The sequence below is a fragment of the Paenibacillus thailandensis genome (assembly GCF_042685365.1).
GTDB lineage: Bacteria > Bacillota > Bacilli > Paenibacillales > Paenibacillaceae > Paenibacillus_AP > Paenibacillus_AP thailandensis.
Map to the genome: position 1 here is coordinate 57,077 of NZ_JBHUMY010000038.1, position 57,671 is coordinate 114,747.

Consider the following 57,671-nt stretch of genomic DNA (forward strand, 5'->3'; position numbering starts at 1 on the left):
AGCTTTTTTTACTTTTTTCATAAAAACATCTCCTATCCTCTATTTAATTGACACCATTGATGTTAAAAAGCATAGCTATCACCTCTTCGTTTACGAAAAGGTAGTAGCTATCCTTTCTAAATAATAGGGCATCAAACCCCGCCTCACGTCACACCCTCGACAATAAACGTCTAAGGTTACCAACCCACAGCGTGACCGAGTGCCTACAGTGATAAAGGTACAGTAGGCATTACCTAAAGCATTCGCTTACCCGTAATACTTCATATAAAAGATTTCTTGATCGTCCCGATTCGTTTGATTCAATACAATGCCGATGACATTGGCGTTTACGTGATCCAGTTGTTCTTTCGCTTTTTGGAGCCGGTTCTTCTTTACTTTCCCGGCAGCTGCGACGATGACTACCGCATCGCACATCACGCTTACGATGGCACTGTCAGTCACTGCAAGGATCGGCGGCGTATCGATAAGAATAACATCGAAATCATTTTTTAATTGATCCAACAGATTTCGCATAGTGTCTGACGAGAGGAGCTCCGATGGAGTATTCGGAATCGGACCGGAAGGAAGAAGGTAAAGATTATCCACGATGGTATCTTTGATCACTTCTAAGCGGCTCGATTCATTGTTCAGCACCGAACTTAGCCCCGCCCGATTTGGAAGCGAAAAAAATTGATGCAGCGAAGGCTTTCTCATATCCGCATCGATAATCAGCACTTTTTTTCCTTCTTGTGCATAGGTAACGGCCAGATTGCTGACGGTAATCGATTTGCCTTCTCCCGGCTGAGAGGAAGTAATCATAATGACTTGGAATGGCCGCTCAACGGAAGCAAACTGAATGTTTGTTCGCAACGTTCGATAAACCTCGGAAATAGGGATTTTCGGATTCAATGTAACGATGAGATTGCTATTATTGATTGATCGTCGCATATTGGCTTTCACCTACTTGTGTTTTTTGGGAGGCTATCGCTTTACGGGATGCTTTCAACTCTTCTTTGGTGATTTTTCCTACTACAGCAAGAACAGGAACATTAATCAATTCAGCGAGATCGTTTTCTGTCTTTAATGTGTCATCCAGGTAGTCGAGTAAGAACACCAGGCCGATTGCAAGCATAAGAGAGGCGACAAATGCGATGAGTATATTCATGACCGGATTTAAATTAATCGGGCCGACTGGTGCTTGAGGATTAGCCTGGGTAAGAATGGTGATATTGTCCACATTCATAATTTGAGGGATTTCTTCTTTAAAAACGGTTGCTACCGCATTAACGACAGTTGCAGCTCGTTCGTAAGACGTATCCTGATAAGTTAAATTCATCACTTGCGAATTGCTGGCGGACGTTACCGCAATATTGGAAGAAATTTGTCCTGCGCTTGCGCCTAAATCCGGGTAGCGTTCAACGACTTTATTCATAATCGCTTCGGATTTAATGATTTCTTTGTAAGAATTGATAAACAAAATGCTAGTCTGCAGCGTGGAGACGTTTATATTCTGACCGTCGCCGGCATCGGACTGATTGACGATAATTTTGGCATTCGCGGCATACACCGGCGTAGTAAAAAAGATACTTTTTACCCCTGTTCCGAGAACGGCTACAACCACGATCGCTGCAATCAGCCACCATTTTTTTTGAATGATCTTAAAGTACTGTTTTAATTCCATTGCGGCTAACCTCCACTCAATAGATTGATCATCGATAAAAGCATCTATTAAAACCGACAATTACTATCACCTAGTCCTAATAGAATGGTATTTTCGATACATTTTGTATACCTCGCAATCCCTACTTTACGATACGAAATGTAACATGTCAAGGACTATTTTCATCCTGTTTTCAGGGAAATGACACGAATTGTATCGCCAGTTTATTGATATCGCTTGCATTTGGCGGGATTTGCATTGGGAACCTGAGTGGACTATACTAACAAAAAAAATGGTTACACATCGTAACCATCAAGTCTTTCAAGCTGATATACAAATTGTATCGCCGCCTATATATAATAGAAGCGTTTACATAAGGAGGCCACTTGATGCGAATTTTGCTTACGCTTGTCTGGGCGATTGCCCTTTTTATTTTTACTTGCTCGGTTAATTTCCGGCTGCTGATTGAGCATCATTATGTGCATTTCATGTTCAATCCCAATCCCGATTGGTCCGAGCTGTTGGATCTGGATCTGGACTTTGCCGACTCCGATTGGCTGCTGCGCAAAATTGGGCATTTTGTCGGATTCGGCATTCTGGCCGTGCTGGCGTCGGATTTTGGCAAATATCGTACGGCTATCGCTTATTCGATCCTCTATGCCGCTTTTACGGAGGTGCTTCAGCTTTTCTTCTTCCGGGGCGGACGCATTTATGATGTCATAAATGATTCGGCAGGCATTTTATTGGCCTATATCCTATGCCTTATTTTCTTTGGGACAAGCAAACGTCATAAAAGAGCGTTTAATTAATCCTATATATTGTGCAACATTTCTCAATATGATATTTTAATTATGGAAATGATACGGATTTAGCCATCGATTCATGTCGTGGGAGGGATGTCGTATTCAATTGACGGCCAGGCAATTGGAACTCCTTGAATTAGTAAGGAAACACGCGCCTGTTACGGGAGAGCAGCTGGCGGAGTTTCTCGGCGTTAGCCGGCCGACGCTCCGTTCCGATCTCTCGCTGTTAGTCATGCTTGGATTGCTCGACGCCAAGCCGAAAGTCGGTTATTTCCTCGGAAATGCTTACGCACCCGAGAACAAATCCATGGAGCGGTTACATACCGTGACGGTCAAACAAGTAATGGGGGTTCCTGTCAATATTCCGGAGAAGCTGTCTGTTCACGATGCGGTGATTGCCTTGTTTACAGAGAACGCGAATACGCTGCTCATTGTGAATGACAACCAAAGACTGGTCGGAATCGTAACGCCTAAAGATCTTCTTAAGATTACGTTAGGCCATGCCGGTTCCACTTCGATCCCGATCAGCATGGTCATGACCCGGTATCCGAACATTGCGACTTTGCTTCCGGAGGATTCGGTGATGGATGCCATTCGCAAGATGCTCCTCTACCAAGTCGATTGTCTGCCGGTTATCGTGCCGGGCAGCGATACCAAGGAACCGCCGGAAATTGCGGGTTGGATGTCCAAGACGAACATCATCCGGGTCATGTCGGATGCGGCGGTCACAGAACAGGGGGATGCTCTGCAATGACGCAACCGACCATCTATGTATGCTCCGATGCCGTAGGAGAAACGGCGGAAGCCGTCGCGAAAGCGACGTTGCGCCAATTCGCATCCAATCCGGTCAAAATCAAGCGGTTCGGACATATTCGGCATGAAGAGGAGATTGCGAGAATCGTCGCGGAAGCGGCACAGTCCGGCGGGTTTATCAGCTATACGCTTGTTCAGCCCGAACTTCGCGAGTTCATGAAGCTGGAAGCGGCGAAGCATTCCATTCTGGCGGTCGACGTCATGGGACCGATGATGCAGGCCTTCATCGATACGTTCGGCAGCTTCCCGAAGCGGAAGCCGGGTCTGCTCCACTCTATCGACGACGATTACCATCGGCGAATGGAAGCCATCGAATTTGCGGTCCGCTACGATGACGGCAAAGACGTCAGAGGATTAATGCAGGCGCAAGTGGTGTTAATTGGCGTGTCGCGCACGTCCAAGACCCCGTTAAGCATATTCTTGTCTCATAAAGGAATCCGTACCGCCAACTTGCCGCTATTGCCGGAAGTCAAGCCTCCGGCCGAGCTCGTCGCCGAGCCGGGACGACTTATCGTCGGTCTTACGATGAGTCCCGAGCATCTGCTTGAAATTCGAACCGAACGACTGAACGCGCTGGGTCTTCCCGCCTCGAGCCAGTACGCTTCGCTGGAGCGCATTAACGAAGAGCTTCAATACGCTGCGGGTATAATGGATAAGCTGGGCTGTCCGGTTATCGACGTCACAAACCGGGCAATCGAAGAAACCGCCGGCATTATTATGAATTGGATACAGCAGTAACCGAAAGATCCGGCAGAAGATGCCAATACGACAACAGTATACGGATATATTCAACGTGGAGAGGGAGAGAGATAACTGATGGAACGCGAACTATCTCTGGAATTGATTCGAGTCACGGAGCTTGCCGCTTTGGCATCCGCCCCTTGGATGGGACGCGGCGATAAGAACAACGCCGACGGAGCCGCGACGGAAGCGATGCGCCGCATGTTCGATACGGTGTCGATTCGGGGAACCGTTGTGATCGGGGAAGGCGAGATGGATGAAGCCCCGATGCTTTACATCGGCGAACAAGTCGGCAGCATGAACGGTCCCGAAGTCGACGTAGCGGTCGATCCGCTTGAAGGAACGGAAATCGTGGCGCGCGGGCTGAATAATGCGATGGCCGTGCTCGCGGTTGCGCCGAAAGGACAGCTGCTTCACGCGCCCGACATGTATATGGAGAAGCTGGCCGTAGGACCGGCGCTGGCAGGCAAGCTGAGCTTGAACGATCCGGTCCGCACAACCGTAGAGAAGGCAGCGCTTGCGCTTGGCAAGCCGATCTCGGATTTGACGGTTATGATCCTCGACCGCGAACGCCATCGGGAAACGATTGCCGAGCTGCGCAAATGCGGCGTCCGCATTAAGTTTCTGTCCGACGGCGACGTTGCGGGCGCGATGGCCCCGGCCTTCCCCGAAGCGGGCATCGATCTGTACGTCGGCTCCGGTGGCGCGCCTGAAGGAGTGCTTGCCGCAGCGGCGCTGAAATGCTTGGGCGGCGAAATTCAAGGCCGCCTTATGCCGGAGAACGACGAGCAATACGAGCGCTGCTTGTCGATGGGTCTTACGGATCCGCGCAAGCTTCTGCATGTGGACGACATGGTCGGAACGAGCGACGTCATGTTCGCCGCTACGGGCGTAACGCCGGGCGAGTTTCTGGGCGGTGTCCGTTACTTGGGCGACCAGAGAGCGGAGACCCATTCGATGGTCATGCGCGCACAGACAAAAACCGTCCGTTATATTAGGACCGTCCATTACTTGCCGAACAAACCTCTGCTACGAAAAGACTAATTTTATCGTAATTGAGTCAAAATTTTGCATTTTATTCCAAAATTGATGTAGTATGAAGGCAGAAGCTCATAAATGACTAGGAGGAACCTACATGTCCCGTACTTTTGTAATGATCAAACCCGATGGCGTCAAACGCAACCTGATCGGCGAAATCGTTGCCCGTTTTGAAAGAAAAGGCTTCAAAATCGAAGCCGCCAAACTGATGCAAATCGACCGTTCCCTGGCTGAAAGACATTATGCGGAACATAAGGAACGCCCGTTCTTCGGCGATCTGGTTAACTTCATCACATCCGGTCCGGTGTTCGCCATGGTATTGGAAGGCAACGATGCCGTACAAAATGCCCGCTCCTTGATCGGCAAGACGAATCCGACGGAAGCCGCGCCGGGCACCATCCGCGGCGACTATGCGACGGAAGTGTCCTCCAACATCATTCACGGCTCCGATTCGGACGAAAGCGCAGCACGTGAAATCAAGCTGTTTTTTGAGTAAACGGTTTACCGCTTAAGCGGTCGTCCAGGGATAGCCCTGAGCGACCGCTTTTTTCATGACTTTTGACTTTTGACAAGGATTGGATGTCCCTCAATGGATTTTACCCACTTGGAGACAACTCTTTTTTACGTAATCTAGCAATCTATCCATGACGCACGTTCAGTTCCTCTTATTCATATAATGAAAATAGTAATGCTGAAAGTATCGGACAAAGCCCAAATGCATAGGCGGGACAGTCCCGGTTCTTTAACTCAATGGCATTCGTGGATGGAGGGGAAGATAATGAGTGACGAGTCGTTGGGCAGAGTTTACAGTCTTCGCCGAGGGCTGGCCAGACAAAAAGTAGTCATCTACGATTCATTTGCATTCCGCCCCGCTAATAGCGATGTAGGGGAAGCTGATACGGGACAATTGTGGAAGCTCATCTCCGGCAATTGGCGAGTGGACGGTACGAGTCTCCTATCCGAGACCGGAACAGACATGCCGGCGATGCTTGGTCAAGATTTAGGCACGAACCAAATGAAATTTCAGGTCGACGTAAGCAACGCGGCCGGGGCCGGATTGTTTTTCCGATATAAGGATAAAAATAATTATATGGCCTTGCGGATTGAGGAAGATCAACTTGTATTGCACAAATATAAAGCGGGTGTGACGTACAAGATGGGATCATTCGCCTATGAATCGACGACCGATATGATAACGCTCTCAGTCGTACAAGACGGAGATTCAATATTGGCTTCCGTAAATAGTACAACGGCTATTACACTAAACGACGGGGATTTTATGGATTATACGATATTCGGTTTAATCTCTCCCTCCGCCGATCCGCTTACGGGTGCGATACCGCCAGCAAGCGTTGAATATTTGGGCACCCCTTCCAACAAAGCTTCCTATGCCCGTAACGTTTGGGATATGCAATTGTTTGACGATAAGATCTATATCGGACAAGGCAATAGCTCCAATAGCCCTCCTGCGGCAAAAGCAGGCCCCAATCCTATCGTTTATTATGACTTGGTGCGGAATCAATTCGTTACCGAAAAAGTAAATACGGTCAATCCGGCTACTGGAGCTGTCACAGCTGTCAAAACCTATGTCGATGAAGAACAAATCGACCGGTATCGTGCATTTGACGATGATCGCCTCTACATTCCTGGCCATGACGCTACAGAAAGCTCGTCCTTCGCCAACTTTTACTTCAAAAACAGAAACGAGGACCAATGGACCAAATATCGCAATATCCCCCAACAATATCACGTTTATGACATTTACCGATATCGTAATGTTTTGTTTGCAGCGGGCAATAGAAGCGGAAGAATAGATCCCAATAAACAAGAAACCGGATCGGACGTATTGCGCTCGGACAATAACGGAGCGACATGGTATAGAATTGGCGACACCGCAATCGGAGACCGCGCCTATAATTTTTTCGAGCTGCGCGGCAAACTTTATGCTTCGGGCTTGTTTATGCCATTGGATTCTCTTCTGAACTCTCATACCAGAATACTTACCATTAACGAAGACCTATCTCTAGGTTATACATTGTTTACGGGTACGCTAATGATGCCGGACATTAAAAAGCTTGTCCCTTCCAATACCCTGTATTGCCGAATTAGCCGACCGATTAACTCGGGAGACAAGTTGCTTTACCTCTACGGCGAAGTGACCAACGACCATCAAATAAAGGAGCGTGCGATGGCGGCAGCCTCAGATGTCAATCAGGCCGTTCGGGTCGTTTTCCCCGATGCCAATGCCATACCGACGGATATCATCAACCGGAACGGAAAGACCTATGTGCTTACGTATACGAGGCATTCTGCGGGCGATTATACGATCCGCGTATACCAATCGGCTGATTTAACTTCTTGGGAGGAAGTGCTTCATTTTAAACAAAATACTTTCGCCAAGTCGTTCGAAGAATATAACGGAACGTTCTACTTTGGCCTCGGGACCGATACTACGAGCCAATCGTCCTCCTCCGGTAAAATATTGCGCATCCCGTCGCAGCCGGTCCGCACGGTCAGATGGAACGATTTCCAAGCTTCATTGCTATAATTAACCATCGCCCCCTTCTCTTTACCAACTCTTCAAAAACCAATGACATCCCCCTAACAAAAGTCCCTTACTCTAGGACTAGATTGTCCTAAGAGAAAGGAATGAAACAATGGAATCTTCCGAGCAATACCCTTCCCTCTCGCCGGGGGCCTATAAGGGCGCCGCTCCCGCTTCCGGAAGTTCGCCTCTTCAAGCGCAGCGGCCGACAGCCGAACGCACAAGGCGAATGAAGCGGCTGGCCTCCTGGCGGGAGAACTTGCTGGGGTATTTATTTCTTATGCCATCGATGCTGCTGTTTGGCATTTTTCTGTTCTATCCGCTGATCCGCTCAGTGTACTTGAGCTTCCATCTGACCGATCCGCGGGGCAGGGTCGCCGCTTTCGTCGGCTTCGACAATTACGCCGGGCTGTTCGCTTCGCCCGTATTCTGGAACAGCATAAAGGTGACTTTTCTCTATGCGTTGTACACGGTCCCGGTCGGCCTCGCGCTTGGTCTCGCAACCGCCGCTCTCGCCCATTCCAAGCTGCGCGGCATGCGGGTGTTCCAGTTTATATTCTCGATGCCGGTAGCGATGTCGGTCAGCACCTCCTCCGTCATCTGGATGATTCTGTTCCATCCGACGATGGGCATGCTCAATTACGGGCTTGATCTGCTAGGCCTTCCGCCCGTGCAATGGCTGACGGACGCCGGCTCGTCGCTGCTGTCCGTCTCGATGATGACGGTCTGGATGAACTCGGGGCTCATCTTCATCGTGCTGCTAAGCGGCCTGCAAGGCATCCCGGACGATCTGATCGAAAGCGCCCGGGTCGACGGGGCCGGCCCTATTCGCACGTTTATCCGGATCGTGTTGCCGCTGCTTTCGCCGACGGTGTTTTTTCTCGCGGTGCTGTCGGTCATGAACGCGCTCCAATCGTTTGGCCAGATTCACATCTTGACCAAAGGCGGGCCGGCCGGATCGACGGACGTGTTCGTCTACTCGATATACCGCGAGGCGTTCGTTAACTACCAGTTCGGTACGGGCAGCGCGCTCTCGCTTGTCTTGTTCGTTCTTATTCTGGCGCTTACGGCCATCCAATTTCTGTTTCTCGAAAAGAAGGTGCATTATCAATGAGGCTTGCCCGCACGCTTCGTCCTGCCGCGGTTTACGTCCTGTTAAGCGCGGCGGCGCTCGCCGTCTTATATCCGCTTCTTTATACGGTGCTGCAATCATTCATGACGAACGAGGAAGCGGCCGCTTATCCGCCCAAGCTGTTCCCTTCCGGCCTCTATCTCGGCGGCCTGGCAACGGTGCTTCAGCTTATTCCGATCGGCACGTTTATCCGCAACAGCTTCGTTATCGCGTCCGCTATTATGATCGGACAAGCCGTCATCGCCAGCTTTGCCGCCTACGCTTTCGTCTACATCCGGTTTAAAGGCGGCAAGCTGTGGTTCGCCTTGTTTGTCTCGACGATGATGGTGCCGTGGGAAGTGACCGTCATTCCGAACTATTTGACGGTCAAAGGCTGGGGCTGGCTCGACACGTACCCGGGACTGATCGTTCCGTTCCTCGCGTCGGCGTTCGGGGTGTTTCTGCTGCGGCAGTTTTTCCTCCAGCTTCCGCGGGAGCTGTTCGAAGCCGCGCGAATTGACGGCTGCGGACATTTCCGGCATATGGCCGTCATCGTGCTGCCGCTTTCCCGTCCGGCTCTGGCGACGCTTGCCGTCTATACGTTCCTGAACGCCTGGAATATGTATCTGTGGCCGCTCCTCATCACGAACAGCGACGGGATGCGGACCGTGCAAATCGGCGTCAGCATGCTGCAATTCGAGGAATTTACCGCCTGGAATCTGGTGCTTTGCGGCATTCTGCTTGTCCTGCTGCCTTCGCTGCTCATCCTGGTGTTCGGCTTGAAGCAGCTTGTCCGGGGCATAACGGCAGGAGCGGTCAAAGGCTGACACGCCTCTCGGCTTCTGAGGTTCTTGTGGCCCTTGTAGCCCTTGTAGCCCTTGTGGCTCTTGTGGTCCTAACGGTTCTCGCAGATTTCGGCTTCCGGCTTGTGGTACCGCGCAATTACGCGCTGATCCAAATATATCAATGAATTAAGGGAGAGAAAAAAATGAAACGAAAAGGTCTACGCCACATTCTGCTTCCGCTTCTGACGGCCGTTATGATGCTGGTCGTCTCGGCATGCGGCAGCTCCTCGAACGCGGGCACAAACGGTGCGACAGGCAGCGGCTCCGGCACGGAAGCGGCTTCGGGCGCGTCGCAGGAGCCTGCGTCCCAAACGGCAAGCGGCGGAACCGGAAACGGCGAGCCGGTCAAAGTCGTCTGGTGGCACTCCATGGGCGGCGAGCTGGGCAAAGTCGCAGCGCAGCTCGTTCAGGATTTCAACGCTTCGCAAAGCGAAATCCAGGTGGAAGAAGTGTACCAAGGCTCCTACGACGAAAGCTTGAACAAGATGAAAGCGTCCATGGATTCGAAAAGCGGGCCTTCCTTGATTCAAGTGTACGAGATCGGCTCCCGCTACATGATCGACTCCGGCGCCATTACGCCGGTTCAGCAATTCATCGACGCCGAAGGCTACGACGTATCGAGCCTGGAGCCGAACATCGCCGGCTACTATACGTTCGACGGCAAGCAATATTCGATGCCTTTCAACACGTCCAACCCGATTCTGTATTACAACAAGACGCTCTTTAAAGAAGCCGGGCTTGATCCGGAAAATCCGCCGAAGACGTTCCAAGAGATTAAGGATGCGGCGCTGGCCATCAACAAAACCGGCAAAACCGGCGCTTCGTTCGCCATTTACGGCTGGTTCATGGAGCAGTTCTTCGCCAACCAAGGCAAAGACTATGTAAACAACGGCAACGGCCGCTCCGGTCTGGCGACGGAATCGATGCTGAACAGCGAAGCCGGAGTCAAGACGCTTACGTGGTGGAAAGATCTGGTCGACAGCAAAGCCGCCATCAACCTCGGCCGCAAAACCGACGATACGAAAAAGGCGTTCCTCGCCGGCCAAATCGGCATGACGCTGGATTCCACCGCTTCGCTGCGCGGCATCGTCGACGGCGCGGGGACCAATTTCGAAGTCGGTACCGCCTTCCTGCCGAAGGCCGACGCTGCGGACAAGGGAGGCGTCATTATCGGCGGCGCAAGCTTGTGGATTTTGAACAATAAGCCCGAAGAAGAACAGAAAGCCGCTTGGGAGTTCATCAAGTTTTTGGCCAAGCCCGAAACGCAAGCTTACTGGCATATCAACACCGGCTACTTCCCGATTACGACCAAAGCGTACGAAGATCAGCGCGTCATCGACAACATGGCGAAATATCCGCAGTTCAAAACGGCCGTCGACCAGCTTCACGCAACCGAGCTGACGACCGCTACGCAAGGCGCCGTAATGGGCGTATTCCCGGAAGCGCGTCAGCTGGCGGAAACCGCGATCGAGGAAGCTTTCGGCGGCAAAGACCCGAAAGCCGCGCTGGATACGGCCGCCCAAGCGATTACGGATAAAATCGCCACCTACAACAAAACGGTGAACCCGTAAGCAAGCAGCGGCTATCGCCCAGCCTTACGAGAACGGCTCGTTCCGATCCTCGGGACGGGCCGTTTTCCGCAAATAAAGGACCCGGCATTATCGTGCCGGGTCCTTTTTTGCCAATCATTCATGTGCATATGGTGCTGCCGTTAGCGGCTTGCGGCTTACTTCGTCAGCTCGAGGAACGGCTCGACGTCGGACACGGCAAGGCGAACCGCTTCGCGCCAGAAGTCCGGCTCCTCGAGATTGACGCCCAGATGCTTCTTCGCCAGCTCCTCTACCGTCATGCTGCCCGTGTCGCGGAGCAGCTGCACGTATTTGGCCGCAAAGGACGGTCCTTCCTGCTTCGCGCGGGCATAAATGCCCATGCTGAACAGGTAGCCGAACGTGTACGGGAAATTGTAGAACGGCACGTCGGTCAAGTAGAAATGAAGCTTCGACGCCCAGAAATGCGGATGCGTTCCGCCGAGCGCCCCCGCGTACGCTTCCTTCTGCGCCGCTTCCATCAGCTCGTTCAGCTCTTCCGCCGTCACCATGCCTTCTCTCCGCTTCGCATAAAAAGCTTTCTCGAAAATAAAGCGGGCGTGAATGTTCATGAAAAACGCCACGGCGTTCTGCAGCTTCGTCTCCAGCAGCCCCAGCTTCTCTTCGTCCGTCGTCGCCGCATTCAGCGCCGAATCGGTGACGATCAGCTCGGCAAGCGTCGAAGCCGTCTCCGCGACGTTCATTGCATACTCCTGCGACAACGCCGGCATGTCGTTCATGACATGCTGGTGATAAGCATGGCCAAGCTCATGGGCGAGCGTCGACAGATTATCCATCGTACCGGAATAGGTCATAAAGATGCGGGTCTGTCCGCTAAGCGGCAGCGAAGTGCAGAACCCGCCCGGACGTTTGCCGGGACGGTCCTCGGCTTCGATCCAGCCTTCCTTCAGCGCCTTATCCGCGAATTCCGCCATCTCGGAGCTGAACTTGCCGAATTGCTCGACGATAAACTTGCACGCCTCGTCGTACGGAATCGTCTTCGACGCCGAGCCGATCGGAGCCGTTACGTCGTGCCACTCCAGCTTCGCAAGACCAAGCAGCTTCGCTTTGCGCTCCAAATAGCTCGCCACGGCAGGCTTCCCGTCGGTCGTAATGGCATCCCACATCGCATTCAGCGTCGCTTCGCTCATCCGGTTGATTTGAAGCGGCTCCTTCAGCACGTCCTTCCAGCCGCGGTTATCATAGACGTTCAGCCGGAAGCCGGCCAGCCGGTTGAGCGTATCGGCGCACAGATCGGCCTGTTCGCCCCAGACGCGCTCCCATTCGGCGAAAGCGGCCTCCCGCACGGACCGGTCGTCGTCGGACAAACGGTTGAACATTTGGCCGGCCGACAACGTTTTGACCTCGCCGTCCTTGCCCTTGTCCGTAAACTTCGCGCGCGAGACGATCGTATTGTACATCTCGCCCCAGCCGTGATACCCGTTGACGGCCAGATCGCCGATCAGCGCCTCCAGCTCCGGCGCGAGCTTCTCCTTCGCCAATTCGCGGCGCTCGCGCAAGTTGAAGGCGATCGGGGCTACGGCTTCGTCCGCAAGCCACGCCTCGAACGCGTCGTCGGACATGTTGCGCAGGATGCTGTCCACTTTCGTCAGCACGCCGTCGTATTTGGCCATGATCGTTTTGACCCGGTCGGCTTGGCCCGCCGCCTTCGTGTCGCGCATGTTCTGCGCCATAAGGCACGCCACGAACGAATCCGATTCGCGGATCCGAAGCAGAATCGATTGAATCAGCCCGGTCATCGCCGTCAGGCTATCCGCGCTGCCGCTGCCTTCCGCCGAAGCCAAGCGGTCAAGCTCGGCCACGTCGCGCTCGATGCCTTGCAGCTCCTTCGCGAATGCCGGCGAAGCGGACCCTCCTTCATAAATAACGTCGAGATTCCATGTGAGCGGGTATGTACTTGTACTCATCGGCTATCGCTCTTCCTTTCGCTTGTAATGATGAAGCCAAATTTAATATCCTTATGTTTCAAGAAAAAAGAACCGACCGGGCAACGGCTGTTTGCGCAAGTCCCTGTCGGCGGTGTATAACTTAAGTATAACAGATTGGAGGAAGATCATCATGCCCAGCCCTCTGCAAATTTCGCCCGAGACGGCCATCAAGCTGTCCAAGGAGCTGAACGTCCCGATCGAGCATCTGATGCATATGCCGAAGCATATTTTGCTGCAGAAGCTCGCCGATCTCGCGAAGAAGGAACAAGCCGACAGCGGAGACGCGAAGTCATGATTCCTTTCGAGCGAACCTGGCCGTACGATATCGTCATGAACGATATTTATGCGCCCAGCTGCCCTTTCTGCAAGGCCGAGAACGTGCTTCTGCCGCTTAGGCCCAAGGAAATCGAAAACATCCGCCACGGCAAAAAAAGACTGCTTGTTTTCCCATGCTGCAGCAGCAGCATTACCGTCGTCGACATGGACGACGACTATATGCTGGCGACGCAGCGGCTTCGCTTCGGATAACGGAACTTATACGAGATGGCGCAAAAAGGATGCCCGCGACGATGCGGCGCATCCTTTTGCGTTTGTTGAATGGGTTGCTCATTTATGCAGCAGATTCCAAACGATTTGCGCAGCTTCCGCGCGGGTGGACGCGCCTTGCGGCATAAACCGTTCGGCCGAGCGGCCCTTCACCAGTCCAAGCGCGTAAGCCGCTTGGACATCGGCTTCCGCCCAAGCGGATACGTCATCCCTGTCGGCGAACGATACCGCCGAACCCGAGCCGCCGCCGGCCGGGGAAGCTCCGGTCAGCGCTGCATAAGCTTTCACGGTCATGGCCGCCATCTCCTCGCGGGTGATAACCCGATTCGGCTCGAAGCTGTCTGGGCCGGTGCCCTTCACGATTCCCGCTTCATAAGCGGCGGCTACGTCATCCGCATACCAGGCGTCCGCCGGAACGTCGGCAAATCGCGCGGCCTTGCCGGCTTCGGCCGGCTTCAACGCCCCGACGAGCATTGCGGCGAACTCCGCCCGCGTCACCGCGCGGTCCGGCTGGAATTGGTCCGCGCTGACACCGGTCACGTATTGTTTGGCCGCAAGCTCCCGAATCGTATCGTAAGCCCAATGGGATTGCGGAACGTCAGCGAACGTCTTATATACCTGCAGCAGGCCATACTTGCTGAAGTGGCGGATGCTCGCGGTTACCGCGCCGTCCTTCCATTCGCCTCCGGCGTATTCCAGCTTACCGTCTTCCGAGATGAAGTACACGCCCGCAATCGTCCGGTCCGTAACGCTTCCGCCGGGGAAAGCGAGGACAAGCGGTTCGTCGAATTCCGTAAGCCGCTCCGTCTGGCCGTCATCCGTACGGATATACAGATCAAAATCATAAAGGGGACCGACAGCCCGAATGCTTCCGCCGGATTGCTCCTCCGCCTTCGCGACATAATCGTCCGCCGCCGTTTCGTCCGCCGGCGTGAGCTTCAATACGATGGTATCGCCGCCTGTTTGGTCATCCAACCGGCCGGCAAGCTGCTTCAATACAGAAGCCGGAATACCCAGCGTGAACCCGCCCGTTTTCAATTCGAGGGCGCTGCTGCCTAGCAGGTCGCCCGCATTTCCGGGGAGCCGGACCTCCGTTGTGCCGGCCGGAACTTCCGCTGTGACTTTGCCTGAGCCGTTATCCTTCAGTCTATACGCAGCAATCTCCGCTGCATGATCGGATGAACGAGAACCGCCCGTTGCTCCGGATGCGCCTCCGGAATCCGAGTCCGGGTCATCCGTATCGTCCGACGGTTCAGCCGCGGTCCGTACGGTCGCGGACGGCCCGGTGGACGTCCAGATCGAGCCGTCCAAGCTTGCCTCTACTTTGAACGTATAAGACGTATCCGGAGCGAGGCCGGTTGCTTCATAGGAAGTTGTGCCCGTTACCGTGCCGATCAGCTGGCCGTCCCGATAAATTTTGTAGCCGGCGATTCGGTCCGCATCGGCTGCTCCCGACCAGCTCAGCATAACGCTGTCCGAAGCCGCATCGGACGCGGTTAATGTTTTATTAGACGTCCATTCCGCTACCTCGACCAAACGGTACAATTCGAAATCGTCGATCCAGCCCCACGTATTGGCCGGCGCATCGACCGCAATCCCGACCGTCGCTTGGCCGTTCGCGACTTCGATGCCGCCGATCGCCGGGCTGCTCCATACTTGCCAGCCGGTGTTCGTAAAGCTCTGCGTCAGTTTCTCGCCGCCGTAGCCTTCCGCGAACAGGTAGCCGGCGTTTTCTCCCCCGCCGCCGTGCACTTTCGCTTTCAGCACGTAAGTGCCGTTCGCAAGGCCGGTTACGGTCTGCGACAACGTAAAGCCGAAGTCCGAGCCGTACCAATAATTGGCCCCTCTCGTGCCGGAATAAACGTTGCCGGTGCCTTCATTTACTTTAATCGAGTCCAGTGTCCCGGCAACGGTCCAGGCTATATTTTCCGCAGATTCGCCAGGTTCGGCGCCTTCGTTTTGCCCCGTGCCATTCGTCTCCTCCGACGGATTCGCCTGTTTAAACTCCCAGCTCTCTTCAAAACCGGGATCTTGCAGCACGTTGCGGTAAGCCGTAACGGTTATGCCGACTTCCGTCGTCAGATCGGTGCCTTCGACTTTCCCGGACAGCGTAAATGTGCCGATCCGGCTCAAATCGTCCTGATCGATCGGCTCCCAGTCGACGGCTGCCGGCTCGACGCTTCCTTCGTTATAAAGCACTTCCGCGTCCGGAAGCAGCGCCGCGACTCGGTCCGCCGGCTCGTTGACCGGCACGGTAATGCCGTCCGGATCGCTGACGAGCAACGGTTCCTTCTCCGGCAAGTCCCCCGGTTCAAACAAGAAAGCGTCCAGTGACGGAAGCGCATGGCCGCCGAAATCGAACATCGCTTGATTGTCCCAAGCGTTGCCCTCTTTTATTTTCCAACCGGCTTGATAATCCCCGTTTGCGTCTTTCGGCACCGGAATCCACGCCGGCTCCCAATAGAAGGCTCCGATGCCTTTGCCGCCCGGAACGTGCGCAACCGTGTTCAGAACGGTCGTAAATTCAAGCTTCTGCCCTTCTACGGTTGCCGGGAAACCGGCTTCGTCCGCCTCATCCTGTCCGAAAATATTGCCCCATCCGTCGCCGTCCGCCAGCGTATGGCCGTACGACGTTTCCGCTACGACGACCTCTTTGCCGTAACGAGCCGCCATGTCGTTCAAGTTCGTCTTCAGCTCCTGGAACGAGCCGTGCCAATACGGATAATAGGACATGCCGATCACGTCGAAATCGACGTTCCTTGCCGTCAAGGCGTCGAAGAAGCCGCGAAACTGCTCATTATCGCCGCCTTCCGCAAGGTGGATCATCACTTTGATTTTATGCCCGTCGGGCGTCGTATCGCGAACCGCTCGAATCCCGCTCGTGAGCAGGGCGGCCAGGCTGTCGTAATTATTCGCAGAGCCGTCCGGCAGCAGCATGCCGGGATTGATCTCGTTGCCGATCTGCACCATATCCGGATAGGCATTTACTTCTTTCAGCTCTTCCATCGCTTCCGCCGTGTAATCGTACACAGCTTGCTTCAGCTGCTCGAAGCTTAGATTCGCCCATGCGGCCGGCTTTACTTGATTGCCCGGGTCCGCCCAGAAGTCGGAATAGTGGAAGTCGAGCAGCAGCTTCATGCCGCTTTCCTTCACGCGCCTGGCCATGTCGACGACATGCGCCTTGTCGTTATATCCGCCCGCGTCGACCGGGTCGTTCCACAGCCGCAGCCGGATATAATTGACGCCGTGATCGCTCAAAATGTCCAGCAAATCTTTTTCCACGCCGTTGTCGTAATATTTGCCCCCGGCATCCTCGATCGCTTGGAGCGTCGAGATATCCGCGCCTTTAATGAAATCTTCCGCCGCATCTCCCGGGGAGGCGCCTTTTGTCGTTACCGTCACGGAAGGACCGTTCTCGCTCCATGCCCCGGCCTTTTGCCCCTCGACCTTAAACGTATACGTCGTCCCCGGGCTTAAGCCGTTAACTTCATACGTCGCCTCATCCGTCGTGCCCAGCAGCTTGTCGTCCCGGTAAACGCCATACACATCGGCCGTCACCGTACCCGACCACGACAGCGTCACGGAGTTTTCCGCGACATCTACCGCATCCAGCGATTTATCGTCTTCCCATACCGGAACTTTATAAAATTCAAAGTTGTCGATCCAGCCCCAAGCGCCCGCCGGCCCATCGACGGCGATGCCGACCGTCGCCGTACCGTTCGTCACCTTGATGCCGCCAAGCTCGGCCTTTTGCCACTGATCCCAGCCCGTATTCGCGATTTCGCTTCCCGTCATATCCTCTTCTCCGGTATCGGCGGCGAACAGACGGACGTTGTCCCCGCCTGAACCGGAGACTTCCGCTCTCAGCACGTATATTCCGTTCTCGAGACCTTCAACCGTTTGAGACAAAGTAAACGAAAAGTCCGATTCGGAATAATAGTTCGCGGCATTCGTTATATTGCTGCTGTACGGATCCGATTTAACGGATGCAGCTTCGGATGATCCGTCAACCGTCCATCCCGTGAAGTCACCGGTATCGAACCCCGGATTGACCAGCAAATTGGCCGAACCGGCCTCCGCCTTCACCGGTACGGCTACCGCCGACAGTACGGCGGTTACGACCATCACAACCGCCATGAAAGCGGATACTTTATTTCGCAGCTTAAAGCTCCATTTCATGCTGCAACCCCCTTCTTGTTCCTATGGATAGATATTCAAATCTATTATAGGAGCGGGAAATGCCAATACGTACGATAACATGTGAACATATCTGCAGTTTTGGAAAGGAAAAACCTTTCGCAAAAAATAACCGGGATACCCTGCGGCATCCCGGTTCGTTATCATGCTAAAGCATTAGTCCTCCGCGAGAGACTTCAAGAAGCGAAGAGCGTACAAAATGATGTTCACCAGATCCAAGTATATATTCACGACCATTAGCGGGATTTCGCTTTCGTCAAATCCTTCCTTGGCCATGCGGTTAAAATCGTACAGCGTGTAGCCGATGAAAATAAGCAGTCCAAACCCGGAATAAATCGTTTCCATCGTGCCGCCGAACGGAAAAATAAACTGCAGAAGACCGAGCAGAACGAGACCAAGCAAAGAAGCGAACAGGAAGCCTCCGAGGAATCGGAAATCTTCTTTAGTCTTGGAGGCGTAGACGGCAAGGCCGGCATATACAAGGACGGCAACCGCAACCGTTTGGATGACGGCCGTACTGCCGAGCGCAGCCGCATAATATTTTAAAGCGAATTGAAGCGTCGCCCCGGAAACCAGCATGAATACGTACATCAAGGAATAGCCGACGGTCACTTTTTTACGCAAGAAAAGCAGTCCGATTAGAAGCGCCAGCTCCAAAATAAAAAGCGGAATTCGGGCGCTGTCGGGCAGAAGCATCCCGGCAAACATCCCCGCTACGGACACGATTAATGCAAAGAAAAACGTAAGCATTAGCTTGCCCATCGGATTTCGATTCGTTACGGCATAATTGTCGTAGTTCATAGTTCCATTTGCTCCTCTATTCGTTATCATTGCTAATTCTTGTTACGATCGATAGGTCCATGCGTTTCATTTCGAAGCAGCCCGGCTAAATGATAAGCGTCGTGATCATCCGGCTCGATATTCCGTAACAATAATAGGGTTATGCTTTGTAATGATAATGGTATGCTCATGTTGCGCAGCAAAGCTATTGTCGGGAACGCTTAAGATCCATCCGTCCGGCTGTCCGACCGCGTAATGGGCGTCCGTCGATAAAAAAGGCTCGATCGTAATGACAAGTCCCTCTTTCAGCACGCGTTTATCATGCTTGTTGTACACGGGAAGTATCTCTTGTGGGGCTGGATTGTCACGCGCTTCCCCCATTGTCGTACATCTATATTCATCGTTTCCGTATACATGAATTTCAGACCGTTTTTTCTTTTTTCCGCGATAAAAAAAATCCGGAATCCATCGTAATACGGATATTTCCGTTTCCTTCCCGAATCTTATCCGTAACATACGCTTTGAAAGCTTCCAATTTGCCGCCGGCAAGATAGTCCTTTGCATTCATTGGCGTAGACACCATGTAGCGGATAAGCGGTTCCGCCTCATTTACGTTCATGTCATCTTCATACCGGAACACTTCAATATCCGAGAAAAACGACGACAGGATTCCGTTTCCGTTATCCAGATGAAACCTTTCCATCACATCGTCCAACACCCGCATGGCCGGGTCGAACGTCCTGGCGAGCTGCTCCATTTCCTGAAGATGTTTCTTGCTCATGGTCGACGTATAAAGCACTCCGTTGTTTTTGAGCACCCTATGGCATTCCGAAAGAGCTTTCTCGATATCCAGCACATGATAGAGCATATGATTCGCAATGATGACGTCGAATTCCCCGTCGTGAAACGGAATCGATTGCGCATCGGCCGTCAGGAACACGAACCTGCCGCTCCGGTCGTTGACATTGGTTCGGGCGGCCTCCAGCATCCCCGGCGATAGATCCGTAAGCGTGATGCTCCATGAAGGAGGAATTCGGTCTAAATTCCGGCTCCACAAAGCGGCATCGCCGCAACCCAGCTCCAATATTTTGAGATCCGCCTCCAAGCCAAGCCGATCGAAAAACCAGCGGTGCCATCCAACTTTATTGGCGCTGAATCGGTCGTACAGCCGGATTCTCGCCTGCAGCCTGAGCGCGTTGCGGTACTGCTCTCCCCAGTCTTTCTCGGTATGAATCGTCTGAATAATGTCCGACAAGCTGTCCCAGTCCACTTCCGTGCCGCGTTCGTTCAGCATATCGAGCGCTTCGTCGATCGCTTTGGATACATATTGCATGTGGGCGATTTTATGCCGGATAACCTCCTTTTGCGTCAGCAGCGAGCTCCTTAAGTCCTGCTCGGGAAACGGGCCGTCTTGAATAATTTGCTTGATATCCGATAGATTCAGACCTATATATTTAAGAGCATTGATTTTTTGCAGCCGAACCAAGTCTTCTTTGCCGTACAAACGGGCGGAAGCCTCATTATATTTCGACGGTTTTAACAAACCGATCTGGTCGTAGTACCGCAGAGTTCGAATGGTCAATCCCGTCCGTTTCGCGATTTGTCCCGTCGTCAGATATTCTTTATCTTCGCGTTTCAATGCAACGGCTCCTTTCGCATGCCTTGCGCTCCTCCCCCTTCACGCCGCGCCTGCCGCCCGCCATGAAAGGAATGGATAACTTCTGACCCCCGCCAAAAAGATATCGTTGCTAGAATCGAACCTGAGGAATTTCATTCAAATCCCTATAGACGATCTTCCCCATTCCAAGCGCTTCCCTCACCATTTCATCGGCGCCTTGGGAGGAGCCTCCGATTCGAAGGACGGCATCGCAATGCTTCAAAAGCCGCACGGCGGATGGATGAAATATACGGTTAAAGATCTCGTCGCCGATCTTCCGCGATCCGGCCTTCTCGATTAACGGAAGCGCGTACCACTCGCCCAGCACCGGCAAATGCCCCGCCTCGTATACCCGAAGCGCTGTTTCGTTCATGAAATCGATATTGCGCCGGATCAAATTCGGGTCGTCTCCCGTACCGGAACGGTAAGGTCCGGCAATGAGAATATGCTGCTGTCTTGGAACGGGATCCAGCAGCCGATTTAGTTGAGCGTATTGCAGCAGCATAATCGTTTTTCCGTCTATAATCTCCCCCTCTTTGACCATTTCAATGGCCTGTTCAAAAGGGTATTCCAACACTTCGATGTCTTCTTGCTCTTCCTCGACCCCTCCCCCTTCTCCGACCTTCATGGCGGGCGTGTATTCTGCCGCAAAAAAATGCAGCTTTTCCGTTACCGAGCCCGGCGACATGTAGGCTTCGCCGATTTTTTTCACATTCGCCACCCTGTAGCCGGTTTCCTCTTCCGCTTCCCGGCGTATGCTGTCCTCTGCGCTCTCGTTGTCCAACAAGCCGGCGCAGGCTTCAATTAATAACCCCGATTCATTCCCGTTTACATAAGTCGGAAGCCGGAACTGCCGTGTCAAAATAACGGTTTGCCGCTCCCGATTATAGAGCAGGATTGCAGCTCCGTTCCCGCGGTCGTAGGATTCCCTGGATCGGCTTTCCCAAGAGCCGTCCTTCCTTTCGCTCATGTAAGTAATTTTCTTAAGCACGTACCAGTTATCGGACAAAATTTCTTCGTTAACAATTCGAATTTTTGGATTCATCGTACATCCCTCCCTGTATATGGATTTCATTATATGGGATGACGTAACGTCGCCTGCAACAGGTTTTTTACTAGTCTTGCAGCTTCTCCCGGCTTGCCGTCTCTTCGCTTGGCTGGGGACAGAACCAAAAAAGGCGCTCCCACGGGAAGCGCCTTAACCGCAAACGTATGTTCGTTTTTCGATGCCTGTCAATCAAACCTGCTATTATTCTGCATTCATATTATTAGTATAAACCAGCCGTAAATATAAGTCTATACTTTATTTGGATAATCCTTTATATTTTGCTTACCCGGCCGGGGGAACCGAGCCGCATGAATGGGACGATTTATTCCTGTACAGAAGGCGGCAAACGAGGAGGGCATTGTGAATTTACGCATTTGGGATACCAATTTAAAGGTTCGTTTAATCGGGGAAGCGCTTTTTAATATGCTTTTTTGGATGTACTTCCCTTTTATAACGATCTATTTTGGCATGGCATTAGGCAATTCCATTGCCGGAATGTTAATGGCGCTGCCTCCCATATTCAGCATGTTGGGGAGTTTGGCGGGCGGTGCTTTGGCGGATCGGATCGGAAGACGTTCCGTAATGCTTATCGGCGCTGCGGTTCAAACCGCGATGTTCGCCATGTTTGCGATTTCGCCTTCCATCTGGGTAGACTATCTCGCATTCGTCGGCCTTGGACTTGGGGGCGCCATATATCGGCCGGCCAGCTCCGCCATGGTTGCCGACCTTGTTCCTGCAGACCGCCGCCGACAAGTGTTCGCCACGTTTACGACGGCCAATAACATCGGTGCCGTACTTGGTCCTGTACTCGGGGCGGTTTTTTTCTTTCATTACCGTCAAGCGCTTCTGTGGACCTGCGCCATCGTCCTGCTTTTATATTTCGTCGCCATTTATAGGATCGTTCGAGAAACGCTGCCTTCCACGGCAAAAAAACAAGATCGTTCAACCGTTGTGATTCATGCCTTCAAGGAGCAGGTGAAAGGATACGGCATCATTTTCCGGGATAAAGTATTCTTCATTTATATTGTAGCGGGCATCGCTTCCCTCGTGCCGATCATGCAGCTGGATCTATACTTGGCCGTATATGTAACCGATGAAGTTCCCGCTCAGACATTGTTCCCGTGGTTCGAGCGTTCTCCCGTGCTGTCCGGCACGGAGTTATACGGCTGGTTAATCGGGTATAACGGCTTATTGTTCGTTTTGTTCGTTCTTCCGGTAACGAATTGGCTCCGCAATTGGAAAGAGCGCGATGTGTTTATTTTATCCTCGCTGCTGGCAGGGGTAGGCACCTTCGCCGTTGGATTGAACGCCAACGTATGGTTCTTGTTATTCGTTACGACGATCTTCACCTTTGGCGAAATCGTACGCTCTCCGGTCACGCAGAGCTTTATTAGCGGCTATGCGCCGGAGCATGCGCGGGGCCAATACATGGCGGCGGACAACTTGCAATATACGATCGGCAGATTATTAGCGCCTATGACCGTTTCCCTATCCGGATGGATGCCGCCTATGGGGATTTTCGGTATTATTTTAATATGCGCGCTCATAAGTATCGTGCTCTATATTCAATTATTTAAAGCTCGCGGAAACGATCAATAATCATGAGCGAAAAGGAGAGAGAAGATGAACGAACGGAAGGTTCTGCTGATTGGCGATAACGGCGGGGATGTATGGCATCCTCTTGACCCGATCCGGCGACAGCTGGCGGATATTGTTGGCGATTTAGCGCCGTTTGTCGTTACGGAGGATTACGATTCGCTTAAAAAGCTGACGAACGACGAATACGACGCGGTTATTTCCTATACGGACTGCTGGAGAAAAGAGGTGACGCCGGAGCAGACCGCGGGACTGTTGGCCTTCGTGGCCGGTGGAGGCGGGCTGCTCGCCCTCCATAACGGCATTTCGCTCCAAAGCAGCTATGAACTGGCACAGATGGTCGGCGGCAAATTCGTATCGCATCCGCCCTATCAGCCTTTAAGCTATCATGGGACGAACCCGTCGCATCCGCTGCTTCATGGGGTTGAAGATTTTACGATGAACGAAGAGCCTTATGTGATTGAACTCGACCCTTTCGCTCCGGTAAATATTTTTCTCGAATATCAATATGAGGGCCGCCGTTATCCGGCTGGATGGGAGCGTCGCTACGGACTGGGGAAAGTTGTATACCTGCAGCCGGGGCACGACGCCCGTTCGTTTGCGCCTGAGTCTTACCGGCAGCTCATTCGCAACAGTTTGGCATGGGTTGCAAACGGCGCCTGAAGCCTTGCCCCCTCAGCACTCCTCTTTATAACGGATCAGCGGCAGCCGGAGTCGAAACTCCGGTCTGCCGCTTTTTGTTACTTCTCCAACGCAATCCCCTTCGAATCGAACGAGGTGGACAGCACGGTCATCGTTTGCGTAAATCCGTGCTTGCTGCATGCCAGCCTGAACCGTTCGAGCGATTCCATCGATTCGGTCACGACCTTGACCAAGAAATTGTATTGCCCGCTTATTTGATGCAGTTCCTCCACATCGGGCGATTGTCCGCAAAATTCCGCAAACGTCTCGCATCGTTCCGCCTGGATGAGGATAAAGGCCGAAACGGCCTTTCCCATCTTCGCCGGAGAAAGAATTGCCCGATAGGACCGGATCACTCCCTTTTCCTCCAGCCTCTTGACCCGTTCGTTCACGGCCGGACCGGTCATATTGATTAACCTTCCGATTTCGGATATCGGGATTCGTGCGTTTTCCTGCAGCAGCCTTAATATTTTCAGGTCAATCTGGTCCAAGATCATACTCTCCTTTCGGGCTTTTCTTTTTTTAAAAAAAGGGGCTTCATCGCCTTCAAATCCAAAGTAAATCCGTCCGGATAACTTGGATTTAGTATGTAACGGCAGCACGTATTTCCTTAAACTGTAGCTATAAGGTTCAGCTTAATCAACATATAAACGGGAGGAATAAAAAATGAACGCAAAAACGCTTAGTCCTTTCCATATCGGCGGGCTGCAGCTGAAAAACCGTCTGATCGTCTCCCCCATGCAGCAGTTCCACGGAACGCCGGAAGCTTTTGCCACGGAACATCACATCCATCATTATAGCAGACTGGCGGGGGATGCCGGATTGGTAATGTTGGAGTCCACCGGGGTGTCTCCGAACGGGCGCCTCTTTCATAACGACATCGGCCTGTTCTCGGACGCCCATACCGAGCCGCTGCGAAAGGTCGTAGACGCCGTACACGCAAAAGGAACGCCGATCTTCATTCAGCTCACCCACGGGGGAAGAAAATCGTGGCGCGACTCCTCCTCCAGATTGCTTGCGCCAAGCCCCGTCGCTTACGACGACGAATACGGAACGCCCGAGCAGATGACGACCTCCGATATCCGAGACGAGCTGGAGAACTATCGGCTCGCCGCGAGACGAAGCCTGCAGGCCGGCTTTGACGGCATCGAGATTCATGCGGCGCACGGCCATCTCGTTCACCAGTTCCTGTCTCCCTTGTCCAATCGTCGGACGGACGAATATGGAGGCTCGCTCGAGAACCGGATCCGTTTTCTACGGGAAGCGCTGGAAGCGATACGATCGGAGACGGGTCCCCATTATCCGGTTATCGTCCGAGTCTCCGCATCCGATTATGCCGAAGGCGGGCTGACTCCCGGCGAAGTAGCCGAAATGCTGACGCATCTGGAAGAGCTTCTCGATGCGGTGGACGTATCGTCCGGCGGCCTGCTTCCGGTTAGCCCGCCGGCTACCCCGGACGGCTATCAGGTTCCTTACGCCGCCGTCATCAAGCAAGCCGTTCGTATCCCCGTTATCGCCGTAGGCAGCATCCATACCAAAGCGTATGCGGAATCGATACTCTCCGACGGGCTGGCCGATTTTATCGCCGTCGGCAGGCCGCTGCTGCAGGACCCGGACTTTATCGGAAAAACGTTTATAAAGCCGGAAGCTGCGCAATTGCAACGTATCGGATAAGACGTACGGAAACGTTGGCTTTATCCGCAAATGCCAAAGCACCTGCATCTCGAAAGAGATTGCAGGTGCTTTTTAATCGTGGAAATCCAATAATGGCTGTGATCTCGCTGCTTTCCGCCTAAGGCGGACTTACGTCGAATTCACAGTGCGGACTCGTCACTTGCCGCCCGTCACGCGGATCAACTCGCCGTTTATATTGCCGTTCGCCTCCGATCCCAAGAAGACGACGAGGCTGGCGATATCGTCGGGAACGCTATGCTTACGGGTCGGTACGTTCTCCCTCTCGCGCTCGATCATATCCTTTGGAAACGTATTCCACGCCTTCTCAGTCATCGTCCAGCCGGGCATGACGACATTGACGTAAATCCCGCTCGGCCCCAGTTCTTTGGCCAGTGTGGCGGTCAAGCCGTGAAGGCCGGCCTTGGCCGCCGTATAGGATGCGCCGCCGGGCATCCCGTCTTCGGCAAGCTCCGAGGAGATATTCACGATCCGCCCCCAGCCCGTTTTCCTCATATAAGGCAACGCTCGTTGAATCGTATAATAATAACCTTCCAGATTGGCGCGAATTTCCTGCCGCCAGCCCGCCGGGGGGACATCCTCAAAAGAAAGCTGCCGGCGTTCCGGCCAATAAACGGCGTTATTGACCAGCACGTGAATCTCGCCCCATCGTTCGACAATTGCGTCGATCGCCAGTTCTATCGCACGGTCATCGTTCAAATCGTAGCGTATCGGCATCGCTTCTCCGCCAAGCCTTTCAATCTCGCGCGCCGTTTGCTCTGCCGCCATAATATCATTGAAATAAGTGAGCGCTACCTTCGCCCCTTCAGCTCCGAACATCTTCGCCACAGCTTCCCCGATTCCGGAAGATCCTCCCGTAACGACCGCGATCTTGCCCTTCAACCCTAGATCCATAGCAATCCTCTCCTTTCATTAAGCGGGGGGATTCTACAATAGTTAGTCTTACATAAATTTAGTTAACCTAAATATATGAATAAAAAAGAATTATTCCTCCTTTCTTAAAGAACCTTCGATTTTTTTAAGCCACATCAGCAAGACCGCCGTCTCCTCGGGCGCGAGGTTCTTACGAACGTGCTGCTCAATATCGGCGAGAATATCGGCGCAGACGCTCTTCTGCGCAAAACCGGCCTCGGTTAAGTAAATCCGCTTTACGCGTGCATCGTCCGAATCCTGCTTACGCATAACCCATCCGCCAGCGACAAGCATATCGAGTACGTTGCTCAAAGAAGCCGGACGGATCCGCAGCTTCTCGTGAAGGTCCTTCTGCGTCTGTCCATCGCCTGAGTTCCACAGCAGTGCGAGCACGCTGACCTGCGCCGTCGTCAGCCCGTATTGCGCCAGCCTCTCGTTGTAGAGATGCCCGGTCTCCTGATAAATTTTCTTGATCCAATAGCTGATGCTCTCATGCAAAGAAAAATCCATTTTCAATTAGCCCCCCTAAATAATAATATATGAAAATAATGGATCGAAGTCAATTTCGGATTACATATGAATGAAGCCGCGGGGGCGGCCAACTTAGTCGTCCACCCTCACGGCTTATCCTCGGAAGCCGCTTATGCCGCTTACCGACCGCTTGCTCTGCCGCCTCCGAAGGGGGAGCCGTCCCCGGCGCTTAAGCTTACCGCCCGCTGCCGTCGCCCGCCTGCAGCGGCTGGCCGGGCCCGGCTTGCTCCTCGCGGATAAGCTGCCACTGCTCGCGGCATGCCCGGATCATCGCGGAATCGACGATCCGCTCGTCCCGTACGACCCGCGAGAACCAGCGGACCGCTTCGTTCCGGTCGCCGAGGCGGCGGTTCAGCTCGCCGATCAAATACATCAGCCGGGCGTCGCTGCCCGATCCGTCCCCTTCTTCGTACACTTTCACGTACGCGTCAAGCGCAAAGCGCATAAATTTCATTTCCGCTTCCGTATCGCCCAGCTCGCGGTACAGCCACGCCAAATGATGCAAAATTCCCGCTATGAGCCGGTCGTTCTCCCCGACCGCCTGGCTGGTCATCAGCGCCAGCTTGTAGCATTCAATCGCTTGATTCGCCGTCCGTTCGCCGCCGTAATCGCGGCCGACCCATTTTGAGCCTAACCGCTCCTCGTAGGCTTGCCGCTGACGTGCCGACAATTTCGCCAGACTGTTCTCCGTGGAAGCATATCCGCATGCCGGACATACCCTCACGACATAATAATCCGGATTCGCCCTCTCGCGGTAATGGCCGCAGAAGTCGGTATCGGTGCGCAAAGCCCTTTTGAAGCTGGAACGGACACGGGATGTCATAAACGGCTTGCTGCAGCACGGGCAAGCAACTTGAATGCGGTAAAGCGGCTCGATTTCCATCAGCGATTACTCCTCGTTCGGTGTATTTATGAAATGATAAGCCGGGCCGGCCAGCCGGTTGATGACCAGCTCCCTCAGCTCGTCCTCCATCCCGATATCGATCAGCGCCCGGTACATGCAGTCAAGCCAAGCGTCCGCCCGCTCCTTCGTAATCGGAAAAGGCAGATGCCGCCCGCGCATCATCGGATGGCCGTACGCGTCGGAATAAAGGGAAGGTCCGCCGAAAAACTGGCTGAGAAACATGTATTGCTTGTCCATCACCGGCCTAATGTCGTCCGGAAACAGCGGGGCCAGCAGCGGATGCTGCTGCACTTTCGGGTAAAAAGCCTCGACGATCCGCCGGATCGTATCGCTTCCCCCTATCGCATCGTAAAGGGTTATATGATTATTCATCGGCATCGATCACTCCAGTATAAATGTCTTAGGCCATTTTTCACATAATTGCCGGCAAACGGCCGCCTTCCCGCATAAGCGGATGTCATCGTCTCCGCGGCGAAAGATCATCCTTGAACTTTATGCTTCGTTATAGTTCAAGTAAAACCGATGCGCCTCCATAATTCAAGCATCGGCACTTTATTAACAAAAAAAGCCCGCCATTGGTCGCAAGGCGGGCATAACGTAAATCGGTGACGTGGCTGGAGTTCAACGTTCAACAGTCGTAATCCTCTTCACCGGGCGCCGCGATGGCCTCCCGGATAACAAAGACGAATGCACAGACGAGAAGTCCCGTAATTATACTCATCACATTCATCACCCCAAACTGTTCCTTAAGGTAATTCCATTGTACCATATTTTTTCTAGGAATCCAGTCTTTTTTTGCAAGCGTTTTCTTATTTTTTTGGTTTGTTTCTTAAGTCTCATGGCGGTGATGATTGTCCAACTCCGCTCATATATATACATAGAAAATAGAGATACGGAGGGAAGCGATATTCCGTTATGGCCAAAACAACCTTAAAATCACGACCGTTCCTTCAGCCTTATGCTCTTGCCTCCTTCGCCGCGCTGTTTATTGCTCTCCTGATGGCCGTCTTTCCGGAGGAAACGCTTGAATCCGCCTTGCGCGGGCTGGATATATGGTGGAAAGTGCTGTTCCCCGCCCTGTTCCCGTTTTTTGTCATTTCCGAAATCATGCTTGGCTTTGGGGTCGTTCATTTTTTCGGCAAGCTGCTTGATCCGCTTATGCGTCCGTTGTTCCGGCTTCCCGGCATCGGCGGCTTCGTCGTGGCGATGGGCTACGTATCCGGCTATCCGGTGGGGGCGAGGCTTACCGCGCAGCTGTGGGAGCAGAAGCTCGTGAACCGGGCCGAAGGCGAGCGGCTGGTCGCCTTCACGACGACCTCCGATCCGATATTCCTGATCGGCGCCGTCTCCGTCGGCTTCTTCCATAACGCCGCCCTTGCGCCGCTGCTTGCGGCCGCCCATTACGGCGGCGCTCTTGTCATCGGCCTGCTGATGCGCTTCCACGACCGGCACGCGCCGCTTACCGGATCGGCCGCAGCCGCCCACCCTTCCGCCGGCCGCCGTTCGCGGCTGCACGAGGCGCTGCGGGAGATGCACTTCGCGCGGCTCGAGGACGGACGACCCTTCGGCAAGCTGCTGCAGGACGCGGTTCAGTCCGCCCTCCGGCTTATGGTTGTCGTCGGCGGTCTGGTCGTATTTTTCTCCGCGCTTATGGAGCTGCTTACGCATGCCGGCATCGTCGCGGCGCTTTCCGAAGGGATGCGGCTGCTGTTCGGCTGGGCGGGATTGCCCGTGCGGCTGGCCGACGCCATCATCTTCGGCGGCTTCGAAGTGACCCTGGGCTCGCGGGCGGCCGGGGAAGCCGGCACGGGCCTGATGCATCAAGCCGCAGCCGCGGCATGGGTGCTGTCATGGGCCGGCTTGTCCGTCCATGCCCAGGTCGCAAGCCTGCTTAGCCGCACCGACCTTCGCTACAAGCCGCTGCTGCTCGCAAGGCTGGCTCATTCGTTCATCGCCGCGGCGCTGGTCTATCTTCTCTGGGGCTGGCTTGCGCCTTAACCTTTCCCCTTCCCGCCGGAGCGCCCTTAAGGACCGGGACTTAAGAGGCTTGCCCGGAGTCATTGAATTTGCTTCGGTCTTCCGATATTATTTTAGGTATGAATCTGATCGGAAGGGGACTAACCTTTGAAATACACCGTTATTGACCGCGGAGACCCGCTATCCCGCGAGCTAGCCGAACGTTTCCATCAATTGGCGGGAAGCCGCGGCCTTACGCCAAGCGAGGAGTCGCCGGAGATCGTTGTTTCCATCGGAGGCGACGGCACGCTGCTTGAGGCGTTTCATCAATATGTCGACCGGATCGCGTCCGTCTCTTTTGTAGGCATCCATACGGGGCATCTCGGTTTTTTTGCCGATTGGCAAAAAGACGAGCTGGAGGAGCTCGTGGAGCTGATGGCCAGCGAAACACCGAACATCGTCCGTTATCCGCTTGCCGAGATCGAAGTCGAAACGGCGAGCGGCGTTACCCGCTATACGGCGGTAAACGAAGCGACCATTAAAGGCGTCGACGGCACGGTCGTCTCCCAAATCAACATCAACGACGAAATATTCGAGATGTTCCGGGGCGACGGCATCGTCATCTCGACGCCTCCGGGCAGCACCGCGTACAACAAATCGGTCGGCGGCGCCATCGTCCATCCGCATATTGAAGCGCTCCAAATCGCGGAAATCGCATCCATCAACAACAGGGTCTACCGGACGCTCGGTTCTTCCGTCCTGCTGCCGAAGCATCACCATTGCGACATTATTTCCAAAAAAGAACAGCGGCTGACGCTTACGATCGACCATCTGTACTTTCTGATCAACGACCTTCGTTCCGTTCGCTGCCGCGTATCGAACGACAAAATCAGCTTCGCCCGCTACCGGCCGTTTCCGTTCTGGAACCGGGTGCGCGAAGCTTTCCTCGGCGATTACGAGCAATAGCCGATATTTGATGCAATCGCGCAAAACGGACCGTCATCCATTCCTGGACGACGGTCCGTTTTTTTCGGGGAGGGAGCCGGGAGCGCCATGCGACGGGCTTCCCGCTTTCGCTTCCTTATCCTATTTTTCCGGCAAAAATTCGGTCGTAAACGCCTTCGTCACGTCTTGCTCTTGCGAAAGAACGCCGATCTCGATCAGCTGTTCCATCAGCGTTTTCCACCGTTCCTCGGTCATATAACCGACGCCGTGCTCGACCGCATCGTAGCCGTATATGAATTCCTCCTGCGTTTTGACGGCGAACTCCATTTCCTTCTCGGACATGTTCGTATTGATCGTCCGAATATGCGCGTCGATTTCCGACGAGGTCGTTTTGTAATCTTCCCAGCCTTGCACCGTGCTTTGCACGAACGCTTTTACCGTCTGCGGGTTTTTCTTCAGAAAATCTTCCGTCGTATAAATGACCGCCGCATACGGCTTATAGCCCGAATCCGCAACGAGCAGCGTGTCGACCGGCACGCCTTGCTCCTCTACGGCAAACGGCTCGCCCGTAACGAACGACTGGCTCGCGGACGACGCATCGGCGATAAAGTTGGCGTGCTGCCCGGTATAAGCGATCTCCGTCGCTTTATCCAGCTTGTATTTGTGCTTCAGAAACTCCCAATACGGCTGTCCGCTTTGGATATAAATCGTCCGGCCGTTCAAATCGTCGAAGTCGTCGATCGGCTGGCCTTCATGGAACATGATCGACTGCGGGCTGATTTGGAACGTCGTCGCGACGGCGACGATCGGAATGCCCTGCTCGCGGGCGAGCAAAATTTGATCCGCATGCGCCAGCCCGAACTGCGCTTTGCCCGAAGCGACGATCTGAATCGACGATACTTGCGGGCCGCCTTGCTCGATCTTTACATTAAGCCCGGCTTTCTCGTAAATTCCGTGCTGCTGTGCGGCAAACAAGCCGCCATGCTCGCTTTTGGCGAACCAGTTCAACACCACTTCGACGTCCGGCTGCTCGACCGAAGCCTTCTCCGGCGATGCGGACGCCTCCGAGGAAGGCGCAGCCGACGGCTCGCTAGAAGCCGCCCCGTTGCCGCTGCCGTTGCCGTTGCCGCCGCAGCCCGCAAGCATTACCGTCAGAACGAGCACCGGCAGCCAAATGCGGAGTTTGTTCTTGTTTCGGAACATTTTTTTCAAAAAGACCCACTCCCTATCTGATTTATCCCTGTTCATTGTCTAAGAAGATAGGCTCATTGTAGGGCCGCTCGGATAGCAGGTCAATTTACATGACATCCTTTTCGTTTCGACGGACAATATCGACCCGTATTTTTGGTCAATATGCACATCTCATCGTTGATTCGAGTCAACAAAGCTAACACAACCTCTTGACCGGGATCGGGGGGCCTCGCTTCCAATCTCCGTATGGTCGGACTGCCAGGCGGGCGGAGCGAAGGGCGTTCAACACTTGAAGATCCCTATCGGCCGCTGGAAGAAAGCGTCAAGGATACGATAAGTACGATCCTCCCGAGCTGTCCCTGCAGCCCGAATAATCGCGTGCAAAAAAAAAGACTGCTCCAATCGCAATGGAGCAGTCTTCCGAATGAAGCGCAATCAACCCTTTAGCAAAAATTTATTCCCGTCTTCATCGTAAAAATGGGCATAAGTTCCCCACTGCATCTTTTGAGGTTCGGCCTCGAATTTCACGCCGCTGCTTTTCATTCGCTCGTAAGTGCCGAAGATGTCGTCGCATTCGAAGACGATGGACGGCTTCATTTCTTCCCAGCCTGGCATCATCGCCTGCGGGTAAAGAACCAATGCCGACTCCGCGCCTTTTGGGGCGACTTCGAGCCAAGCGCCGTTTGGACCCATCGGCGTTTCCCGGACGAGATCGAAGCCGGCCTTCTCCACCCAGAACGTTTTCGCTTTTTGCTGATCTTCGACATAGACCGCGGCCGTCGCGATTTTTTTAATCATTGCGTTGTTCCTCCTTGCGCTGTTGAATTCCACAGTCACTTTAGCACGGCCGTTCAAAGCTCGTCTTGTAAAAAAACGACATCCTGCGGCCCCCGGCTCTTACCGTCTTTCCGGCGGACCCATTTTATATATTCAACCGGCGTAATTCCTAAACAAAGCTTGAAATCCTTGGAAAAATGAGCGTAGTCATAGTATCCCATCTCCAGCATGCAATCATGCAAATCAAGGTCCGGCTGAAACATGAGACGAAGCCTTGTCCGATTGAATCGGGCGATTTTGTGAAGCCGCTTCGGAGACAGACCGGTAAGCCGGGCGCATAACCGCTCGAATTGGCGCTGGGAATAACCGCTGTCCGCCACGGCGCGGGAAACGTCGTAAGAGGCCGGCTCGCCGTACAGCTTGCCGAGTACGGCGAGCATCGCCGGATCGATCCCGGACGGACGTAAAAGGTTGGACAGAAACGCTTCGATCAGCTTCTGGGCAATGCTCATGTCCGTCGTGTCGGCAAGCCGTCGCTCCAAATCCGGCAGCAAGCCGGAGGCGTTAGAGGCGAGCGCCTCTTCGAGCGGCACGAAGCTGTCATTGAATCCGCCTACAGGCTTGTCCGACAGAGCGGCGAGTCCCCACGGCAGCAGCCGCACCCCGAACGAACGAAGCTCTCCGTCCGCATAGAGGTGGTGATAGCGGGACAGCGACCCGATAAAAAACGCTCGGGGCAGCGTCCGGCCGGACACCGAATAAGCGGCTCCGTAATGGAATATAAGCTCCTGGCAGCCATCCGGCCACAACACTTCGCCAACTTCGCCGGCCCGATACGTCCTTCTCAGCTGCCAGAAGCATTTAACCGAAGAGGATAGGAAGTCTGCCGGCCGTCGTTCCTCATAGTTCATCACCAATTAACCACCTTGGCCTGAAATCATTCTATCGACAAAACAAGACCGTTCGCCGGTCGGAGCCGGGTAACGGTCTTCTAAACGATTTATTCCGGTTTATGTGCGGTTCGGATCTTTCCGAGGCCTGCGATTGTCTTCGGAGGCTGCCGCAACGTCGTCCTTGGCCGTAATGCCAAACGGCTTTTTGTTGCGGTGATGGCCGTTCGGGCGGTTGTTTTTGCGTTGGGAGTTCGTTTCGCCTTCTCCAACTTGTTCCGGATAATGCTGACTGCGCGGTTTGCGGTCGCGCTGCGGATAACGGCTGCGCTCCGGCCGTTCGGTCTTGTCCGGGCGGTCGAACCTGGCCCCCCGGTCGGATCGGTCCGGTCTGTCTGCTTGACGCTCCGGTTTGTCCGGACGGTCAAGCTTGTCATGCTTCGGATAAGGCTTGCCCGCTTTCTCCGGCACATCAAGACGGCCGGCCGCATCGCCCGCGCCTTTCCGTTCCGGACGGCCATCGGGTTCCGTCCGCGAGTAACGAAGAGGCCGCTCGTTCGGCTGCTCCGGCTTGTCCGCCGCCGCCACCCGCTCCGCGGACGCTTCCGGCGCTTCCTCCTCCGGCTCCGTCCCGTCTTCCGCTTGTCTCGTAAAGCCTACCTTCTCCAGCACGAAATAAGCGCAGCCGAAGTTGCAATACTCGTTAATATAGTCCGACAGGCTGGAGAACGAGCAATCTTTCGTCGCCTTGGCATGGTTGTCCTTCAGAAAGCCTTTCAGCCGAAGCTGGTTGTAGCCCCAGTCTCCGACGATATAGTCGTAACGGTCCAGCACTTCGCTGTAGCGGTCCCGGAACGCGTCGGGATTCCAACCGTTTTTGTTCTCGTAGATGATTTCGTATACTTTGCCACCGATATGAATCAACCTTTGATTCCTCCACTTCTGGGAGCCGCCGTTAAACGCCGCTTGCGCCGCTTTCGATCTGCTCCAGCTCTGCGGCCGCGACAGCGGAGTCCGTCTGCTCGTGGGCATGATAGGAGCTGCGGACGAGAGGGCCGGATTCGACGTGACGGAAGCCTCTGCGGAGTCCTTCCTCCTTCAGCTTCGCGAATTCGTCCGGATGCACGTAGCGCACAAGCGGAAGATGCGCCGGCGACGGCTGCAAATATTGCCCCAACGTTAGTATATTGCAATCAACGGCGCGCAAATCGTCCATCGCTTGCAAAATTTCGTCCCATTCTTCGCCTACGCCCAGCATAATGCTGGATTTCGTAGGAATTTTCGGAGCCATTTCTTTGGCCCGTTTCAGCAGCTCGATGGAGCGTCTGTACTTGGCTTTCGCTCTTACGCGGTCGGACAATCGCTCCACCGTCTCGATATTATGGTTCAAAATATCCGGCTTCGCGTCCATGACCACCTGAAGCGCGTCCCAATTGCCCATAAAATCCGGAATCAGCACTTCGACGCGGCAGAACGGCATCCGCTTCCGGATCGCCTTGATCGTCGCCGCGAAGATGGAAGCGCCCCCATCCGCAAGGTCGTCGCGCGCGACCGAAGTCACGACGCAATGGCGAAGTCCCATCTGCTCGGCCGCTTCCGCCACCCGTTCCGGCTCCTGCAAATCGAGCTCGGTCGGCATTCCCGTCTTAACGGCGCAGAACCGGCACGCTCTGGTGCAAATATCGCCCAGAATCATAAAGGTCGCGGTACGGTTCGCCCAGCATTCGTAAATGTTCGGACACCGCGCCTCTTCACAAACGCTGTGAAGCGTTTTCGAACGCATCATATCTTTTATTTCGGCATAATTGCCGTCTGTTGCCAGCTTAATCCGGAGCCAATCCGGCTTTGCTATTTTTTCTTTTGGTTTCATGTATGAAAAACCCTCTTTCAGCTATATATCAAGCCGCTTCTCATTTGCCCATTATACCATGTTTCGCCGGAAAAGGGGACTTTTGCGACAACTTCCCGGTCTCCCGAACGCGGAACCGGAACGGCCTCGCCGCCCGGCCTTCCTTTCGTACCGCCGATTTCGCATCCATGGGTTATTTTCCAATTTCGGATAAAATGATTTCGTTTGCGTTAACCTAGGAGCAGTGAAACCGAAAAGAAAGGATGACAACGTTTGAAACGATGGATGGGCAAGGGCGCTGCATGGCTCGTACTGGCATCGCTGCTGCTGGCCCCGGTATCCGACGTAACGGCCAAGCCGGCAAGCGCGGCAAAGCCGAAGGAAACTTCGGCCAAGGAGGAAATTGCGGCCCGCAAACAGCTTTATGAAAAAATAAGCATGATGACCGGCGTCTCTTGGCAGCGTCTTGCCGCGATCGATCAATACGAGCGCTCGATGAGCAAGGCGAAACCGAAAGCAAGGCCGCAGCTCGGCGAAACCGTGGGCGTATTCATCGAGGAAGAGAAATGGGTAGGTCCGCTCAATCCCGATACGGAGGATCATACGCCGTTGTCGATCAAGTGGTTTAACGGCATCGGCAGGGACGGCGACGGCAACGGCATCGTCGAGAGGACGAACGATACCGACCTGCTGTATTCCATCGTCAGCAAAATCGCGCAATACGGCCTTTCCGAGGACGACTTCGCCATCGGCGTATGGGAGTATTACCACAACCACCGGGCCGTAAAAAGAATAAAGCAATTTACCGATATTTATACGGCGTTTGGCAAGCTGAACCTGTACGAGCATGCCTTCCCTTTGCCGGTCGGCGATTATTATTCCTACCGCAGCACATGGGGGACGGGACGGAGCTGGGGCGGCTACCGCATCCACGAAGGGACGGACATTTTCGCCCCGTACGGCGTCCCGGTTCGAAGCACCTGCTACGGCATTGTCGAGGTCAAAGGCTGGAACCCTTACGGCGGCTGGCGCCTCGGCATCCGCGACCTGAACAACTATTACCATTATTACGCCCACCTGCAGGGCTACGATAAAAAGCTTAAAATCGGCGACGTCGTAAAGCCGGGTCAAGTGGTCGGCTGGGTCGGCAGCTCCGGCTACGGAAAGCCGGGGACGCAAGGCAAGTTCCCGCCTCATCTTCATTACGGCGTCTACCGCGACCGCGGCCTGGTCGAATGGGCGTTCGACCCTTACCCGCTGCTGCGGTCCTGGGAGGTAGCGGAGCAGCGCCGTCTCCGGGCCAAAAAGTAAAAGCCGCCGCGCACCGTTTGCGCCGGAACAAGATGAAGCCAAAGGAAGATGACGGTCCGCCTTCGAATTCGCCGTTCTCTTCCGGTTTCCCGAACCGCGCCAAATTCTAACGAACTCATCAAGGCCGTCCCCGGCGAGGGGACGGCCTTATCGTCTATCCATTCCTTTATAATCGCCTATATTCGCCGCACGAGCCCTTCGTGCCGCACGGTCCACGTTCCGTCGCCCGGAAAGCCGGGCGCATGCGTATCGGGGCCGCCGATCCATCCCGCAGCCATCAAAGCGACGGCGGCAAGCAGTCCCCCGTTGCCCGGCAAATAGCAGAGCAGATCGCCCCGCTGGTAGTTGTGGCCGTTCGCGAGATAGCTGTTTTTCACTTGATCCATCAGCAGCATGTCGACGGCCAGCCACGGCTCGCCGAGCCGGGCTGCGCTCATGGCGGCCATCGGGAAGTCCCAGCCCCACGACGTTTCCCATGCCCAGCTGTCGCGGACGCGGTGAAGCGTCCGGAGCATCGTCTCCTTGTCGACGAGCTTGCCGGGCAATACGCCGCAAGCGCCCAGCATCGACGGATGGTCGATGTTCGCAGTCTCGAACGTATCCGATATCAGCTCGTGCGCTTCATAGACGCCGTCCTTCTCATGCGGCCTCGACAGCAGCGCGCAGACGCGTTCCCACAGAGGCTCGGGAGCGAGGCCGAGCCGGCTCCGCCATTCGCTGGCGATCGTCAGCCCGTGATGCCAATATTCCAGCTCGAACGTCGGGTTCATCGTCCGGTCCCCTCTATGGTTCTCCTGCGCCGGAATCACGGGCGGACCAAGCACGTAGCGGCTGCCCGCCTCCTCCCAGACGGCGTAGGAGGCCATAAAACGAGCGCTTTCCATCACGATGTCCCGGTAACGTTCAAGCGTCTCGCGGGTCGGCTCAGCCTGATAGCATAGTTCGGCCAAGTCGATCGGATGCGGCTGCTGCCAGATAAGCAGGGTCGCGACGTTGGACGGGCTCTGGTCGCCTTCCGGCCCGACCATCTTCGGCCAGCGGGCCCCTTCGTAGCCTTGGGACGCCGCAAGCTCGCGCGCTTTCGGCAATATCCGGCTGTACCAGTCCATGCTTTTGCGAAGCAGATCGATGCGTCCCCATTGCGCGAAATGGGCGGCATGCCACCAATGCATTTCCAAATGGGCTTTGCCGAACCAGCTGTTGTACATGAGCCCGGTTTCCTGCGGGGGAAGCGTGCCCGCCGAATGAAGCGCGGTCAGAAACTGCGACAATACGACGCGCCGCTCGAGCTCCAGCGCCCGGGGATCGCGGCTTTCCGCCAGCTCGACCGCGCCGCCGCGCCGCCAGAACGCTTCCCAATGGCGGCTCGAAGCTTCGAAGACGGCGTCCGCCGCTTCGGCGGCCGGCGCATCTCCCGGCGATAGGCAAACGGTTAAGTCCAGCCGTTCGAGCGAAGCGGCCGGAACGACTCGAAACGCATGAGCGCCCGTCTGCTCCATGCTCCCGTCCGTCCATGCCAGCTTGACGCGGTAAGCGTCCTCGTCCATGATCCGTTCGATTTCCGCGCCGCGGCGGTTTGCGCTTAGGCACGCCGTCCGATGCAGGTCCGAACAGCCCCAGTTCAAAGCGATGCTGTTCCCCCAGGCGCGGGCTTGCGGGTGCGGAGCCGGAAAGCGAACCGTAATCGACAAGCGGCCTTCCCCGATCAAAGGGGATTCGATCCGGATGCCGAGCTGGTCGGAATCCGGATGGCAGGCCGTCATGACCCGAACGGGCGTACCCCGCACCTTGAAGCGGCTGTCGATAACGCCCCGCCACAGGTCCAGCGTCTGCTCGATATCGTGAAGCTCTTCCAGCTTCACGGCGCCTCCGTCTTCGTCCAGCAGCTCAAGGCCGAAGGCGCCGAGCTGGACGCGGTGCGGATTTTGCCTCAGCCAGTGAAAAACTTCCTCCTGCCCGGCAGCGTCCGTGGCGTAGCCTACGCTTCTTCCGTGCGTATCGAACGGCTTCAGCCGAAGCTCCTCCAGACTGTGGCGGGCCCGCCCGCCGGTGGAATGCCACCCCCAATTCGTCTGGGTTCCGAGCGGGAATTCATACGATTCCGGAAAGCTTTGCATGCCGGTAACGTCGACGGTGTAGGCCAGCTCCCCGTTGCCGACGGAAAGCGGCGCCTTCTTCTCCGCCCGGCGGAGAACCGGATTATGACGGGAGACGAGCGCCTTCCGGTCAATCGGTTGCATGCGGATTCCTCCTAATGGTTAAACTCGATTATTTTTGATAGCTTTTTACTTTGTCGTACCAAGCCTGCGCCCGTTTCGTCACTTCTTCGCCGCCGGATTTGTTCCACCTGTCGACGAACTCGTCGAATTTCTCGATCGGCCACTCGCCGATGACGATCTTGGACAAATATTCTTGGAACAGCTTATGGGATTGAATGTCGGGATATCCTTCGTAGACGGACGCCGGCATCCCGTCTCCCGCAATGCGGCGAGCGTCGGCGGTCGCCGTTTCGAAGATGTCCTTGATCATCTGGACTTGATCCTCCGGGAACGTCTGCTCGATCCGTTCGTCCATCGTTTCCTTCGTGTTGTAGTTCAGCATGCCGAGTCCGATCGGCTTGTTGTCGTCGGCCGGGAGCAGTTGCTTCTTCCCGTTCACAACCTCGTGCTGAACGCCTTCGATGCCGAACCGGACGAATTCAGCGTTCGCCGGATCGTAGAAGAAATCGAGCAGCTTGAGAGACGCTTCGGCCTTGTCCTCGGAAACTTTCGGAATGAGCCATTCCGGCTCCCCGACGCTTTTTTGCGTGACGAAGCCTTCGTAGCCTTCCACCTTCGGCATCGGCATGCCCGCGATTTGAACATCTGGAGCAAGCGTCTGGATCGCGGCGATCTTGTCCTTCAGGTTCGCGGGGAGATGGTACCAGCTGCCGACCAGATTGTTGTTGATTTTCGCCGTCCATATTTCGCCCTTGTTCAAGAACGTCTCGCTGTCGAGCAGCTTTTGCTCGTACAGCTCCCGGGCGAACTGAACGGCCGCCTTCATATTGGGGGTGACGCCGGCGTATTGCAGCTTTCCGTCGTAAATGTCCCACTCCGGCTTGCCTTCCCACATCGCCACGCCGTACATGCCGAACAAATGGTCCATCCACGTGCCGAACTCGCGGCCCGTCGTCGGCAGCTCGTCTTTGGTTCCGTTGCCGTTCGGATCCTCATTCAGAAAAGCCGTCAGCACATTAACGTAATCTTCCTGGGTCTGCGGCATTTCGAGGCCAAGCTTGTCGAGCCAGTCCTGACGGATCATCGGCGCCCGTTCCGGAATCATGTAAATTTTCGGCACGTAATAAATTTTGCCGTCCTCGGACGCGGCCCGCACGATATCCCACGCTTCCTGCGGAATCCTCTCCCATACGTGCGGCGCGTATTTCGGCAGCAGATCGTCCAGCGCCAGCGCCCCGCCTTGGGAAATAAGCGTCTGCTCGACGCCGCCCACCGGGCGGAGAATGTCGGGCAGGTCGCCGGACGCGATCATGACGTTCATGCTTTCGACGGGATCGCCGCCGGACGAGGTCGTGACCAGGTTATACAGCACGCCCGTTTTTTCCGCGACATATTGCACGTGAGCATCGTCGCTTTTCGGCAGCTTGCCTTTGCCGAGATGGGTTTTGTATACGTCGACGACCGTATACTTGGAATTCACGCCTTCCGCGCCGGAAGCGCCGGATTCCGATTTGCCGCCGCTGCATCCGGCGAGCAGCGCCGTGCCCGCCAACGCGGCTGCAAGCGCGAGTCGTACGCTTTTGGTCCATGCTTTCATCCCGATCTCCCCTTTTTTCCGAATATAAAATGTATAAGCCGCTCTCCGGCTACCCTTTCAAGGAGCCGAGCATTGCGCCTTTGACGAAATATTTCTGCAGAAACGGATAAGCCATAATAATCGGCGTCGCGGCGAAAATGATCGTGGCCGCCTTCAGCGTCGTCGTGTTGTAGCCGACGTTGCCGATCATGTCGAGCACGTCCAGCGTTTCGGGCGTCACGATATATTCGCGCAGCTTCACCTGCAGCGGGTGCAGGCTCGAATCGCGGATAAACAAGATCGCCCGCTGGAACGTGTTCCAGTAACCTACGGCGTAAAACAGGCTGACGCTCGCCAGCACCGGCTTCGACAAAGGCAAATAAATTTGGAACAGCACCCGGAAATCGTGGCAGCCGTCGATTTGGGCCGAGTCCTCCAGCTCCGACGGGATGCCCATAAAGAAGGTACGGATAATGACCATATTGAACGTGCCGAGAACGCCGGGAACGATCAGCGCCCAGATCGAATCGAGCATGCCGAGCGCCTTGACCGTCATATAAAACGGGATGAGCGGCGCGTTGAAAATCATCGTAATGACAATGCCGAACATGACGTGCTTGCGGATCATGAATTTCGCGTGCGCAAGCGGATACGCGGTCAGCACCGAGATGAGCAGGCTTGCGAACGTGCCGGCCACCGTAATAAAGACCGTTACGCCAAACGACTGCCACAGATCCTGCCTGTTCAAAATGTGCTCCCACGAAGCGGCCGTCCACTCGACCGGCAGCAGAAACACCCTCTTCGAGTCGGCGGCGACCGGCGAACTGAACGATACCGCCAGCATTTGCAGCAGCGGCGCGATCATCGTAAAGGACGCCGCCGTCAGAAACGCGTAGTTGACGAACGTGAACAGCTTTTCTCCGATTGACGTTTTCATCACCACAACCCCTGCTCCGTTTTTCTGGCGAACCGGTTAAAAATCCACAGCAGCGCAAACCCGATAACCGACTGGAACAAGCCGATCGTCGTCGTCATGCTGTACTGCCCTTGAAGCACGCCGGCCCGGTAAACGTACGTTTCGATAATGTCCCCGACCGAATAGGTCATCGGCGTCAGCAAGTTGAAGATTTGCTCGAAGCCAAGCTCGAGAAAATTGCCGATCCGAAGCAGGAACAAAATCGTAATGGTCGGCAGAAGCGACGGAAGCGTAATGTAAATCATCTGCTTCCATCTGCCCGCCCCGTCCACGACGGCCGCCTCGTACAAATTCGGGTTGATGCTCGTCAGCGCGGCGAGATAAATGATCGTCCCCCAGCCGACTTCCTTCCATATGCCCGACAGCACGACGATGGAACGGAACATGCTCTCCTCCTGCATGTACAGAATCGGCTCGTAGCCGAACCAGCCCCGAACGACGTTGACGATGCCGCCCGTCGCAAGCAGCTCGAACACGATGCCGCCGACGACGACCCAGGACAAGAAGTGGGGCAAATAAAAGACGCTTTGGTACGTCCGCTTCGCAATCGTGTTGCGGACCTCGTTAAACAGCAGGGCAAGCGCGATCGGCGCCGGAAATCCGAACGCGAGCTGGTATAGGGCGATCAGCGCCGTGTTGCGCAGCACGTTCCAAAAATCCGGATACGAGAAAATAAATTTGAAATTATCGAAGCCGACCCAAGGGCTTGCCCAGATGCCTTTCAAGATCTGGTAGTCCTGAAAAGCGATAACGCTCCCGGCAAGCGGAACGTATTTAAACACGATGTAATACACAATGCCGGGCAAAATCATGAGATACAGCATCCAATGCCTGCGCATGTTCCGCCAATACCGGCTTACGGATGCCCGCTGCCTTGCTCCCTCCTGGGGCGCCACGCGAGAGTAAGCCATGCCGCTTTCGACCGCCTTTCCATATCGAATGATGATCTTGCAGATGCGCGCACCCCGATCATACGGCGGCCGGCTGCGGAGCGGCAATGAATCATTCGCGTTTGGCATGGGCGAAAATAAGAAATTCCACCCCGGTGCAAGATCGGCTCATAGGGTGGAAGTTCCGTTGATCGGCTAGATTCAGACGCTAAACCGTTTATATTTCATATTCTCCCGGTATTTGCCGGGGGTAATGTCTTTGAATTTGCGGAACACCCGGATGAAGCTGTTCTCGTGCTGATACCCGACCATCCGCGCGATTTCGGACAGCTTGTAATCGGTTTCGATCAGCAGCTCTCCGGCGCGCTCCACGCGCAGCTTCGTGAAATAGTCGTGAATCGTTTCGTTCGTCTCCTGCTTAAACAATTGGCTGGCCAGGCTTACGCTGATCGGAACGGACGCGGCAATTTCCTGCACGCCGATGTTTCCGTCCAGATGCCGCTTCATGAATTCGATCATTTGCCGCACCATCAAATATTCTTTGCTGCCGGTCATGCCCCGGCAATGCTCGCACGTCCGGACGATTTCCTTCTCCAGCAGCCCGGCGATGCCGTCCAAGGTCAACGTCTCGAGCTGGGAAGCGACCGCCGGGTCGTCCCAGCCGCCATGCTCCTTCATCCCTTCCAGCTTGAGAAGCCCTTTGCGGATATCCGCGAAGGCGAATATCGCTGCGGAAGGCGACGGCTCCCCGCGGCCGATGTGCTCGGCGATCCGTTCCATCAGACGGAGCGCTTGCTCGGCGTTTCCCGATTCCGCCGCTTCGAGCAGATTGGCCGAATGGGCCGGATCGGGCAGCCCCGCCCCTTCCGCCGCGGCGATGTCCTCGTATGAAATGACCGAACGGTATCCGCGGTACAACCGGTAGCCAACCGCGGTTTCCGCCTCGTAGAACGCTTGCCTGAGCCTGAGGATTTCCTCGAACGGCCGGCTTATTCCGATCGAGACGTCCGTGCGAAGCACGCCTTGAATCATGCGTATGGCGCCCTCCAGCCGCTCCCCAAGATCCGGCTGCCGGTCGGATATAGGCTGAATCAGCAAGGCAAGCTTATCTTTCCCGAGGTCCAGGTTCACGCTCCGGCAATCGCCGGCCAGCAGCTCCTCCGCAATGTTCAGCATGGCGTATTTGTAAAGAAAACGGTCGTTGTCCGTGACGTTCTCCGCCCACTCCGCGTACCGGTCGACCGAAACGATCACGACGCGCAGCGGCCCGCCCGTCCAATCCTGAAAGTATTGCCGCCAGCGGGATTCGATCTCCCGCTTCCCGGACAGATTGCCCATCACGACGTCCTGCACGAACTTGGAGGTCGCCTCCGCTTTCGTCAGCCGGATTTGCCGCGACAGCTCCTCATGCGACCGGAGCAGCCGGTACGTAATGCCTTCCAGCTTCCCGAAGTCCGTGCCGTCATCGCTCTTCTCGTAGTCCGCCAGCAATCTGGTCATCCGCCGGATCGGCCGGAACGATACCGCATGAATATGGATAATGAGCCATGCCCCGAGGACAAGCGCGCCGAACGAGACGAGCAGAACGGCGGTGCGGATCGTTTTCGACTTGGCCAGCACCTGGTCCTGCGAAACGATGGATACGTAATTCCACTGCGTAATCGGCGAAGGGTTGTACGTCAGCAGCAGCCGCTTGCCGTCTTGCTTGAAATCGCCGTACCGCTTCTCTCCGAGGCGCGAGATCGTTTGATGAATCGCACTCTCGTCGATCAGACCGTTCCCAAGCGCATATACAAGGTTCCCGTCCTTGTCCAGAATGTACTGCGAATTGTCGATGCGGGATACGGCATTCAGGCGCATTTGCGAGAAGAGCGCCGCGCTGTCATAGTTCATCGCAATAATTCCCTTCGTCTTCCCCTGGATGACGATCTTGCGGAAATAAGTCAGCTGGCTCGCGCCTTCGCGCCCGGAGGAAGCGGAGAGCGTTCGCGATTTGACCAGCATCGGCCGCTCCCGCAGCTCCGATTCGACGCCTACCCAGTCCGAGTCCGGAAACGTAATGAATCTGGAGCTGTAGCCCTGCGGATAAGCGACGAAGCTGCGCGTGTCCGTATTATAAATGTATGCGCTTTCCAAATAGGGGAGATTAACGACGATCGATTTCAAATAGTCGGTCAGCTGCTTGATCTCCGCCTGGGACAACTGGCCCTCCTCGGTCAAATACCGGTAAACGCCCGAGTGAAGGGCAAGCTTGATCGCGCTGCCGTCCGTGTCCTGAATATACCCCTCGATAAAATTCATTTTGTCGCTCAGCAGCTGATGATGCATTTCGCTAAGCTCGCTTTGCAGCACCGACTTGGACGTATAATACGAGGTCAGGCTTACCGTCAGGATGATTAGAAACACGGCAATCGTAAGCGCAAAAACAAGTCTTGCCTGCGTCGTCGACAATAACGTTCTCGTCCAGTTCGTCAGCTTCGCCATCGCGGCATGCCCCCCGGCTATCAGTCTTTTCACTTATGTTACCACATGCGGCGGCGACTCGTTCCCTTTTTGCTCAAAAAAAGAATGCGCTTTCTTTCTAACCGCTTTATTACCGTCAAAATTTGAAACCCGGCTATAAACATATGAAATTCCCCTCGTTTTGCGGACAAAACCGGCGACTGCGTACGGACGGAGCAGGGGGACCAAACGTTTCAACCAACCGGCTTTGGCTCGCTCTGCCGCCTTGGACGGGTAAAGCGGGCGAAAAAGCCGGAACACTTTAGTCTTAACGGTAAATGTACAGTTAAAAAAGCCGCTGGCCGGCAGCATCCTCATATGAACTGCGATGATACAGTTAAAATTGCATCCCCGTAACTCCATTCATAAACGGCGGCGTTAACCGCATCTTTGCAGTTAACGCCGCCGTTTTGGTCCTTTGGGCTTATTTTTAAATATATGATTGCATTTACATTCAAATCCAAGGTGCCGGCGGTCGCAGTCGCATCGCAGACCGGCAGACAACGGCGGCGCTATTCGCCCGGCTCGAACACGCTTCGCAGTTCATGCCTTGCGTAATCGAAATACCGCCCCTCCAGCAGCCCGGCGAGCGAGTCGGTCACGATAACCTCGATCTCGTTGCGCCCGGCCTTGAGCACGGCCGTATCCCCTTGCCAACGGTAAGGCGTCCAAGCTCTCGCTCCCAAGGGCGCGCCGTTCACCCTTACTTCGGCGACATCGTGGAAATGTTCGTCCCACTGGTCGAAAACAAGCTCGAACGATGAAGCGGCGGGTACCTCCGAAAGTTCGGCGGCCGCGCGGAACGAAAGCTCCCCCGCGTAATGCGGGAAGCGGCTCCAAGGACCCGAACGAAGCGGCAGCAACAGGGGCTCGGCCGGGACCAGGACCGGCTCTCCGGCCTCGCTCAAGCGTACGTGGAAATCGCCCGTCACGTACAATGGATCGTTCAGCCCGTCGGAATCCCGCTCCGCCCGCACATGAACGGTAATTTCATTCCTCCCTTGGACAAGCAGCGGCGTTATTTCGTAAGCGCGGTTGCGGTGATCGTACAGAAACGCCGGCTGCCAGCCTTCCGGCGCGAGCAGCTTGCCGTTTACGGCGATTTCCGTTTTTCCGGCAACCGCCTCTTCGTCCATGACGAGCCGGATGCCGGACAAGGCGCCGTCCAGCTCGAATGACGCCGAATAAGAGGCGTACAGCGGATACGGAAGCTCCATGCGCATCGGAGTGCCGAACGGCTGCCGCATGCGTATCGGCAAGCCTTCCCCTTCCGCCCGCGCCAAATCCTCGCATTGATCGATCAGCGTCTTCGGCTCGACGGTAACCGCCGCCTTGCTCACATAGCGGGCGTCCTCCGTCGCGATTCCAAAGCGGAAGCGGCCGAGGCGAAGCGCGTTTGACCTTCGAAGCGTCACGCTCCACGGCCCGGACGCGTCCAGCTTCCAAACCCACGGCTCGGCGGAATTCGCCGGGCCGGCCAATCCCGCGAATGCCCCAGGCGCGGCGGGGCCCGGCGGTTCGGCGGAACCCGGCAGTTCGGAAAGCGCCGGCGCCGGCCTGAACCGGTACAAGACGGAAGCGTAAGGGGCGAGCTCGACGGGAAGCGAGACGGCGTCCGCTTCGTCCGCCTCCAATATGCAATGCGGCACGACCGCCCCCGTCTCCAGACACATCGTTTCGCATTCGATGGCGCGTATGCCCCGCCTGTCTTCGCCCTCCTCCAAGGCGTCCCGGAACAGCGCGGCAAGACGGAGCGTCAACTCGCCGCGAATCGTGCCGCCCTCTTGATTGGCGATAAAGACGGCGACATCCCCGCCGTCCAGCCGCCGGACGTGAAGCAGCGTTGTTCCGCGCTCGCCGCCCGCGTCCAAGCGGGCCGGCAGCGGCTGAAGCTCCTCCAGCTTGCGGCACGCTTCCGCCATGACCGCCTGCGGATCGGCGTCCTCGGCGAACGGCAGGAAATACGCGTCCCGCTCGCCCTTGCGCCAGCTTTCTTCAAGCGGCCGATCGGCCGGATATCCCGCTTCGCAACCGAACGTTTGCCTTACGGCGTCTGCGAAAGCCGCCTCTGCTCCTTCCCCGCCCGCGCTCCGCTCCGGCAGCCGGCCGAGAGCGACCACCTTGCCTCCCTGGCGCAGGAAACGCTCGATCCGATCCCACGCCTTCGGCTCGAGCTCGATCATCGGCGGCAGGACGACGCATTCGTAACGGGCGGTACCGAGCTTGACGATGCCGTCTTCGACATCCGCTTCGGCCAGCAGCTCCGGGTCAAGGTGGTCGTAATCCCTCCCGTGCTCCGGCAACGCGGCCATCGCTTCGATCCACCAGCCGCGAAGCCGCGCAAGCTCCTCCTTCTCTTCCGGATCGCCGCCTCCGTACGAGAAACCGTGAAACGGATTGCCGAGCTTCGACCACAGCGTAGCCGTCGGTTCAATGAGCGCGGTCGCGATGACCGCCGAACCGCTGCTCATGACGAGACTGATCCGCCCCGTGTAGTCGGCCAGCTTGCCGAAATGGCTCCAATACGGGTTTTGCACGAACTGGGACGGCGGCGCGTCGTGCTTCCGCATGCCGTCCAGCGTATAGAAAAAAGCGTGGAAGTTGAACATGTTCGTCCCCAAGCTCGCCAGCCGGTCGATCATCCATTTCGCGTCTTGCAGCGTCATCGACCAGCCGACGCTATGGAAGCATTCGATCAGGTTGCGCGGCTTGCTCAGCTGCCGTGCAAGCGAGCTGACCATCTTCGGATTGTAGCGAAAATGAGCCGCATTCCGCCGCAGCAGCCAGCCCAGCGGCCGTCCCAGCTTCTCGTGGCCGGCGTCCCCGCCGGGAATGTCGGTGCAGTCCAGCGTAGCGTGCCGCACGGAAGGCGCCTCGGCCACGTATTGCAGCCCGCGGCTTCGGCACCAATCGGCAACCTGCCGGTGATACGCTTCGCGAAGCAGCAGATGGATCGCCTGGTAATAATGCTGCCGGACCCGCCCCGCTTCCGGCGCTTCGTCGTCGTATAAGGCATACAGCTTGCCGCCAAGGTCGTAGCCGAATTCCGCCCGGAACCGCTCCGCAAGCCGAGGGGACCACGGCATGGCGCCGAGCAGGCCGACCTCGTCGCTGAAGACGCCCTTGATCACCGAGCCGAAATACGGCTTCAGGTGCTTCTCGTAACGGCCGTGCGTCAGCCGGATAAACGTCTCCATCGCTTCGGCGTTGCACGGATCGACGTAAGTGCCGTAATATTTAAAGTCGCCGATTTCCTTCTCCAGAACGACCAGCGCCTCCCATTCCCCTTCCGGCGCGGTCCATTCGAGCCGCATGGCGGTCCCGTAAGTAAAATACCGCTTATCGTTGTAGGCCGTCAGCCCGGTTTTCTGAAACACCGGCTCGGTCTGGACGCTGCCGATATAATCGGCCAGATCGACCGACCGCTCCCAATCGCGTTTGCCGCCCGCGACGGGAACCGCCCGGGCATAAAGCGCTTTCGCCCATGGAAGCGCAAGCGTCAGACGCTCCCCTCCCCGTACCGGCGCCCGCTTGCATTCGAGCGTACGAAGCTTCGCTTCCGGGTGCAGGAGCACCGTTTCGCCGCCGGCCATCCCGCTCGGGTACGGAAACTCGTCGTACAGCCATACATGCAATCCGCACGCCTCCGCCTCTTGGACGGCGACCCGGACTTTATCGAACCAGGCCTTGGATAAATACGGTACCTCCAGCCCTTGCCGGGCGCACAGGAAGAACCCTCCGACGCCTTTGTCCGCCATCTCCCGGACTTGCTCCCGAATGACGGCGTCCTCCATCTCCCCGTTCCAGAACCAAAACGGGTGGATCCGATACTCCGGACCCGGATTTGCAAACTCGCTTTGCTTCAGCATGTCTGGTCCCCTTTCGGTTGCGTTTACGCCCGCTGCGAAACGAGTGGCGGCGTCCGGCGTTCCGGCTCTAATGCCGCTGGCGGCGGTGCGGATTTTCGCGGCTTCGGCTTCCTTCGGAGCCGCTTCGCTATCTTGGGTGTAAAGCGAACGGACGTATTATTTATTCGGCTCATGCCCATCCGGTCCTTCCGGCTCGGCGCAACTTTCGTTCCGAAGCCCGGCCTCGCGGAACGCCGCCGGAGAAGGCGCGGAAACGTTTGCCGCTTTCCGGCAAAATACGCGCCGTATAAAGCCGGTTATAGACTTGAGACCTGTATTAGGTGCGAAAGCGCCCTCTTCTTGGCTTCGTACGGGGCCGGCCGGATCCCGGCCGGACGGATACGGCCTATTCGGCATGAACAGCCGCGTCTTTCGCCGGCACTGGCCTTGCGGCGAGAAACGCGCGAAGCCGTTTCGACTCGATGCCGGCAAGCAGCACGATGCCGATGCCGTGCGTGTCGTTCAGCAGCCAGGACAAGCGCTCCTTGTAATAGAGCGGGGAGAAGGAATAGCCCGATCCGCGGCATACGCCGTATACGTTGCCGCCTTGATCGATGCAGTGCCGGGTCAGCGCCTCGAACCCCCGCAGCGCAGCATGCGCGTAGCGGCCCGCATCGGTCAGCCAGCCCGAACGCACGCCTTTGGCGAAGGCGTACACGAACATCGAGGTGCAGGACGTTTCCGCATACGATTCCGGGTCGGTCAGCACCTGATGCCATAACCCTTCCTCGTCCTGCAGCGCCAAGTAGCCGCCGCAAAGCTCCCGGTAAAATTCCAGCAGTACCCCGCGCCGCGGATGATCGTCCGGCAGTACGTCCAGCAGCTCCGTCAGCGAAAACAGCACCCAGCCGTTCCCTCTTCCCCACGGAACGGTGCACGGCTTGCCGAAGTTCAGGTTGTAGACGTGATGCATAATGCGTCTCTCCGGCATGTACAGCCTGTTCTTATAAAGCAGAAACTGCTCCGCAGCGTCGTCGATATACCGGCGGTCCCCCGTCAAGCCGTAATATTGGCACAGAAAAGGCACGCTCATATACAAATCGTCGCACCAGATCGTATTCACCATCAGCTCGCTGAAGCTTCTGTACCGGTACAGCGTTCCGTCTTCGAGCCGGTCCTGCTCCTCCGAGATGTAGCGCGCGATGCGGTCCGCCGCCCGCTCGGCGCCCGGCAGCTTCCGCTCCTTGTGCGCCCGAAGCATCGTCGCCCCAAACGAGCCGCAGTCGTCCAAGCTGTCGATCAGCGCCAGCTGGTGGTTGGCTCCGGGCGCGCCGTGCTTCGCGTGATCCCACAGCACCAGCTCGTCGATAGACGTACACGACGCAATATGGTCGGCCGCGTAATCGGCGTAATCGGCCCTCCCAAGCTCCTTGCCCGTTTCCAGCAGGCCGTACAGCGTGACGCCAAGCGGATAGTTCCACCGCCCAAACAGACGGCTTTCGACATACGGGCGCACCCGGGCGTTCGGCCGGTCCGCCCGCCAGAACGTCGCTTCGTCGCCCGTTCCGAGCAATCGCTCGACGGTTGCGCACGATTCCGCCGCCGGAGGCGAGCCGAACGGACCCGCGTACAGCCAGCAGCCGTCCATCCCTTCGACCGGATGCGGCTTCCGCCACCTTGCTTCGCTTCCGGCGCCAAAGGAATCAAACTTGAATCCCCATTCGTTCCCTCCGCACTCCGACTGGACGACGATATCATGAACGCCGTAGCTTAGCGCGACATGGACCTCGAACCGGCCCGCCTCCCGGTCCGATTCGTAAACCGGCCGTCCGTCCGCGCAAATGCGGATCGTTCCCGCATGGCTGCCGCTCAGCTTGACGTTTCCTTCGTAAGCGGGGCCGCCGCAGTCGAGCTTCGCCCAGGCAATCGCGGTCCGGCCCGCCGCGCATCCGACGATTCTCGCGAAGGCCCCGGCGCGCCGCTCTTCCTCCGTCCATTCCCGCCGCGGCAGCCATTCCAGCGCCGTCGTTTCCTCGGATGCCGGCTCCGCGCCGGCGAACATGCGGACGATGCGCCCGTCGGCGTTCCCGGACGAGACCTCTTTCGCGTTGCCCGGCACGAGCCGCTCCGCGAGAGGACGGGTATAAATCCACCCTTCCTCGCCTTCCCGCTCCGCGCTTGGCGCAAGGAAATGAACGGGAGCTCCCTTCACCGAACCGGTACCGAACACGGCGCCGCAGCCGGTGGCGGTTTTTTCGAACTCGAGCACGAACGCGTTCCACCCTTTGCGCAGCTGCCCGCGAATATCCGTACGACTGTCCGGCAGCACGTCGTCGCGGTGGTTCGACTCGAAAGCGAGACGGCCGTTAATAAACAAGCGGGTATGGCTGTAGCAGCTGATCCGGAACGGATGAGCGCTTTCCTCGTCCGCCCACAGCTTTGCCCACGCATAAACGAATTGCCCTTCCTTAAGCTCCGGCAGCCGGTCTTCGGCGTTCATGTCGTAACGGTAGTCGTCTCTCCGCCGGAAGCCTTCCGCGTTCATTATCCTGTACACCGGAGCGGTTCTCGGGTTCGCCCCGATATAGCGGCCCGCGATCGCCGTCAGCACCTTTTCCTCGGATACCGGCGCGCCGCCGCCGATCGCCCGTCCTTCCTCTACGTAAGTCATAACCGTCCCTCCTGCATCATCGGTATGGCCGTGTTTTGTTCAATTACAGTCCTGCCGCTCCAGCAGCTCGATCTCAATGGCGGCCATCAGAAAAGCGGCCGTCCCTTTCGGATCGTCCTGTCTCTTCGGTTCGCCGATATAGTAGGCGTACGAGCCGTCGCGGTACGGGCGCCCGCCGAGTCCCGCCACTTTGCAAATGCCGTCCAAATGAAGCGCTCCGTCCTCTCCTTCCGACACGGCATGGCGAACGATTCCTTCAAAGCCGCGCCGCGCCGCATCCGCCGCTTCCCCGGTCAAATAGCCGAAGCGGCTTCCTTTGGCCAGCGCGTATACGAACATGGCGGAGGCGGACGTTTCCAGATAATTGCCTTCCCGGCCGCCTTGATCGAGTATTTGATGCCATAACCCGGTCGCTTCATCCTGCATGCGCATCACCGCCTCCGACAGCCGGTAGAACAGCCCGACGAGCAAGCCGCGTTTCGGATGATCGACCGGAAGGTCGTCGAGCACGTCGGCCAGAGCCATCATAAACCAGCCCACGGCCCGTCCCCAGAAGTGGGGCGAACAGCCCGTGACGGGATCGGCCCAGCGCTGCTCCTTGCTTTCGTCCCAAGCGTGGTAAAGCAGGCCCGTAACGGGGTCCCGGGCTTTGTTCTCCATCAGCGCGACTTCGTTTGCCGCTTCGTCGAACCAGCTTGCGTCGCCGCTCAAGGCTGCATACGCGGTCATAAACGGAGCCGTCATATAGACGCCGTCCAGCCACATTTGGAACGGGTAAATTTTTTTGTGCCACAGCCCGCCTTCGCTCGTCCTCGGGTGGCTTTTGAGCTGCTTGGCCAACAGTTCGATCGCCGCTTTATACTTGCTCTCCCCTGTTTCCCGGTACAAGGCGAAAAGCGGCTTCCCCGAATTGATTTGGTCGACGTTGTATTCGTTCAGGCTGTAGCCCCGGATCGAACCGTCCTCCCGCACGTACAAATCCATGTTCGCTTTGACGTAATCGAAATAGCGGCGCTCGCCCGTTTGGCGCCACAGCTTTTCCATGGCCGTCAGCAGGCAGCCGATTTCGTAATTCCATGACAGACGCGAGTAAAACGGCAGCGCCGTCACCAGCGGATACCGATCCATGAACGGACGCGCCCATTTCTCCGACCAGCATTCCATTTGTTTTCCCCCTCTCCGCCTTCATCCTAAGACCCGGCCGGCCGCAGCCGCAATCTATCGTATCGCCAGCGGATGGGCGATTCCGGCAAGCCGGCACCGTATGAACAAACGGTTCATTTCCCGCACGTTCGGTTGATCGGACCGGTCGGCCGCAGCCGGGATACGGCCGGATTCGCCCGCACGCAAAAAGAAGCTTTCCATTGCTCGAAACAACGGAAAGCTTCTTTTTGATCGCAAGCTTACAAAAAACATCAACGCCGATCGGCGCCGCCTCCATTTCGGCGGGCTTTTTGCCGCTCGCCCGCTAGCGCCCGTTGCTCCCCCCGCTGCCATCGCCGGCTTCCTGCTGCGTGCCGTCAGGTACCGACGTACCGGGCTGCTCCCCTGCCGGAGGCGTTATGATGCCGGCGCCGCCGCTTTCCTCTTGCCCGCCGGCGCCCGGGACATTGCCGCTCTCCTCCTGCCGCTTCGTCCCTTGCGGACCTTCTTCTCCGCCGAGAGGCACGGAGATGTTCGGCGCGCTGCCGGCCGAATCCCCGACCGGATTGCCTTTGTTGTCGTAGTAGTACATCGGCACGTCGCCGACCACAAGCAAATACGAAACCGGTATTTCCGCTTCGACTTTTTGCGGCTCGGTATCGAACGGGATAATAATCGAGATTTCCGTCACGACCTTGATATACACTTCCACCAGCGTATTGTTGATGCCGATGCTGCTTTGACGCGTATTGAGCTGAACCTGGGTTGCGCCTACAGGCTCGAATTGCACCGGTACGCGCGGGCCGTACGACGACAGAATCGCGCTGCCGAGCGCATGCCCGATCGGAATCGATTCCTTCAAATGCTGCAAATCGTACAGCGTCCTCGACACCGTATCGATCGTTTCGGCCGTAATTTTCATATGCTCGGAATAGTTCAGCATGAAACCCGATATTTTGCCCTCGCCGCTCGTTTTCCAATCGATCAGCTTGTCGAACGACGCCTGGGACGCCACCTGCTCCGTAATCGCCTGGTTAATCGCCTGCGTCGCGACCTGATTCATGCGGACCTTGGCCACGTTCATCATCGGAATCCGCAAATGACGGTCCACATAAATAAACGACTGAATGGCCGCGAGAATTACAACCATGCCGGCAATAAGCCACAACGTCCCCCTGCGCTTCCGCGGTCTGGAAACGCGGGTTCCCCAGCCGCTGCCGCCGCTTCCTCCCCGCTTCGCCGCGGATCCTCCGGCTCTGCGAAACGCCTCTCCCGTACCCGATCCCGCCTGCGGGGAACGGACAACGCCGCCCGCAAACAGCGGCCGGCTCCGGTTTCCCAGCTTCATCCCGGATTTCCGGAAAGACGGCCGCGCTTTGGCCGGCCTCGCCGGGACGGCGCGGAACAAACCGCGATGAGGTCCGAGCCTCATCCTTTTGGGTCTGGCGGACAGCAGTCCCGACCATAGAGAGGGCAAGCTTCCTCCCGCCGGCCTGCTTCCCCACTGCACCGTTTTGGTCCGCCGCCATGAACCGCTTTGGTTCAGCCAATACAGCAGTCCCCTTCTTCCCCATCTCGCCATCGCTACAGCACTCCCCTCGATCCTCGTGCGGCGTCCGTTAATACATGCTTATGCGTCCGGGCACGCAAAAAGAAGATGCGCTTGACCGGGCCGGCAAAAGCGACATGCAGGGAGGATTGTGCTATATTAGGCAATGGAAGAACAGACAGACAGAAACTTCCGACGCGGGTTGAACTCGAAGTTAACTGAGTTGCTTAAGAGTTCATCGTTCGCAAAAAAGATCCACCAATCAGGAGAAAAGGAGATGATCCGTATGGTTCGATTCGGCGTCATCGGAACGAACAAAATTACGGAGCAGCTGCTCGATGCAGCGCGCCACAACGAACAATTTAAACTTACGGCCGTTTATTCCCGCACGGAGGAGCGTGCCCGGGAATTTGCCGCAAAATACGGTGCGGAGCATATTTTTACCGATCTGGAAGCGATGGCTGCAAGCGACGTCCTGGACGCCGTCTACATCGCAAGCCCGAACTCTTTCCATAAAGACTATGCCGTAACCTGCATGAACGGCGGCAAGCATGTGCTGTGCGAGAAGCCGATCGCGTCCAATGCCGGCGAGCTGCAGGAGATGATCGACGCCGCCGAGCGGAACGGCGTGCTGCTGATGGAAGCGATGAAGTCGACGCTTATGCCCGGCTTTGAAGCGGTGCGCAGCAATTTGGACAAGCTTGGCGCGATCCGCCGGTACACCGGCAGCTACTGCCAATACTCGTCCCGCTACGATGCGTACAAGCAAGGCACGGTGCTGAACGCGTTTAATCCCGAGTTTTCCAACGGGGCGCTCATGGATCTCGGCATTTATTGCCTCTATCCGCTCGTCGCCTGCTTCGGGGCGCCGAAAGCCGTCAAAGCGACGGCGGTTATGCTGGAGTCCGGCGTCGACGGCGAAGGCAGCATTCTGCTGGAGTACGACGATATGGAGGCCGTTGTGGCTTATTCCAAAATTACAAATTCGCACCTTCCGTCCGAAATCCAGGGGGAGAACGGCAACATGCTTATCGACCGGATCAGCGAGCCCGGCGACATTCGCATCGAATACCGCGACGGGCGCGTCGAAACGTTGGGCACACCGGGCGACCGGCCGATCATGTCGTACGAGCTCGACCATTTCGTCCAATTGGTGCTCGAGGGCAAGACGGAATCGCCGGTCAACAGCTTCGCCAACTCCATGGCGACGATGCGCATAATGGACGAGGCGCGCAGGCAGTTCGGCCTTGTTTATCCGGCGGATAAGCGTTAAGCCGGACGACAAGCCGTTCCCGATAAACGAATAATCAAGCGTTCAAAAATTAAACGCAGCGGAAGCCGGGCTGTTCCAGCCAATCGGTCCGCTGCGTTTTTGTTTTCGGTTAGGCAGCCGGTTGTCCTGCCCTTCGGTTGTGCCCGCTGCCGGAGTTTCCTTTTATCGCTCCCAATACCCGGCATGCACGGCGCAAGCCTCTTCGGTCAGCTCCGGGAACGGACCGATCACTTCGATCTTCTTCTGCCCGCGGGCGAAAATTTCCCGGCACGGCATATCGAACGTCGGGTTCTGCGGATGGTCGCCCGTTAACTGCAGCAAATCCTTTTCCGTCGCCGCATACACGACTCGCCCGAGATTGCCCCAATACATCGCCCCGGCGCACATCGCGCACGGCTCGAACGTCGTATAAAGCGTAAAGGTCCATAGCTGCTCGGGCGTATAGAGCTTCGAAGCTTTTTCCATCAATGCCGTTTCGGCATGCCCGGTGCATCGATGCTCCGTTATTTCCACGTTGCCCTGCTCGAGCAGAATCGTGCCTTCCGCATCGACAAGGATCGCGCCAAACGGCGTATTGCCGCTTTCTCTCGCAAGCTTCGACACCTCGATGCTTCTTCTTAAATATCGGACGTGGTCCAGCTCCGCCATCGGACATCCTCCAATCGCCATTCGTTTTCCTTCCGTATCGCCTTACGGATATGGATTAAGCTTAGAAGCGAACGTTGGAGCCGTCAACGAACTGCGCGGCGTTTTTGGCACAAACGCCAACGGAGACGGGATGACGTTAGTCACGATGCATAAAGGAGCGGATCATCTCTATGCAATAAAATAAAACCTTTATCCCCAACCGGCCGTATTACTGTAATAAAGCCAACTTCAATCGACACTCCCTAAATCAACCGTAAGGAGGAAAAACATGATCAAACGGTTATTCTGGATACCGCTGCTCGTTGTTTTGCTGTCAGGCTGTTCCTGGCTCGATCAGGTCAATCAGTCCTTGGACTATACAGGCGAAGCCGCATCCTACATCAATGAAGCGACGCAGTTCGCCGAATCGCTTCCCGGTCTGGCGCAGCAAGCCGTAACGGACACGAACGCACGCGAATCGCTCATTGCGGAGCTGGAAAACATGAAAGCGCGCATCTCCGAATTTAACGGTCTGGAAGCGCCAGAGTTTGCCGCACAGGCGCATGAACAGCTGGTTGCCTTAAATCAGACGCTGCTCGAAAACATTAACGCCTATCTCGAACAAATTCAGAACGGAATCGTCGATATCCAGAACTCGGATATTATGCAGACGGTGGGCAAAATCAAAGAGACGATGGATATGATCCAAAATCTCTAATTTTCTTTTGAACATCAGGCAAGGGTAGCCCTGGATTTCTTCCTCGATGAATCGATTTTTCCAATCGGATAACGATATTTTTTGCATCCGGAATGACAATTACCTTCCGTGACGTGTTTTGTTTCACTTATCCCCCCTTTGCTACCTCTATCTAGGCAAATTACACCACAAACACGTCACAGAAGGGACATTCTGTGACGTGAATTGAAAAACTACTTAACAATGCACTCCGAACAACTCTCTTTTCTTAATCAGCGTATTTCTGATATACTGCATTAGATTAAATTACCAATTGGAGATGTACGAGATGAGTCACTACACAAGGATCTCTTACCACTTCCCCCCCAACGATATGGGGCTCTTTTAACACCTGGTAGTATGGTTGTTTCATGAGCTTCAACATAACGATAAATGATGGATGGCTGCCCAAAGGGAGCAAGAAAACTTTTTCATCTACCTCGTTGCTGAATGCCTTTCAGCAAGACCATCCATTCAAGTAATAATGAATCCTTTTGTGTTAATTAAAGACTGGTTACTAGAACCCTGGCATATAAAGTATCTAGAATCTAAGATCCTCTTTTACGAAGCTTCAAGACAAAGAAAAAGCACCGTCTACACGGTGTTTTTTTCAATTATTTCCAGGACCAGTAATTCTTCCCGTTAGTTGCGATATAACGATTAAACCAAGTTTCAAAATTACAACCTAAACACCTCAAATCGTCTTCTAAGGATGCTGCGCTATTAACAACATGCATGTATTTTTCGTCACCTGAACTGTATTTTTTGCAATCAATTACAATCCAATCTCCACTTATATAAGCAATCTGAAGCAACCCATTTATCTTATAAACAGTATTGTACAGGTAGTCAACCTGATCAATTGGATAAAAAGTATTTTCTCCTCCATATAGTTCGTGATTAAAAAGATCACAACCGTTGGTTATCTTTAAAAATTCAATATATTCTCCTGGAATCACAAGCCCTGTAGAAGTTTTAAAATCCTCTATTTCCTGCTCCGTAACACCGCGATTGAATTTACAAGTATACTTCCCTACTTCTCCATTACCATCTAATATATAAATAAAGTTTTTATTTATTTCAAGTATGCTTGTTAGACCGTTTAAAGTTTCTCTTACCAATGAAGAT

General features: G+C 55.6%; 50 protein-coding genes (2 of these 50 running past the window's edge). 19 read left to right on the plus strand and 31 right to left on the minus strand.

Going from position 1 to position 57,671, the window contains the following annotated elements:
• The 3 genes from galU to ACFSW5_RS22815 form a co-directional block, all read right to left on the minus strand.
• A protein-coding gene (galU, locus tag ACFSW5_RS22805; protein ID WP_379278458.1) for a UTP--glucose-1-phosphate uridylyltransferase GalU crosses the window boundary here: on the minus strand, positions 1–21 show its beginning. 870 nt of this gene lie to the left of the window's left edge; only the first 21 of its 891 coding nucleotides appear in the window; the start codon lies at positions 19–21; its stop codon lies off the left edge, out of view.
• Positions 22–246: 225 nt separating this feature from the next.
• The gene (locus ACFSW5_RS22810) at positions 247–927 is read right to left on the minus strand and encodes a CpsD/CapB family tyrosine-protein kinase (protein WP_379278461.1); all 681 of its coding nucleotides are present in this window, start codon (positions 925–927) and stop codon (positions 247–249) included.
• A complete protein-coding gene (locus tag ACFSW5_RS22815) occupies positions 908–1,660 on the minus strand; it encodes a YveK family protein (protein WP_379278464.1) in 753 nt (250 codons plus the stop codon). Before ACFSW5_RS22815 ends, ACFSW5_RS22810 begins: the two co-directional genes overlap by 20 nt.
• Positions 1,661–2,028: 368 nt before the next feature.
• Here ACFSW5_RS22815 and ACFSW5_RS22820 point away from each other — a divergent pair, with 368 nt between their 5' ends.
• The 9 genes from ACFSW5_RS22820 (at position 2,029) to ACFSW5_RS22860 (ending at position 11,106) form a co-directional block, all read left to right on the plus strand.
• Positions 2,029–2,448 (plus strand): VanZ family protein, encoded by a 420-nt coding sequence (locus ACFSW5_RS22820; RefSeq protein WP_379278466.1) that lies wholly within the window; start codon positions 2,029–2,031, stop codon positions 2,446–2,448.
• 100 nt (positions 2,449–2,548) lie between these two features.
• Positions 2,549–3,196 carry a CBS domain-containing protein gene (locus ACFSW5_RS22825; protein WP_379278468.1) on the plus strand — a complete coding sequence of 216 codons (648 nt, stop codon included), beginning with the start codon at positions 2,549–2,551 and terminating at the stop codon, positions 3,194–3,196.
• On the plus strand, positions 3,193–3,993 hold the full coding sequence (locus ACFSW5_RS22830) for a pyruvate, water dikinase regulatory protein (protein WP_379278471.1): 801 nt from the start codon (positions 3,193–3,195) through the stop codon (positions 3,991–3,993). The genes ACFSW5_RS22825 and ACFSW5_RS22830 overlap by 4 nt, the downstream gene beginning before the upstream one ends.
• A 78-nt stretch (positions 3,994–4,071) precedes the next feature.
• The gene (gene glpX, locus ACFSW5_RS22835) at positions 4,072–5,040 is read left to right on the plus strand and encodes a class II fructose-bisphosphatase (protein ID WP_379278474.1); all 969 of its coding nucleotides are present in this window, start codon (positions 4,072–4,074) and stop codon (positions 5,038–5,040) included.
• 91 nt (positions 5,041–5,131) lie between these two features.
• Complete coding sequence (gene ndk, locus ACFSW5_RS22840; RefSeq protein ID WP_379278477.1) at positions 5,132–5,530, plus strand: nucleoside-diphosphate kinase; 399 nt, start codon at positions 5,132–5,134, stop codon at positions 5,528–5,530.
• A gap of 282 nt (positions 5,531–5,812) precedes the next feature.
• Positions 5,813–7,582: a hypothetical protein gene (locus ACFSW5_RS22845; protein ID WP_379278480.1), complete on the plus strand. Its 1,770-nt coding sequence runs from the start codon at positions 5,813–5,815 to the stop codon at positions 7,580–7,582.
• Between the two features lie 226 nt (positions 7,583–7,808).
• Positions 7,809–8,693, plus strand: coding sequence for a carbohydrate ABC transporter permease (locus ACFSW5_RS22850; protein ID WP_379278736.1), 885 nt, complete (start codon positions 7,809–7,811; stop codon positions 8,691–8,693).
• On the plus strand, positions 8,690–9,517 hold the full coding sequence (locus ACFSW5_RS22855; protein WP_379278482.1) for a carbohydrate ABC transporter permease: 828 nt from the start codon (positions 8,690–8,692) through the stop codon (positions 9,515–9,517). Before ACFSW5_RS22850 ends, ACFSW5_RS22855 begins: the two co-directional genes overlap by 4 nt.
• Before the next feature lie 161 nt (positions 9,518–9,678).
• Positions 9,679–11,106 carry an ABC transporter substrate-binding protein gene (locus tag ACFSW5_RS22860; protein WP_379278484.1) on the plus strand — a complete coding sequence of 476 codons (1,428 nt, stop codon included), beginning with the start codon at positions 9,679–9,681 and terminating at the stop codon, positions 11,104–11,106.
• Between the two features lie 155 nt (positions 11,107–11,261).
• Here ACFSW5_RS22860 and ACFSW5_RS22865 read toward each other — a convergent pair whose 3' ends face one another.
• The gene (locus ACFSW5_RS22865; protein ID WP_379278487.1) at positions 11,262–13,049 is read right to left on the minus strand and encodes a M3 family oligoendopeptidase; all 1,788 of its coding nucleotides are present in this window, start codon (positions 13,047–13,049) and stop codon (positions 11,262–11,264) included.
• Between the two features lie 151 nt (positions 13,050–13,200).
• On the opposite strand from ACFSW5_RS22865, the gene ACFSW5_RS22870 reads away from it, so the two are divergent.
• Together ACFSW5_RS22870 and ACFSW5_RS22875 are read left to right on the plus strand one after the other, a co-directional pair.
• Positions 13,201–13,365, plus strand: coding sequence for a YycC family protein (locus ACFSW5_RS22870; RefSeq protein ID WP_379278489.1), 165 nt, complete (start codon positions 13,201–13,203; stop codon positions 13,363–13,365).
• Positions 13,362–13,598, plus strand: a complete 237-nt coding sequence (locus ACFSW5_RS22875) for a hypothetical protein (RefSeq protein ID WP_379278491.1) — start codon at positions 13,362–13,364, stop codon at positions 13,596–13,598. The genes ACFSW5_RS22870 and ACFSW5_RS22875 overlap by 4 nt, the downstream gene beginning before the upstream one ends.
• Before the next feature lie 78 nt (positions 13,599–13,676).
• Here the strand turns inward: ACFSW5_RS22875 and ACFSW5_RS22880 are convergent, their stop codons facing one another.
• The 5 genes from ACFSW5_RS22880 to nudK all read right to left on the minus strand — a co-directional run bounded on the left by ACFSW5_RS22880 (position 13,677) and on the right by nudK (position 21,295).
• Positions 13,677–17,795, minus strand: a complete 4,119-nt coding sequence (locus ACFSW5_RS22880; RefSeq protein ID WP_379278493.1) for a glycosyl hydrolase 53 family protein — start codon at positions 17,793–17,795, stop codon at positions 13,677–13,679.
• Between the two features lie 174 nt (positions 17,796–17,969).
• Positions 17,970–18,614, minus strand: a complete 645-nt coding sequence (locus ACFSW5_RS22885; RefSeq protein ID WP_379278496.1) for a Bax inhibitor-1/YccA family protein — start codon at positions 18,612–18,614, stop codon at positions 17,970–17,972.
• A 105-nt stretch (positions 18,615–18,719) separates the two neighbouring features.
• Positions 18,720–18,929 (minus strand): hypothetical protein, encoded by a 210-nt coding sequence (locus tag ACFSW5_RS22890; protein WP_379278499.1) that lies wholly within the window; start codon positions 18,927–18,929, stop codon positions 18,720–18,722.
• An 85-nt stretch (positions 18,930–19,014) separates the two neighbouring features.
• Positions 19,015–20,232 (minus strand): MerR family transcriptional regulator, encoded by a 1,218-nt coding sequence (locus ACFSW5_RS22895; protein WP_379278502.1) that lies wholly within the window; start codon positions 20,230–20,232, stop codon positions 19,015–19,017.
• Positions 20,233–20,341: 109 nt separating this feature from the next.
• Complete coding sequence (nudK, locus tag ACFSW5_RS22900) at positions 20,342–21,295, minus strand: GDP-mannose pyrophosphatase NudK (RefSeq protein ID WP_379278505.1); 954 nt, start codon at positions 21,293–21,295, stop codon at positions 20,342–20,344.
• 363 nt (positions 21,296–21,658) lie between these two features.
• Between nudK and ACFSW5_RS22905 the strand changes: the two genes are divergently transcribed.
• Together ACFSW5_RS22905 and ACFSW5_RS22910 are read left to right on the plus strand one after the other, a co-directional pair.
• Entirely contained in the window at positions 21,659–22,897 is a 1,239-nt protein-coding gene (locus ACFSW5_RS22905) for an MDR family MFS transporter (protein WP_379278508.1), read from the plus strand.
• A 24-nt stretch (positions 22,898–22,921) separates the two neighbouring features.
• Entirely contained in the window at positions 22,922–23,557 is a 636-nt protein-coding gene (locus ACFSW5_RS22910; protein WP_379278510.1) for a ThuA domain-containing protein, read from the plus strand.
• A 77-nt stretch (positions 23,558–23,634) separates the two neighbouring features.
• Here the strand turns inward: ACFSW5_RS22910 and ACFSW5_RS22915 are convergent, their stop codons facing one another.
• Positions 23,635–24,066: an Lrp/AsnC family transcriptional regulator gene (locus ACFSW5_RS22915; RefSeq protein ID WP_379278512.1), complete on the minus strand. Its 432-nt coding sequence runs from the start codon at positions 24,064–24,066 to the stop codon at positions 23,635–23,637.
• 175 nt (positions 24,067–24,241) lie between these two features.
• Between ACFSW5_RS22915 and ACFSW5_RS22920 the strand changes: the two genes are divergently transcribed.
• Complete coding sequence (locus ACFSW5_RS22920; RefSeq protein WP_379278514.1) at positions 24,242–25,249, plus strand: oxidoreductase; 1,008 nt, start codon at positions 24,242–24,244, stop codon at positions 25,247–25,249.
• A 156-nt stretch (positions 25,250–25,405) separates the two neighbouring features.
• Here the strand turns inward: ACFSW5_RS22920 and ACFSW5_RS22925 are convergent, their stop codons facing one another.
• From ACFSW5_RS22925 to ACFSW5_RS22940, 4 genes are all read right to left on the minus strand, one after another.
• Positions 25,406–26,161, minus strand: coding sequence for an SDR family NAD(P)-dependent oxidoreductase (locus tag ACFSW5_RS22925; protein WP_379278518.1), 756 nt, complete (start codon positions 26,159–26,161; stop codon positions 25,406–25,408).
• A 90-nt stretch (positions 26,162–26,251) separates the two neighbouring features.
• On the minus strand, positions 26,252–26,689 hold the full coding sequence (locus ACFSW5_RS22930) for a MarR family winged helix-turn-helix transcriptional regulator (RefSeq protein WP_379278521.1): 438 nt from the start codon (positions 26,687–26,689) through the stop codon (positions 26,252–26,254).
• Between the two features lie 196 nt (positions 26,690–26,885).
• A complete protein-coding gene (locus tag ACFSW5_RS22935; protein WP_379278523.1) occupies positions 26,886–27,593 on the minus strand; it encodes a DUF2225 domain-containing protein in 708 nt (235 codons plus the stop codon).
• A 6-nt stretch (positions 27,594–27,599) separates the two neighbouring features.
• Positions 27,600–27,986 carry a globin domain-containing protein gene (locus tag ACFSW5_RS22940; RefSeq protein ID WP_379278525.1) on the minus strand — a complete coding sequence of 129 codons (387 nt, stop codon included), beginning with the start codon at positions 27,984–27,986 and terminating at the stop codon, positions 27,600–27,602.
• Between the two features lie 543 nt (positions 27,987–28,529).
• Here ACFSW5_RS22940 and ylbJ point away from each other — a divergent pair.
• Positions 28,530–29,612 (plus strand): sporulation integral membrane protein YlbJ, encoded by a 1,083-nt coding sequence (gene ylbJ, locus ACFSW5_RS22945; RefSeq protein WP_379278528.1) that lies wholly within the window; start codon positions 28,530–28,532, stop codon positions 29,610–29,612.
• A gap of 126 nt (positions 29,613–29,738) precedes the next feature.
• Positions 29,739–30,536: an NAD kinase gene (locus ACFSW5_RS22950; RefSeq protein WP_379278531.1), complete on the plus strand. Its 798-nt coding sequence runs from the start codon at positions 29,739–29,741 to the stop codon at positions 30,534–30,536.
• A 120-nt stretch (positions 30,537–30,656) separates the two neighbouring features.
• On the opposite strand, the gene ACFSW5_RS22955 is transcribed toward ACFSW5_RS22950, so the two are convergent.
• From ACFSW5_RS22955 to lipA, 5 genes are all read right to left on the minus strand, one after another.
• On the minus strand, positions 30,657–31,718 hold the full coding sequence (locus ACFSW5_RS22955; RefSeq protein WP_379278739.1) for an ABC transporter substrate-binding protein: 1,062 nt from the start codon (positions 31,716–31,718) through the stop codon (positions 30,657–30,659).
• Between the two features lie 423 nt (positions 31,719–32,141).
• Entirely contained in the window at positions 32,142–32,504 is a 363-nt protein-coding gene (locus tag ACFSW5_RS22960) for a VOC family protein (RefSeq protein WP_379278533.1), read from the minus strand.
• Between the two features lie 53 nt (positions 32,505–32,557).
• On the minus strand, positions 32,558–33,394 hold the full coding sequence (locus ACFSW5_RS22965; RefSeq protein WP_379278742.1) for an AraC family transcriptional regulator: 837 nt from the start codon (positions 33,392–33,394) through the stop codon (positions 32,558–32,560).
• Positions 33,395–33,493: 99 nt separating this feature from the next.
• Positions 33,494–34,297 carry a YutD-like domain-containing protein gene (locus ACFSW5_RS22970; protein WP_379278536.1) on the minus strand — a complete coding sequence of 268 codons (804 nt, stop codon included), beginning with the start codon at positions 34,295–34,297 and terminating at the stop codon, positions 33,494–33,496.
• A 31-nt stretch (positions 34,298–34,328) separates the two neighbouring features.
• Complete coding sequence (gene lipA, locus ACFSW5_RS22975) at positions 34,329–35,243, minus strand: lipoyl synthase (protein WP_379278538.1); 915 nt, start codon at positions 35,241–35,243, stop codon at positions 34,329–34,331.
• 264 nt (positions 35,244–35,507) lie between these two features.
• Here lipA and ACFSW5_RS22980 point away from each other — a divergent pair, with 264 nt between their 5' ends.
• Positions 35,508–36,533 carry a M23 family metallopeptidase gene (locus tag ACFSW5_RS22980; protein ID WP_379278744.1) on the plus strand — a complete coding sequence of 342 codons (1,026 nt, stop codon included), beginning with the start codon at positions 35,508–35,510 and terminating at the stop codon, positions 36,531–36,533.
• A gap of 176 nt (positions 36,534–36,709) precedes the next feature.
• Here ACFSW5_RS22980 and ACFSW5_RS22985 read toward each other — a convergent pair whose 3' ends face one another.
• The 10 genes from ACFSW5_RS22985 to yunB all read right to left on the minus strand — a co-directional run bounded on the left by ACFSW5_RS22985 (position 36,710) and on the right by yunB (position 53,940).
• A complete protein-coding gene (locus ACFSW5_RS22985) occupies positions 36,710–38,773 on the minus strand; it encodes a glycoside hydrolase family 65 (RefSeq protein WP_379278540.1) in 2,064 nt (687 codons plus the stop codon).
• Positions 38,774–38,801: 28 nt separating this feature from the next.
• Positions 38,802–40,349, minus strand: a complete 1,548-nt coding sequence (locus tag ACFSW5_RS22990; RefSeq protein ID WP_379278543.1) for an extracellular solute-binding protein — start codon at positions 40,347–40,349, stop codon at positions 38,802–38,804.
• 49 nt (positions 40,350–40,398) lie between these two features.
• Positions 40,399–41,265, minus strand: coding sequence for a carbohydrate ABC transporter permease (locus tag ACFSW5_RS22995; protein WP_379278545.1), 867 nt, complete (start codon positions 41,263–41,265; stop codon positions 40,399–40,401).
• Positions 41,265–42,215, minus strand: a complete 951-nt coding sequence (locus tag ACFSW5_RS23000) for an ABC transporter permease (protein WP_379278547.1) — start codon at positions 42,213–42,215, stop codon at positions 41,265–41,267. Before ACFSW5_RS23000 ends, ACFSW5_RS22995 begins: the two co-directional genes overlap by 1 nt.
• Positions 42,216–42,395: 180 nt before the next feature.
• Positions 42,396–44,711, minus strand: a complete 2,316-nt coding sequence (locus ACFSW5_RS23005) for a helix-turn-helix domain-containing protein (RefSeq protein ID WP_379278550.1) — start codon at positions 44,709–44,711, stop codon at positions 42,396–42,398.
• A gap of 497 nt (positions 44,712–45,208) precedes the next feature.
• Positions 45,209–48,565 carry a hypothetical protein gene (locus ACFSW5_RS23010; protein ID WP_379278552.1) on the minus strand — a complete coding sequence of 1,119 codons (3,357 nt, stop codon included), beginning with the start codon at positions 48,563–48,565 and terminating at the stop codon, positions 45,209–45,211.
• Positions 48,566–48,950: 385 nt separating this feature from the next.
• Positions 48,951–51,215 carry a glycoside hydrolase family 88/105 protein gene (locus tag ACFSW5_RS23015; protein WP_379278554.1) on the minus strand — a complete coding sequence of 755 codons (2,265 nt, stop codon included), beginning with the start codon at positions 51,213–51,215 and terminating at the stop codon, positions 48,951–48,953.
• 39 nt (positions 51,216–51,254) lie between these two features.
• Entirely contained in the window at positions 51,255–52,379 is a 1,125-nt protein-coding gene (locus ACFSW5_RS23020; RefSeq protein ID WP_379278556.1) for a glycoside hydrolase family 88/105 protein, read from the minus strand.
• A gap of 54 nt (positions 52,380–52,433) precedes the next feature.
• Positions 52,434–52,592, minus strand: a complete 159-nt coding sequence (locus tag ACFSW5_RS23025) for a hypothetical protein (protein ID WP_379278558.1) — start codon at positions 52,590–52,592, stop codon at positions 52,434–52,436.
• Positions 52,593–52,683: 91 nt separating this feature from the next.
• Positions 52,684–53,940, minus strand: a complete 1,257-nt coding sequence (yunB, locus tag ACFSW5_RS23030; RefSeq protein WP_379278560.1) for a sporulation protein YunB — start codon at positions 53,938–53,940, stop codon at positions 52,684–52,686.
• Between the two features lie 253 nt (positions 53,941–54,193).
• Between yunB and ACFSW5_RS23035 the strand changes: the two genes are divergently transcribed.
• On the plus strand, positions 54,194–55,180 hold the full coding sequence (locus ACFSW5_RS23035) for a Gfo/Idh/MocA family protein (protein ID WP_379278747.1): 987 nt from the start codon (positions 54,194–54,196) through the stop codon (positions 55,178–55,180).
• Positions 55,181–55,342: 162 nt separating this feature from the next.
• Here ACFSW5_RS23035 and ACFSW5_RS23040 read toward each other — a convergent pair whose 3' ends face one another.
• Positions 55,343–55,828, minus strand: coding sequence for a nucleoside deaminase (locus ACFSW5_RS23040; protein WP_379278563.1), 486 nt, complete (start codon positions 55,826–55,828; stop codon positions 55,343–55,345).
• Positions 55,829–56,096: 268 nt separating this feature from the next.
• Between ACFSW5_RS23040 and ACFSW5_RS23045 the strand changes: the two genes are divergently transcribed.
• Positions 56,097–56,525, plus strand: a complete 429-nt coding sequence (locus ACFSW5_RS23045) for a DUF6376 family protein (protein WP_379278566.1) — start codon at positions 56,097–56,099, stop codon at positions 56,523–56,525.
• Between the two features lie 632 nt (positions 56,526–57,157).
• On the opposite strand, the gene ACFSW5_RS23050 is transcribed toward ACFSW5_RS23045, so the two are convergent.
• Positions 57,158–57,671: the 3' portion of an SMI1/KNR4 family protein gene (locus ACFSW5_RS23050; protein WP_379278568.1), read on the minus strand. 8 nt of this gene lie beyond the right edge of the window; the window shows 514 of its 522 coding nt (coding positions 9–522); the start codon falls outside the window, past its right edge — the gene reads right to left on this strand; it ends in the stop codon at positions 57,158–57,160.

What these genes read in the sequence shown, in the direction of transcription:
- ACFSW5_RS22810 (WP_379278461.1), bottom strand. Translation starts at nt 927, where the DNA reads ATGCGACGATCAATCAATAATAGCAATCTCATCGTTACATTGAATCCG.
- ACFSW5_RS22815 (WP_379278464.1), bottom strand. Translation starts at nt 1,660, where the DNA reads ATGGAATTAAAACAGTACTTTAAGATCATTCAAAAAAAATGGTGGCTG.
- ACFSW5_RS22820 (WP_379278466.1), top strand. Translation starts at nt 2,029, where the DNA reads ATGCGAATTTTGCTTACGCTTGTCTGGGCGATTGCCCTTTTTATTTTT.
- ACFSW5_RS22830 (WP_379278471.1), top strand. Translation starts at nt 3,193, where the DNA reads ATGACGCAACCGACCATCTATGTATGCTCCGATGCCGTAGGAGAAACG.
- glpX (WP_379278474.1), top strand. Translation starts at nt 4,072, where the DNA reads ATGGAACGCGAACTATCTCTGGAATTGATTCGAGTCACGGAGCTTGCC.
- ndk (WP_379278477.1), top strand. Translation starts at nt 5,132, where the DNA reads ATGTCCCGTACTTTTGTAATGATCAAACCCGATGGCGTCAAACGCAAC.
- ACFSW5_RS22845 (WP_379278480.1), top strand. Translation starts at nt 5,813, where the DNA reads ATGAGTGACGAGTCGTTGGGCAGAGTTTACAGTCTTCGCCGAGGGCTG.
- ACFSW5_RS22850 (WP_379278736.1), top strand. Translation starts at nt 7,809, where the DNA reads ATGAAGCGGCTGGCCTCCTGGCGGGAGAACTTGCTGGGGTATTTATTT.
- ACFSW5_RS22855 (WP_379278482.1), top strand. Translation starts at nt 8,690, where the DNA reads ATGAGGCTTGCCCGCACGCTTCGTCCTGCCGCGGTTTACGTCCTGTTA.
- ACFSW5_RS22860 (WP_379278484.1), top strand. Translation starts at nt 9,679, where the DNA reads ATGAAACGAAAAGGTCTACGCCACATTCTGCTTCCGCTTCTGACGGCC.
- ACFSW5_RS22865 (WP_379278487.1), bottom strand. Translation starts at nt 13,049, where the DNA reads ATGAGTACAAGTACATACCCGCTCACATGGAATCTCGACGTTATTTAT.
- ACFSW5_RS22870 (WP_379278489.1), top strand. Translation starts at nt 13,201, where the DNA reads ATGCCCAGCCCTCTGCAAATTTCGCCCGAGACGGCCATCAAGCTGTCC.
- ACFSW5_RS22875 (WP_379278491.1), top strand. Translation starts at nt 13,362, where the DNA reads ATGATTCCTTTCGAGCGAACCTGGCCGTACGATATCGTCATGAACGAT.
- ACFSW5_RS22880 (WP_379278493.1), bottom strand. Translation starts at nt 17,795, where the DNA reads ATGAAATGGAGCTTTAAGCTGCGAAATAAAGTATCCGCTTTCATGGCG.
- ACFSW5_RS22885 (WP_379278496.1), bottom strand. Translation starts at nt 18,614, where the DNA reads ATGAACTACGACAATTATGCCGTAACGAATCGAAATCCGATGGGCAAG.
- nudK (WP_379278505.1), bottom strand. Translation starts at nt 21,295, where the DNA reads ATGAATCCAAAAATTCGAATTGTTAACGAAGAAATTTTGTCCGATAAC.
- ACFSW5_RS22910 (WP_379278510.1), top strand. Translation starts at nt 22,922, where the DNA reads ATGAACGAACGGAAGGTTCTGCTGATTGGCGATAACGGCGGGGATGTA.
- ACFSW5_RS22920 (WP_379278514.1), top strand. Translation starts at nt 24,242, where the DNA reads ATGAACGCAAAAACGCTTAGTCCTTTCCATATCGGCGGGCTGCAGCTG.
- ACFSW5_RS22925 (WP_379278518.1), bottom strand. Translation starts at nt 26,161, where the DNA reads ATGGATCTAGGGTTGAAGGGCAAGATCGCGGTCGTTACGGGAGGATCT.
- ACFSW5_RS22930 (WP_379278521.1), bottom strand. Translation starts at nt 26,689, where the DNA reads ATGGATTTTTCTTTGCATGAGAGCATCAGCTATTGGATCAAGAAAATT.
- ACFSW5_RS22935 (WP_379278523.1), bottom strand. Translation starts at nt 27,593, where the DNA reads ATGGAAATCGAGCCGCTTTACCGCATTCAAGTTGCTTGCCCGTGCTGC.
- ACFSW5_RS22940 (WP_379278525.1), bottom strand. Translation starts at nt 27,986, where the DNA reads ATGAATAATCATATAACCCTTTACGATGCGATAGGGGGAAGCGATACG.
- ylbJ (WP_379278528.1), top strand. Translation starts at nt 28,530, where the DNA reads ATGGCCAAAACAACCTTAAAATCACGACCGTTCCTTCAGCCTTATGCT.
- ACFSW5_RS22955 (WP_379278739.1), bottom strand. Translation starts at nt 31,718, where the DNA reads ATGTTCCGAAACAAGAACAAACTCCGCATTTGGCTGCCGGTGCTCGTT.
- ACFSW5_RS22960 (WP_379278533.1), bottom strand. Translation starts at nt 32,504, where the DNA reads ATGATTAAAAAAATCGCGACGGCCGCGGTCTATGTCGAAGATCAGCAA.
- ACFSW5_RS22965 (WP_379278742.1), bottom strand. Translation starts at nt 33,394, where the DNA reads ATGAACTATGAGGAACGACGGCCGGCAGACTTCCTATCCTCTTCGGTT.
- lipA (WP_379278538.1), bottom strand. Translation starts at nt 35,243, where the DNA reads ATGAAACCAAAAGAAAAAATAGCAAAGCCGGATTGGCTCCGGATTAAG.
- ACFSW5_RS22980 (WP_379278744.1), top strand. Translation starts at nt 35,508, where the DNA reads ATGGGCAAGGGCGCTGCATGGCTCGTACTGGCATCGCTGCTGCTGGCC.
- ACFSW5_RS22985 (WP_379278540.1), bottom strand. Translation starts at nt 38,773, where the DNA reads ATGCAACCGATTGACCGGAAGGCGCTCGTCTCCCGTCATAATCCGGTT.
- ACFSW5_RS22990 (WP_379278543.1), bottom strand. Translation starts at nt 40,349, where the DNA reads ATGAAAGCATGGACCAAAAGCGTACGACTCGCGCTTGCAGCCGCGTTG.
- ACFSW5_RS22995 (WP_379278545.1), bottom strand. Translation starts at nt 41,265, where the DNA reads ATGAAAACGTCAATCGGAGAAAAGCTGTTCACGTTCGTCAACTACGCG.
- ACFSW5_RS23000 (WP_379278547.1), bottom strand. Translation starts at nt 42,215, where the DNA reads ATGGCTTACTCTCGCGTGGCGCCCCAGGAGGGAGCAAGGCAGCGGGCA.
- ACFSW5_RS23010 (WP_379278552.1), bottom strand. Translation starts at nt 48,565, where the DNA reads ATGCTGAAGCAAAGCGAGTTTGCAAATCCGGGTCCGGAGTATCGGATC.
- ACFSW5_RS23015 (WP_379278554.1), bottom strand. Translation starts at nt 51,215, where the DNA reads ATGACTTACGTAGAGGAAGGACGGGCGATCGGCGGCGGCGCGCCGGTA.
- ACFSW5_RS23020 (WP_379278556.1), bottom strand. Translation starts at nt 52,379, where the DNA reads ATGGAATGCTGGTCGGAGAAATGGGCGCGTCCGTTCATGGATCGGTAT.
- yunB (WP_379278560.1), bottom strand. Translation starts at nt 53,940, where the DNA reads ATGGCGAGATGGGGAAGAAGGGGACTGCTGTATTGGCTGAACCAAAGC.
- ACFSW5_RS23035 (WP_379278747.1), top strand. Translation starts at nt 54,194, where the DNA reads ATGGTTCGATTCGGCGTCATCGGAACGAACAAAATTACGGAGCAGCTG.
- ACFSW5_RS23040 (WP_379278563.1), bottom strand. Translation starts at nt 55,828, where the DNA reads ATGGCGGAGCTGGACCACGTCCGATATTTAAGAAGAAGCATCGAGGTG.
- ACFSW5_RS23045 (WP_379278566.1), top strand. Translation starts at nt 56,097, where the DNA reads ATGATCAAACGGTTATTCTGGATACCGCTGCTCGTTGTTTTGCTGTCA.